The organism is Streptomyces xantholiticus (genome assembly GCF_014651015.1).
Taxonomy (GTDB): domain Bacteria; phylum Actinomycetota; class Actinomycetes; order Streptomycetales; family Streptomycetaceae; genus Streptomyces; species Streptomyces xantholiticus.
In genome coordinates this window covers 115343-166837 of sequence record NZ_BMWB01000017.1, presented here as the reverse complement: position 1 = coordinate 166837, position 51495 = coordinate 115343, and the positions used below count along the sequence as shown (strand labels likewise).

Genomic DNA, 51495 nt, shown 5'->3' with positions numbered 1-51495 from the left:
GGGCCGACGGCTGTGCGGCGTACCGGACCGTACCGGTCAGTCGCTCTGCCATGAGTAGAACTGCTGGGCCATGGCGTCCTTCGGACTCCGCCAGGTCTGCGGATCGTACGGGCTGACGAAGGCGGCGAGCCGGTCGCTGATGTCCCGGAACTCCGGATGGTCCGTCAGCTTGGCGATGGACGGCCCGGGAGGCCGGTCCGACTCGATCAGATGCAGGTAGACGTCGCCGAACTGGAACAGGCTGCGCCGCTTCACCCCGACGAGGTGCGGCAGTTCACCGCTGTCGGAGGCCGCGAACACTTCGGCGATGTCGGGGGCGGAGCCCGGGGCCATCCGGGCGACGATCAGGGCGTGGTGCATCGGGGGCGTCCCTTCGGATGCCGTCACAGGACAGAGCGGTCAGACCGCGTTGACGGGTGCGGTGGTGTCGTTCGCCGCCTGGCCGAGCCGGGCGCGCTGCTCGATCTTGTTCCGGATGAGGTCCATCTGGATGGGGGAGTTGCGGTTGATGTTGGCCGTCATCCACTCGTCGTCGACGGGCGCGTCGGGCTTCATCGCGAAGTCCTGCGTCCAGCGCATCCGGACACCGCGCGGCGTCTGCTCGTACTCCCAGCGGATGTTCATGTACTGGAAGGGGCCCGTCTCGACGCGGCGGGCGGTGACCGTGAGCGCCGAGCGGTCGGCGACGCGCTCGGAGACCCAGCTCCAGACCTGGCCCTTTTCGTCCGGGTACATGGTCAGCCGGAACACGGTCCGGTTGCCCTCGCGTTCCATGACCTCCACCGACGCGTACTCGCTGAACAGCTGCGGCCAGTGGTCGAGGTCGTTGGTCACGTCCCACACGAGGTCGAGCGGGGCGTCGATGGTCACTTCGTTCTCGGTGTGTCCGGGCATGTCAGGCTCCAGCCATCAGTGAGTTGTTGACGAGGTCGAGGAACTCGCGCGGGGTCTTGCAGCGGTCCGCCTCCGGCGGCAGGGCACGGCCGTACCGGTTCTCCAGCTCGCCCACGATGCCGAGCAGCCCGAGCGAGTCGAGGCCGTAGACCTCGAACGGCGTGTCCGGCCGCTGCTCCATCTCGTCGGGGTCGACGGTGACGCCGGCGCCCTTCTTCATCAGGGCGGCCAGCTCAGCGACGTTCAGTCGATCTGTCATGGCGACTTCTCCTTCTCAGGGGGTGTCGGCGCCGCGCCTCAGTACGAGCGCCGAGTTCGAACCCATCAGTCCTCGGCTCAGCACCAGGGCCGTGCGCAGCTCGGCGGGCCGGGCGGTGCCGGTCACCAGGGCCAGGTCGTGGCACACGTCGAAGACATGGGGGGTGGGCGGCACCAGGCCGTGCTCCAGGGCCAGCACCGCGGCGGCCGTGTCCAGCACCGGCGCTCCGCAGTAGGCCCGGCCGGTCCCGGTCTTCGGGGCGGTCACCGGTACCCGCGAGCCGTGCGCGCCGAGCGCGTCGGCGATGGCCAGCGCCTCGGCGCGGTCGGCCTCCGGCAGTCCCAGCGCGTCCGCGAAGACCACGTCGATCTCCTCGGGCGCGCAGCCCGCGGCGTCCAGGGCTCCGCGGATCGCCCGCGCCAGCCCTTCTCGTGACTCCTCCCACCGGGAGGCCCCGGTGAACGTCGCGGCGTGGCCGGCGACCGTCGCACGGATCCGGGCGCCCCGACCACGGGCTGCCTCCTCGTCCTCGACGACGAGCATGGCGCCGCCCTCGCCGGGGACGAACCCGCACGCGTTCGCCGTGAAGGGCCGGTAGGCGCGGTCCGGGTCGTCGCAGGTGCTCAGCTCCCGGTAGCCCAACTGGCAGACGATCGAGTACGGGGCCAGCGGTGCCTCCGCCGCACCGACGATGACGGTGTCCGTGCCCCGCCGTACGGCCCCGACGGCGTGCGCGAGGGCGTCGAGGCCGCCCGCCTCGTCGCTGGCGACCACACCGCAGGGGCCCTTGAAGCCGCCGCGGATCGAGATCTGCCCGGTGCTCGCCGCGTAGAACCAGGCGATGGACTGGTACGGGCCGACATAGGTCGACCCCTGTCCCCACAGCCGCTGGAGCTCGCGCTGGCCGAACTCACCGCCGCCGGACCCGGCGGCGGTGACCACACCAACGGCGTAGGGCGTCCCGTCGTACGCGCCGCCGCTGATGTCGGCGTCGGCCAGCGCCAGGTCGGCGGCGGCCATCGCGAAGTGGGAGAACCGGTCGGTCTGGACGAGGAAGCGCTGCTCGACCGTCGACTCCGGGTCGAAGCCGCGCACCTCGCCGGCGACCCGCAGCGGCAGGTGCCCGCAGCCTTCGCGGGTGACCCGGTCGAGGGCGCTGATGCCTTCGACGGTGGACTTCCAGAACGTCTCGGCGCCCACACCGTTGGGGGCGACGACACCGATGCCGGTGACGACAGGGGGCCGCGTGCGCCGGTTGCCGTGGCTCATCGTGCACTCCCGCCTGGTCGGGTGAGGACGACCGCGGACTGGAAGCCGCCGAAGCCGCTTCCCACCGACAGCACACTGCGCAGCCTGAGGGGTCGGGCGGTGCGCGGCACGTAGTCCAGGTCGCACTCGGGGTCGGGGGTCTCGTAGTTGGCGGTGGGCGGCACGACCTGCTTGGCCAGGGCCAGCACGCAGGCGACGAGTTCTATCGCACCGATGGCGCCCAGCGAGTGGCCGACCATGGACTTGATCGAACTCATCGGCACTTTGTACGCGTGCTCCTTCAGGGACCTCTTGACCGCGGCAGTCTCGTGCCGGTCGTTCTGCTGGGTGCCGGAGCCGTGGGCGTTGACGTAGTCGATGTCCGTCCGGTCGAGCCGGGCGTGGTCCATCGCGTCGTCGATGGCCCGGGCCATCTCCAGGCCTTCACGGGTCAGGCCGGTCATGTGGTGGGCGTTGCCGAAGGTGGCGTAGCCGCCTATCTCGCAGTACACGTGCGCACCGCGGGCGCGGGCGTGCTCCAGCTCCTCGAGGATCAGCACCGCGCCGCCCTCGCCCATGACGAACCCGTCCCGGTTCGCGTCGAAGGGGCGGGACGCGTGGGCCGGGTCGTCGTTGTTGGGGGAGGTCGCCTTGATGGCGTCGAAGCAGGCGACCGTGATCGGGGAGATCGGCGAGTCGGACGCGCCGGCTATGCAGACGTCGGCCCGGCCGTCCTCTATGGCCTGGAACGCATAGCCGATCGCGTCCAGGCCGGAGGTGCACCCCGTCGAGACGGTCTGCACCGGCCCGTGCACGCCTGCCTCTTCGGCCACCTCGGATGCGAGGGCGCTGGGGGAGAAGGCGCGGTGGAGATGGGGCGCGGCCTCGCTGTGGTCCACGTCCCAGCGCCGGCCCTTGCTGCTGACCTTCACATAGTCGCGTTCCAGCCGGGTGGTGCCGCCCACGGCGGTGCCCATCGACACGGCGGTCCGCCACGGATCGAGCGTCGCCGCGTCGAGGCCGGCGTCGGCCATGGCCTCCCGGGCGGCGACCAGTGCGAACTGCACGTAGCGGTCGGCGCGTTGGGCGTCCGCGGCGCCGAGGCCATGGGCCTGCGGATCGAAGTCGACCTCGGCGGCGATACGGGAGCGGAACCCGGTCGGATCGAACAGCGTGATCCCGCGGGTCGCGGTCCGGCCGCTCGACAGCAGGTCCCAGAACGCCGGGGCGCCCACACCTCCGGGTGCGACGATGCCGACGCCGGTCACCGCCACACGCCGGGTCACGACACCGACCCCGTTCGCTCCGGCGGCAGGTGCGCACCGGTGCCCTCCGCCACGGGGGTCTCCTCCGTGTCGACGTGGCCGAGCTCCGGCCGGGGCGCCAGCGGGCCCAGATGGAAGACCATGCGGGCCTGGGTGCTGCCCACGTTGCGGAACCGGTGTCGCACATACGGGGGGATGAGCAGCCCCTGGTCCGGGCGGATGGCGAAGGGCTCGCCGTCCAGGTCCACTTCGAGCTCACCGGCGACCACGTACACGAACTCCTCGGAGTACGGGTGGTAGTGCTCGCCGATGCGGTCGCCGGGCTCGACGAGCGCCAGGCCCATGAAGCCGCTCGTGGCGCCCACCGCGGTGGGGGTGAGCATGGCGCGCAGATCGCCTCCGCGCCTGCGGTTGGGCTGGGTCTCGCTCAGGTCGACGATGCGATGGGTTGTGGTCATGACTGGTTCCTCCACAAGGCCTTGCGGCGTGCCGACTTCTGTCGCACGGCCGCCGGTGGCCGGTTGCGCTGTTCAGCGGGCACGGCGGTCGGTGATCAGGCTCATCTGGGCGCTCTCGAGCAGCCGGGTCATCGCCTTCTCGTCGGAGAACGAGTCGTCGATGCCGAGCGCTTCGGTGTCCAGCAGCCGCGCCAGCACACCGGCCTTGCGCAGGCCGTTGGTGCCCATGGCGGCCGACGGGTCGACATCGAGCGGGCTGCGTACGTCGACGAGCCGTACGACGATGTCGTCCCGCTGGAAGATGGTGCTGCTGTCGATGTGCGACCCGGGGCTGTCCGCGGCTGCCTCGTCCTGGCCGGCCAGCAGCCGGGCGAGGGCCATGCCGCAGCCGGGCTTGGCCGGGTAGAGGAGCGCGTGCCGTTCCCTCTCCCCGTGCTGTTCGCCGGGCGGAGCCAGGTGGTGCACCGCGGGCAGGGCGGCGCGGGTGAAGAACAGCCGTGCCGACTGCGGGTCGTCCAGGTTCCGGTCCTGCTCCAGGTACGGGTTGATGGCCTCCTCCACCGCCCTGACCTCGGGCTGGCGGGCGACGTGCCGCAGTGCCGCGAGCAGGTCGCCCTGCACCTCGACGGTCCGCACGACGCGGTTGCCGTGCATGAACAGCGTGGTGCGGCGCAGCCGGGTCATGTCGTCGACCTGTGCCTCGGGCGAGGTGTAGCCGGAGAGGATCTTGGCCACGGTCTGCTCGCTGCCGGGCTTGACGGTGAAGGTGAGGGCGTGGCGGACCACACCGTCACCCACCCGGGGCGACGGCTGCAGGCCGCCCGACTTCAGTACGGCGGGCTGGGGTGCGTGCACGCCGGAGGTCTCGCGCAGCACGCTGAAGCGCAGCGACCGTGTGTCGCGCACGCAGTCGTGCAACGGCCGCACGGTCTCGACGTGCTCCTCGCTGTTCACCCACGCGAGGAAGGGCGGTGCGCTCTCCCATTCACTGGTGATCAGCCACTGCGACGGGTTCTCGATCGACTGGCACAGCTGGTCGCTGAGGTGGCCGGGGACGGCAGCCACCTGGTTGCGCATGTGCTCGTACGCCGTGAGAAAGCGCTGTTGGGCGCCGTCCTGGAGATCAAGCAGCAGTACGACCCGGAGCCGGGAGCCGTCGAATGCGGACTGAGACACACGTTCGGACAGCATTGTCATGTTCCACGCATCTCCTTGCAGTGAGGCCGCCTGCGGCATCAGCGCCGGCCCTCGGGGGATCCGAGCGACAACATCCGGCGTATGCGGACGGCAATCCACCTTTGACGCGATGTGGTGGTCCGGCTTCGATCCTGTGTCGGTAACACGGGTGGCGCGAGATCTGTGCACCACGCGGGTGAAGCGGCGAGCCGAAACCCTCGCGCGCGGGCAGGAAACGCGGGCATGGAGAAGGCCAAATTCCCACTGTCGGCTGGAGCTGGAGCACGCATGGAAAAGAACGCCGAACAACACCGCGTACCGGTCCTGATCGTGGGGGGCTCCCTGGTGGGTCTGTCCGCATCGCTGTTCCTGGGCCGACTGGGCGTCCGGCATCTGCTGGTCGAGAAGCACCCGGACACCTCGGTCCACCCCCGGGGCCGCGGCAACAACCTGCGCACGATGGAGGTGTTCCGCGCGGCCGGGGTGGAGGAGCGCATCCGGGCCGCGGCATCCCTGCTCGCCGACAACCACGGCATCCTGCAGACGCCGGATCTCGCCGCGGCCGATGCCGGCGAGTGGCTGGTCAGGCAGATCGACGAGAAGGGGCCGCCGACCCGCCGCTTCAGCCCCTCCGCCTGGTGCGTGTGCAGCCAGAACGACCTCGAGCCCGTGCTCCGGAAGGCCGCCGTCGAACAGGGCGGCGATCTGCGCTTCGGCACCGAGATGCTCTCCTTCGAGCAGGACGACGACGGCGTCACCGCCGTCGTCCGCGACCGCGCGAGCGGCCAAGACACCACCGTGCGCGCCGACTACCTGATCGCCGCCGACGGGCCTCGCAGCCCCGTGCGCGAGCGGCTCGGGATCGGGCAGACCGGCCCCGGCGACCTGTTCCACAACGTGAGCATCACCTTCCGTTCCAGGGGACTCGCCGGCATCGTCGGCGACCGCCGCTTCGTGGTCTGCTACCTCACCGGCCCCGAAGCGGAAGGCGCGCTGCTCCCGGTGGACAACGCGGAGCGCTGGGTCTTCCACGCGCCCTGGAAGTACGACCGCGGCGAGGCGCTCGAGGACTTCACGGACGAGCGCTGCGCCGACATCATCCGCGCGGCCGTCGGGGCCCCCGGCCTGGACGTGAGCATCACCGGGAAGGCGCCTTGGCACGCGGCCGAACGGGTCGCCGAACACTACGCACGGGGCAGGGTCTTCCTCGCGGGCGACTCCGCGCACGAGATGTCGCCGACCGGTGCCTTCGGCTCCAACACCGGTATCCAGGACGCGCACAACCTCGCATGGAAGCTCGCCGCCGTACTCGACGGCACGGCAGGGCGAGGGCTGCTCGACACGTACGAGGCCGAGCGCCTGCCGGTGGCCCGGGCCACCAGTGCCCGTGCCTCCGCACGGTCGCTGGAGCACAGCCACCCCGGGTACGAGCCGGCCCCCGGGGCGGTGGCGGGGCTCGGCGGGCCGCGGGGCGGGCTGCTGCCGGTCGTGCTGGGCTACCGCTACCTGCGCGGCGCGGTCCTCGGCACCGACCCCGAGGTGCCCGTCGTGCCGGAGCGGATGGACCTCTCCGGCGCACCCGGCACCCGGGCCCCGCACATGTGGCTCCACCGGACCGGCGCGGGAGGCCGGCTGTCCACGCTCGACCTCTACGAGCGGTCCCTCGTCCTGCTGACCGGCTCGGGCGCCAAGGACTGGTGGGCGGCGGCGGAACTCGTCGCGGCGAGGCTGTCCATCGACCTCGACGCATACCGGATCGGGGACGGCCCCGAGGCCGACCTGGCCCCGGAGGCGGGCGTCGACTGGGCCGCGGTCCACGGCACGGCCCCCGAAGGCGCGGTGCTGGTCCGCCCCGACGGCTTCGTCGCCTGGCGCGCGGCGGGCCAGGACCCGGACCCGGAGGCGGCGCTGTTCACCGCGGTGACGTCGGTGCTGCGCAGGGGGTGACGGGGTCGCGAGGTTGCGGGGCCTCGGCGGGGCGTGGCCGCTGTGGGGGCTCGCATCTCCACCAGGCACTTCGGCAACCCGGGTTCGGTCAGCCCCGGGGTCCGTGGAAGTACTTCGCCGCCAAGGACTTGTGCGGCTACCCGTGGACGCACCAGGCACGGCGTCAGCGCCGACGGCCGGTCCACGTGGTCCCCGTCCAACCTCTGCCCCTGCGTCGGCGGCTATCCGAACGGTGACCACCGGCCCTCCATTTGCGTGCTGCGTCCGATGCCGCTCGAGGCCTGTCACGAGGGAATGGCGCAGGCCGAGAGCGCGCGAGCGAGCGGGGGTGGCCGCCTGCCGGGGGATCCGCTGCCGCTCCGTCATGGCGCGCCACGCCCCTGAATCCGGCGTCGACCGGAGGCCGACGTACGACACACTGATGGCCGAACAGTTCGGCAGCGTCGTCGAACCGGACCGAGGTGAACGGCGGACGGGTGTCCGGCCGTACTTGTCGCAGCAGCGACATCCGGACCGTCGTCGCCGCTGAAACCGGCCGTCACCCGACGTCAGGGCAGGAAGGGACATGCTTGTGACACTGCCATCCCCCAAGGACCGACTTGCTTCGCTCCGCGCCGAGCTCGAGCACCGCAATCCGGCGCAGCCCGAGTTCCACCAGGCGGCACGGGAGGTGCTCGAGTCCCTGGCGCCCGTGTTCGCGGCGCGGCCGGAGTACGCGCAGGCGGGAATCGTCGAGCGTCTTTGTGAGCCGGAGCGGCAGATCATCTTCCGGGTGCCATGGCAGGACGACCGCGGCGCGGTCCACGTCAACCGGGGGTTCCGGGTCGAGTTCAACAGCGCGCTGGGCCCGTACAAGGGAGGGCTGCGCTTCCATCCGTCGGTGAACCTGGGCGTCGTGAAGTTCCTCGGCTTCGAGCAGATCTTCAAGAACGCCCTGACCGGACTGGGCATCGGCGGCGGCAAGGGCGGCAGCGACTTCGACCCGCACGGCCGTTCGGACGACGAGGTCATGCGCTTCTGCCAGTCGTACATGACGGAACTGCACCGGCACATCGGGGAGCACACCGACGTCCCCGCGGGCGACATCGGCGTCGGTGCACGGGAGATCGGCTACCTCTTCGGCCAGTACCGCCGTATCACCAACCGCTGGGAAGCCGGCGTCCTCACGGGCAAGGGCCGGAACTGGGGCGGATCCGCCATCCGCACCCAGGCCACCGGCTACGGCAGCGTGCTGTTCGCGGCCGAGATGCTGAAGCTGCGCGGCGAGGACCTCGAGGGGCAGGCCGCCGTCGTCTCCGGCTCGGGCAACGTCGCCATCTACACCATCGAGAAGCTCCTGCGCAGCGGCGCCCATCCCCTCACCTGCTCCGACTCCGCCGGCTACGTCGTCGACGAGAAGGGCATCGACCTCGAACTGCTCAAGCAGATCAAGGAGGTCGAGCGGGGGCGTATCAGCGAGTATGCGGATCGCCGGGGCGCGTCCGCCCGCTTCGTGCCGGGCGGCCGGGTCTGGGACGTGCCCGCCGACCTCGCGTTCCCGTCCGCCACCCAGAACGAGCTGGGTGAGCAGGACGCCCTGACCCTCGTGCGCAACGGGGTCAAGGCCGTCGCGGAGGGAGCGAACATGCCCACCACTCCGGAGGCGGTCCGCGTCCTGCAGGAGGCCGGTGCGGCCTTCGGCCCCGGCAAGGCGGCCAACGCGGGCGGTGTGGCCGTCAGCGCTCTGGAGATGCGGCAGAACGCGGCCCGCGACACCTGGGCGGCGGACCGCGTCGAGGACGAACTCGCCACGATCGTGCGGGACATCCACCGGGTCTGCCACGAGACGGCCGACCGCTACGGCGCCACCGGCGACTATGTGACGGGCGCCAACATCGCCGGCTTCGAGCGGGTCGCCGACGCGATGCTCGCCCAAGGCCTCGTCTGACGGGTACGCAGGAGCGGGGCGGGCCCGGGCCGTTCGGGCGAGCAGTCGGGTGCGCAGGGTGCGCAGGGTGCTCAGGAGGTTCAGGGGCTCAGGGCGTTCAGGGCCTGAAGAGCACCTTGACGGCTCCGTCCCGCTTCTTCTGGAACATCTCGTAGGCGTCAGGCGCCTCGGAGAGCGGCACGCGGTGGGTGGCGAACTGCTCGACGCCCAACGGATCGCCGTCCGTGACGAGCGGCAGCAGGTCGTCCACCCACCGCCACACATTGGCCTGCCCCATCCGCAGCTGCACCTGCTTGTCGAACATGGTCAGCAGCGGCATCGGGTCGGCCATCCCGCCGTAGACGCCCGAGAGCGAGATCGTGCCGCCACGGCGCACGAGCTCGATCGCCAGATGGAGCGCCGAGAGGCAGTCGATGCCGACGCGTTCCATCATCCTGGCGGCCAGCGTGCCGGGCAGCAGGGTCGTCATCTGCTGTGCCCCCTTGGCGACCGGCGCGCCGTGGGCCTCCATGCCGACGGCGTCGATGACGGAGTCGGGGCCGCGGCCGTCGGTCAGATCGCGGACCGCGTCGACGATCTTGTCGCCGTACTCCTCCATGTCGAGGGTGTGCACGCCGTGCTCGCCGGCCCGCGCGAGGCGCTCCGGCACCAGGTCGATGCCGATGACCAGCCCCGCGCCGCGGTGCGCCGCGACCCGGGTGCACATGTCGCCGATCGGACCGAGGCCCAGCACCGCCACGGACCCGCCGGGCGGCACGGCGGCGTACTCGACCGCCTGCCAGGAGGTGGGCAGCACGTCGGACAGATAGACGAACCGGTCGTCCGGCGGACCGTCGGGGACACTGATGGGCAGCGTGTTGCCGAACGGCACCCGGAGGTACTCGGCCTGACCGCCGGGCACCTGCCCGTACAGCTTGGTGTAGCCGAACAGCGACGCGCCCTTGCCGTGGTCGTGCACCTGCGTGGTCTCGCACTGCGAGTGCAGGCCCTGGGCGCACATGAAGCACGTGCCGCACGAGACGTTGAAGGGCACGACGACCCGGTCACCCGGTCGTAGGCGGGTGACCTCGGAGCCGACCTCCTCGACGACGCCCATCGGTTCGTGGCCGAGGATGTCGCCCGGCTCGAGGAACGGTCCGAAGAGCTCGTACAGATGCAGGTCCGAACCGCAGAGTCCGCTCGTCGTGACCTTGACGATCACATCAGTGGAATCACGGATCTCGGGGTCGGGGACGGAGTCCACGCGCACATCGCGCTTTCCGTGCCAGGTCAGTGCTTTCATCATGCCTCCTCGTCCGCGTTCCGCTGCCGGCCCCCGGAGCCGGCAGCGGGGGCCGACGGCCGTCACGCCGCGACGGGTACCCACGCCCGGGTCTTTCACCGGACGGAGCACCGAAGGGGTGCGTCATCACGTTCCGTGGCTCACCCGAATGCAGTACGTGAACGCGCTCCCGCCGCCGGGATCGGCCGACGCTGGTCGAGGGCCGAACACCCGGCCGAAGATCTGCGCCGACGGGGCGGCGGGCCGGTGGGACACCGCGTCGGCTGCGGGGAGCGAACCGTCCGACCGCACGGCACGTACGGAGGAGATCGAATGAACGCCGCCTTCTCACGCAGCTGGAAACACGCCGTCGTCACCGGCGGCGCGGGTTTCGTCGGCTCGCACCTGTGCACGGCGCTGCTGGACTCCGGCACCGCGGTCACCTGCGTCGACGACTTCAGCACCGGCCGGCCGGAGAACATGTCCGAGCTGCGGGACCATCCAGGTTTCGCACTCGTTCAGGCCAGTGTGAGCGAGCCGTTCACCGTCGACCGGCCTCCCGACCTGGTGCTGCACCTGGCCTCACCGGCGTCGCCCGCCGACTACCTGCGGCTCCCGCTGCACACGATGGAGGCCGGCAGCCTCGGCACCCGAAACGCTTTGGCGCTCGCCCACGCCTCCGGTGCCCGCTTCCTGCTCGCTTCCACCTCGGAGGTCTACGGCGACCCCCAGCAGCACCCGCAGAACGAGCGTTACTGGGGCAACGTCAACCCCGTCGGACCGCGCAGCGTGTACGACGAGGCGAAGCGCTTCGGCGAGGCACTGACCACCGCCCAGGCCCACGCCCACGGCACCGACACCGGCATCGTGCGCCTGTTCAACACCTACGGCCCCCGGATGCGCGGCTACGACGGCCGCGCGGTGCCCACCTTCGTGCGCCAGGCGCTGGCCGGCGAGCCGCTCACCGTCACCGGCGACGGCCGCCAGACCCGGTCCCTCTGCTACGTCGACGACACGGTGCGCGGCATCCTGGCCGCCGCGGCCCACGGCCTGCGCGGCCCGGTGAACATCGGCAACCCGACCGAGATCACCATGCTCGACCTCGCCCGGCTGGTCATCGAACTCACCGGCTCCACCTCCGAGATCCGCTTCGTCGAACGGCCGACCGACGATCCCGCCGTGCGCTGCCCGGACATCACGCTCGCCCGCGACAAGCTCGAGTGGGAACCGGTCGTCGGCGCCGAGGAAGGCCTGCGGCGCACCATCGCCTGGTTCCGCGCCCACACGGACTGACGGAACGAGGCGAAGCCACCGCTCCGACGCCTGTGCCGCCGACCCTGACGTGCCCGTCGAAAGGTCTGTGACTGACATGCGCATTCTCGGAATCAACGCCCTCTTCCATGACCCCGCCGCCGCCCTCGTCATCGACGGCATGACCGTCGCCGCGGCCGAGGAGGAACGCTTCTCCCGGCGTAAGCACGGCAAGCGCCCACTGCCCTTCTCCGCCTGGGAGCTGCCGGAGCAGGCAGCCGCCTGGTGTCTGAAGCGAGCCGGACTGCGGCCGCAGGACCTCGACGCCGTGGCGTACTCCTTCGACCCGTCGCTCGCCAGGCCCACCGACGCCATGGGGCTCGACGACCCCTGGGACCATCTGCGGCTCGCCTACGCCCGCGAGGCGCCCGGCTTCCTGCAGAACTCGCTGCCCGGGCTCGACGCGGACATCGTCCGCTTCGTCCCGCACCACATGGCGCACGCCGCGTCCGCCGCCTTCGCCGCGGCCGACGCCGGCACCTCCTCCGTTCTCGTCCTCGACGGCCGGGGGGAGCGCGCCTCGCACCTCGCCGCCCGCCGTATCCACGGACGGCTGGAGGCACTGCACGCACAGGAGCTGCCGCACTCGCTCGGGCTCGTCTACGAGGAGCTGACCGAGCATCTCGGATTCCTGCGCTCCTCCGACGAGTTCAAGGTGATGGCCCTCGCCTCCCACGGCAGGCCGCGGATGCTGGCAGAGCTGCGCAAGTACGTGTACCCCACCGGCGACGGCGGGTTCCGCGCCACCGGCGTGCCCTGGCACCAGTTCTGCGCGCCCCGCGGCCCTGAGGAGGCATGGACCCCAGAACACGCCGACGTGGCCGCAAGCGCCCAGGCCGTGCTCGAGGAGACCATGCTCGACCTCGTACGCCACCTGCACGGACAGACCCGCGACAGCCTGCTCACCCTGGCCGGCGGAGTCGCCCTCAACTGTGTGGCCAACTCCCGGATCGCCCGCGAGGGTCCCTTCTCCCGGGTATGGGTGCAGCCGGCCGCCGGTGACGCCGGCACCGCCCTCGGCGGCGCCCTGCTGCTGGCGGCCGGTGAAGGGGATGACCCGGAACCCATGAACGGCGTCGACCTCGGCCGCGACTGGTCCGACGCGGAGCTCGGCGCCTGGCTGAAGACCGCCGCCGTGCCCTTCGACCGCCCGGCCGACATCGCCGCGACCGTGGCGGAGGCGCTGGCCGACAACGCCGTCGTCGCCTGGTTCCAAGGGCGTTCGGAGTACGGACCGAGGGCGCTCGGGCACCGGTCGCTGCTCGCCCACCCCGGTCACGCCGGCAATCTCGAGCGGCTCAACGACGTCAAGGGCCGCGAGCAGTTCCGGCCCGTCGCCCCGATGGTGCTCGCCGAACGGGCCCCCGAGATCTTCGACGGCCCCATGCCCAGCCCGTACATGCTCTTCGTCCACGATGTGGCGCCCGCCTGGCGCGAGCGCATCCCCGCGGTCGTGCACGTCGACGGCACGGCCCGCATCCAGACCGTCGACCCGGCCCGCGAGCCGCTGGTGGCACGCATGCTCCGCGAGTTCGAGCAGCGCACGGGACTGCCGGTCGTCGTCAACACCAGCCTCAACACGGCGGGAAGGCCCATGGTCGACGACCCGCGCGACGCGCTCGAATGCTTCGGATCCTCGCCCGTCGACCTGTTGGCCATCGGGCCGTACGCCATCCGGCGCGGCGACTTCTTCCGCCGCTGCGACGACGCGGACGACGCGGGGACGGGGGCGGCACGATGAACCACAGCGGTGAGAGGAACGGCAGCGGCGCTTCGAACGGCAGCGGCGGCGCTTTGAACGGCAGCGGCGGCGCTTTGAACGGCAGCGGCGTGACGAACGCCCATGGGCACCGGCCGCCGCGCTACACCGTGGTGATTCCGACCGTCGGCCGGCCCTGTCTGACCAACTGCCTGCGTGCGCTGGCCGCCGCGACCGGCCCCGGGCCGGTCCGGGTGGTCGTCGTCGACGACCGCCGCGGCGCCCCGCGCACCCCGCTTCCGGTCGAGATCCCGGCCCCCCTGCGGCCCATCACCTCGGTCGTGCCGGGCCGTGCCCGGGGACCGGCGGCGGCCCGCAACACCGGACTGCGGGTCGCCGGGCCCGTCCCCTGGGTCGTCTTCCTCGACGACGACGTGGTGCCCGGGCCCAGCTGGTGCGACGACCTGGCGCGCGAGCTCGCCGGCGCCGGGCGCCGCACCGGCGGGGTCACCGCCCGTATCGACGTGCCGCTGCCCGCGGACCGGGCCCCCACGGACTGGGAACGCAACACCGCGGGGCTCGCCACCGCCCGCTGGATCACCGCGGACATGGCGTACCGGCGCGAGGCCCTGGAGGCCGTCGGAGGCTTCGACGAACGCTTCCCGCGCGCCTTCCGCGAGGACGCCGACCTCGCGCTGCGCGTCCAGGCCGCCGGATGGGAACTGGTCGCGGGTACCCGCACCACCACCCACCCGGTGCGCCCGGCGGGCCGCTGGGTCTCGGTACGGGTCCAGGCGGGCAACGCCGACGACGTGCTCATGAACCGGCTGCACGGCCGCGACTGGTGGCGCCGGGCGGACGCGCCACGGGGGCGTCTGCCCCGCCACCTCGCGGTGACAGCCGCCGGGGCTGCCGCGCTCTCGTGCGCCGCGCTGGCCAGGCCCGTCGCCGCCGCGGCGTGCGCCGCGCTGTGGCTGGCCGGGACCGCCGAGTTCGCCTGGGCCAGGATCGCACCCGGACCGAGGACCCGCGACGAGATCGTCTCGATGGCGCTGACCAGCGCGGTCATTCCGCCGGTGGCCGTCTGGCACTGGCTGGGGGCGCAGCTGCGGCACCGCGCGGCGCCGCCGCTCCGGCACTCCGGTACGGCGGTGCCCCCGGGCTCCTCGGACCGGCCGGCCAGGGAGGCGGTGCTGCCATGAGCGGCAACTCCGCGGCCAGGGCACCCGGGGAGCCGTGGCTGTTCCCCAACCCGGGCGCCTCGCGCGGCATCGCGCCGCCGCCGGACGCCGCCGGCCTGCCCGTCGCGGTCCTCTTCGACCGCGACGGCACCCTCGTCGCCGACGTTCCCTACAACGGTGAACCGGCGTGCGTCGTGCCGATGCCGTCCGCGGTGGAGGCCCTCGCCGCCGTGCGGGCGCTCGGAATACCGGTGGGCGTCGTCAGCAACCAGTCGGGTGTCGCCCGGGGGCTGCTGACGCGCCATCAAGTCGCCGCCGTGCAGCGCCGTGTCGAGGCATTCCTCGGGCCGTTCGACATCTGGGCGGTCTGCCCCCACGGCCCGGACGACGGGTGCCGGTGCCGCAAGCCCGCGCCGGGCCTGGTGCTCGCCGCGTGCGACCGGCTCGGCGTCTGCCCGGCGCGCACCGCCGTCATCGGCGACATCGGCTCCGACGTGGCTGCCGCGCTGGCCGCCGGGGCGCGCGGCGTCCTGGTCCCCACCCCGGCCACCCGTCCCGAGGAGATCGCCGCGGCCCCCGACACGGCGCCCGACCTCCTCCGGGCGGTCCGCCTGGTGCTGGACCCCACCGCCCGCTGCCGCCGCCCGGCGCCGCCGGACCGGGCGAGTGCGCCCGACCGCCCCGCCCCGGTCCGCCCGGGCCCGGCATCCGGCACCGAGACGCCCGCTGCCACTGCCGGGGCGGACACGGGCGGGCCGACCGCGCCACGCGGAACGGACCGCCCACGCCGCGCCGTTGCGGTGGCCGCGCCCGGCGGGTCGGTGCCGGCCCGGGCCGGCGCTCCCGCCCCTGCGGCCCCGGGCCGGGCGGGCATGCCGGGCCGTGTGGCGGCCGCCCCGGCGCCGAGCGGCGGCGTGCTGACGCCGCAGGAGCGTGCGGCCGCTGCGGCGGCCCGGGCCGGGCGGGGCGTGCCTGATGGAGCAGCGGCGCCGGCCGACCCGACGGCCCCGGCGGTCGCGACCGCGGAGGCAGTGCCTGACGTTCCGGGCGGAGCTGCGGTCCCGGCGGCTGTGTCGGGCGGCGGGACAACTGCTTCGAGCAGTGCGGCACCCGCCTGGCCGGGTGTGGCGTACCCGCCCGCTCGAGACGTGTCCGCCCCGGCAGGGCCGGGCGTCGTGGGGGAGGAGGGACGATGAGCAGGCGGCCGAGGACGTTGGTCGTGCGCCTCGACAGCGCCGGGGACGTGCTGCTGGCCGGGCCCGCCGTCAGGGCCGTCGCGGCCGGCTCCTCGCACACGGCCCTGCTCTGCGGCCCGCTCGGCGTGCACGCCGCGCAGCTGCTGCCCGGCGTCGACGAGGTGCTCGTCCATGACGCGCCCTGGGTCGGGCTCGACCCCGCGCCGGTGTCGTACGAGCAGACTGAGCGGCTGCTCGAAACGCTGCGTGCCAAACGGTACGACCGGGCTCTCATCCTCGTCTCGTACCACCAGAGCCCGCTGCCGATCGCGTTTCTGCTGAAGCTCGCCGGCGTCGCGTGGACCGCCGCCGACAGTGAGGATTACCCGGGAGCGCTGCTGGACCTGAGGCACCGTCGGCAGCCGCACCGCCACGAGGTCCTGGCCGCCCTCGACCTCGCCCTGGACTCCGGCTTCGCCCTGCCGCCCGGCGACGACGGCCTGCTGCGGATCTCCGCCCCTCCCACCACCACGGACCTGACGGGACCCGAGCCGTACGTGGTGCTGCACCCCGGGGCCGCCGTCCCGGCCCGCGCCTGGAGCGCCGACCGGGCCGCTCGCGCCGCGGCCGCCCTGTCGGCGGCCGGACACCGGGTCGTGGTGACCGGTGGCCGTGCGGAGAAGGACCTGACCGCGGCGGTCGCGGCCGATCACGCGCTGGACCTCGGCGGAATGACGGACCTGCACCAGCTGGCCGGAGTGCTCGCCGGTGCGCGGGTGGCCGTGGTCGGCAACACCGGGCCCGCTCACCTGGCAGCCGCCGTCGGCACTCCGGTCGCCTGCCTGTTCGCGCCCGTGGTGCCGGCCGAGCGCTGGCGCCCGTACAACGTGCCGCACGTGCTGCTGGGCGACCAGCACGCACAGTGCGCCGGCAGCAGGGCCCGCAGTTGTCCCGTCCCGGGACACCCCTGCCTGGACGGCATCGGCAACGCCGAGGTGCTCGCCGCCGTGGCCGCCCTCGGCGCGACCGCGACCGGGGAAGAGGAACGAGGAGCACGACGATGAACATCCTGCTGTGGCATGTGCACGGCTCCTGGACGACGGCGTTCGTGCAGGGCCCGCACACGTATCTCGTCCCGGTCACACCCGACCGCGGTCCCGACGGACTCGGCCGGGCCCGCACGTTCGCCTGGCCGGACTCGGTCCGCGAGACGACTCCTGAGCAGTTGCGCGACGCCTCCGTCGACCTGGTCGTGCTGCAGCGGCCCCACGAGGCGGAGCTCGCCGAACGCTGGCTCGGCGGCAGACGCCCCGGCCGTGACGTCCCGGCCGTCTACCTGGAGCACAACGCGCCGGACGGCGGCGTGCCCGGGACCCGGCACCCGTGCGCGGACCGGGACGACATCACCCTCGTGCACGTCACGCACTTCAACCGGCTGTTCTGGGACAGCGGCGGCACCCGCGCCGAGGTCGTCGAGCACGGCATCGTCGACCCGGGCCACCTCTACAGCGGCCGGCTCGCCCGCGCGGCGGTCGTCGTCAACGATCCCGTACGGCGCGGCCGTCACACCGGCACCGACCTGCTGCCCGCACTCGCCCGGGCGGCCCCGCTCGACGTGTTCGGCATGCGCACCGAAGGCCTCGCCCAGCACCTCGGCCTGTCCGAGGACCGCTGCCGGACCGCCGATCTGCCCCAGCAGGAACTGCACTGCGCCATGGCCGAGCGCCGGCTCTATCTGCACCCGGTGCGCTGGACCTCCCTCGGCCTGTCGCTGCTGGAGGCCATGCACCTGGGCATGCCCGTCGTCGCTCTCGCCACCACGGAGGCCGTCGAGGCGGTCCCCGCCGGTACCGGAACCCTGTCCACCCGGCCCGAGATCCTCGCCGCAGCCGCCGGCCGGTATCTCCACGAACCGGAAGCCGCGGCCGAGGACGGCGCCAGAGCCCGCCAGGCGGCGCTCCGGCGCTACGGGCTCAAACGCTTCCTCGACGACTGGGAGCGCCTGATGACGGAGGTGCGCTCATGACCGACCGCGATCTCATCGGCACGCAAGCGCTGTCCATCGCGCTCGTGTCCGAGCACGCCAGTCCGCTCGCCGCACTCGGCGGAGTGGACGCGGGCGGCCAGAACGTCCATGTCGCGCGCCTGGCGGGCGCTCTCGCCGACCGCGGCCACCAGGTGACCGTCTACACGCGGCGCGACGCGCGGGACCTGCCCGACCTGATGCCGCTGCGCGACGGAGTCGACGTCCGCCATGTGCCCGCCGGGCCCCCGGAGGCGATACCCAAGGACGAGCTGCTGCCCCACATGCTCGGCTTCGGGCGCCACCTGGCGCGCGAGTGGCAGACCCGACCGCCCGATGTGGTGCATTCGCACTTCTGGATGTCGGGGCTCGCCTCGCTGCACGCGGTACGTGAGCCGGGTCTGCCGTTGGTGCACACATACCATGCTCTCGGCACCGTGAAGCTGCGCCACCAGCGCCACGCGGACACCAGCCCGCCGGCCCGGATCTCCTGCGAGAAGGAGGTCGGCCTCGGCTGCGACCGGATCGTCGCCACCTGCCGCGACGAGGTCAGGGAACTCGCCGCCATGGGCATCCCCGCCGACAAGGTCGATGTCGTGCCGTGCGGTGTGGACACGGACCTGTTCTCGCCCGACGGAAAGGTCGCGGAACGCGGCGCGGACCGCCACCGGCTGATCCAGGTGGGCCGGGTGGTCCCGCGCAAGGGCGCGGCCGTCTCCGTCGCCGCGCTGACCCGGCTGCCCGGCGTCGAACTGCTCGTGGTCGGCGGCCCGCCGCCCGGCCGGCTCGACCACGACCCGGAGGTGCGCCGGCTGCGCGACCTCGCGCACGGCCTGGGTGTCGCCGACCGGGTCCGCTTCACCGGAGCCGTCGCCGGCGAGGACGTCGCACCGCTGCTGCGCAGCGCCGATGTGGTGCTCTGTCCCGGCGACTACGAACCCTTCGGGATCGTCCCGCTGGAGGCCATGGCCTGCGGCAGGCCCGTCGTCGCCACCGCCGTGGGCGGCCAGCTCGACACCGTCGCCGACCCGGGCACCGGCCGGCTGGTGCCGCCCCGCGACCCCGACGCGCTCGCCCGCGCCGTGGCCGGACTTCTCGCCGACCCCGCGGGGCGGGAGGCGTGCGGAGCGGCGGGACGGCGACGGGTGCTCAGCCGGTACGGCTGGACCGAGGTCGCCGCCGCCACCGAAGCCGTGTACCTCGGGGTCGTGGCCGCCCGCCCCGCCCTGAGCAGGGTCCCCGGAGGGGCTTGGACCGGGGCGGTGTGACACCACGGACCGTCGTCGACAGGACCGCCGACCGCCAACGAGACCGCGCAGCACCGACGTTCGAAGGAGGTGCGGGAACGGCCGCCGTCCCCCGGGACGCCCGCCACGCCCCGACCAGCATGAACGAAGCCCTAGCAAGCGAGGCCGCGCACCGGCACTGCCAGTCGCTCCAGGACGCCCTCGGCCGGTTCCGCCGGCAGAACCTGGGACAGATCATTGCCTGGGGCGGTCACCTGGCCGCGGTCCTGCCCGTCGGCGGCCGGCTGCTGGCGGCGGGCAACGGCGGCAGCGCCGCCCAGGCACAGCATCTGACCGCGGAACTCGTCGGCCGCTACCGGGACGAACGGCCCGCCCGCTCGGCCATCGCCCTGCACGCGGAGACGTCCAGCGTGACCGCCATCGGCAACGACTACGGCTTCGACCAGGTCTTCGCCCGGCAGGTGGAGGCGCACGGCCGTCCCGGCGACGTCCTCGTCCTGCTGTCCACCTCCGGCGGCAGCGCCAATCTGATCAGCGCTGCACAGACGGGACGGGCGGCGGGACTGCGAGTGTGGGCGATGACCGGACCGCGCCCCAACCCGCTGGCGGAGGCAGCCGACGAGACGCTGTGCATCGACGCCGACTCCACCGCGACCGTGCAGGAGGCGCACCTCGTCGCCGTCCACCTTCTCTGCGAGGCCTTCGACCTGGCGAGCGCCACGCCCGCACCGGCCGTGCGGCGCGCCCCGGGAGCGGCCGCGGCCCAGGCCGCCGCACTGCGCCGGAGGATGGCGTGAGCGCGCGGGGACCGCTCGTCGTCGCGGGTGACGTCCTGCTGGACGAGGACATCGTCGGCGTCGCCGACCGGCTCGCCCCCGACGCCCCTGCACCGGTCGTCGACGTACGGAGCGATCTGCGCCGGCCCGGCGGCGCGGGACTCGCCGCGGCGCTGGCGGCCCGGTCGGGCCGTGACGTGGTCCTGGTCACCGCGCTCGGCGACGACGCGGCCAGCGAAGCCGTACGCCGTGCGCTGCGCGGCAGGGTACGGCTCGTGGAGCTGCCGCTGAACGGCACCTTGCCGGTGAAGACGCGAGTGATGGCGGGAGGCCGCTCCCTCGTACGGATCGACCGAGGAGGGGGCACGCCCGGCGAACCGGACGACGCGGTGCGTGACGCGTTGGCCGGGGCGCACACCGTCCTCGTCGCCGACTACGGCCGCGGCACGGTCGCCGCCGTACGGGAGTACCTGGCGGCCTCTGCAGGCAGGGTGCCGCTGGTGTGGGACCCGCATCCCAAAGGCGACACGCCCGTGCCCGGCGCCCGGATCGTCACCCCCAACGCGGCGGAGGTCTCGTCCCTGACCACCGAACCGGCCGCCTGGGCCGGCCGGTCGCTGCGGGACTTCGCAGAGCGGGGCCGGGAGCTGGCGGAACGCTGGCGGGCGGCGGCCGTCGCCGTCACCCTCGGCGAACGCGGCGTCCTGCTGACCCGGCCCGGCGACGGCACGCCGATGCTGGTCCCGGCCCCCTACCGCGCGGAGGGGGACCCGTGCGGCGCGGGCGACTGCTTCGCGGCGGCGACCGCCGCCGAGCTCGCCGACGGCGCCCTTCCGGAGGAGGCGGTGCAGCGGGCCGTCGCCCGTGCCGCGGCGTTCGTGGCCGCCGGCGGTGCCGGCAACCCGGGACTGTGGCGCACCGAGGGACCCGTCCGGCCCGTACGGGCCGCCGAGAGCGACCCGTTCGCCGTGGCGGAACGTGTCCGGGCCCACGGTGGGACGGTGGTCGCCACCGGCGGCTGCTTCGACCTGCTGCACGCCGGTCACGTCGGGCTGCTGGAGAGCGCCAGGCGCATCGGCGACTGCCTCATCGTCTGTGTCAACTCCGACGAGTCGATCACCCGCCGCAAGGGGCCCGGCCGACCGCTCAACCCGGTGCACGACCGGACCAGGGTGCTCACGGGCCTCGGCTGCGTGGACGCCGTAGCCGTCTTCGAGGAGGACACCCCGGCCGCGCTGCTGAACCGCCTGCGGCCCGATGTGTGGGTGAAGGGCGGCGACTACGCCGTCGAGGAACTTCCGGAGGCCGATGTCGTACGCGCATGGGGCGGGCAGGCCGTCGTGCTGCCCTATCTCGACGGCCGCTCCACCACCCTGCTGGCACGCCGCGCGGCCGCTTCCCTGGCCGCCGCCCGGACCCCGTCGCACTGACCCGCCCGACAGGAGGCCGAGATGACCACGAGCACCGAGCAGCTGAGGGGTACCGACCGCCCGCGGATCCTGGTGCTGCGGGCCCTGGGCCTCGGGGACCTGCTGACCGGCGTCCCCGCGCTGCGCGCCCTGCGGCGCGGGCTGCCCGGGCACGACATCGTGCTCGCCGCGCCCGCGCGGCTGGCTGCGGCGGCTGCGGCGACCGGGCTGGTCGACCGGTTACTGCCCGCCTTCGCTCCCCGCCGTGCGGTGCCCGCCGCACTCGCCTGGGCCGGTCCCGCGCCCGACCTGGCCGTGGACCTGCACGGCAACGGCCCCGAAAGCCGTCGGCCGCTCGCCCGCCTCTGCCCACGCCGCCTGTACGCCTACGCCCAGCCGGACGCGCCCGCGTGGCAGGACGACGAACACGAGCGGGAGCGCTGGTGCCGGCTGCTCGGCGGGTACGGCCTGCCGGCCGACCCCGCCGACCTGGCCCTCCCCGCCCCGGCCACGCCCTCACCCGCCCCCGGAGCCGTCGTGCTGCATCCCGGCGCGGACGCCCCCGCACGCTGCTGGCCCGCCGAGCGGTTCGCCGATGTGGCACGGGAGCTGAGCCGCGCCGGGCACCGGGTCGTGGTGACCGCGGGGGCGGCGGAGGGGCGACTGGCGGCGTCGGTGGCCGAACGGGCGGGACTGGGGCAGGAGGCGGTCCTCGGCGGGACGCGGGGCGACGTGCCCTTCGACGTACTGATGGCGCTGGTCGCCCAGGCACGCTGCGTGGTGGTGGGGGACACCGGCCTCGCTCATCTGGCAACGGCCCTCGGCACCCCGTCGGTCACGCTGTTCGGCCCCGTCGCGCCCCGCCTGTGGGGCCCGCCGCCCCGGCCGTACCACCGGGTGCTGTGGCACCCCGACCCGGACGATCCGCCCCGTCCCGGCGACGCGCACGGCGAACGGCCCGACGAGCGGCTGCTGCGTATCACCGTCGACGAGGTGCTCGACGCCGTACGCACCCTGCCCGTGCCCCCGGCCGAGGCCGGGGCACGGCCGGCTCAGGCGGCGGTGCCGAGCGCCGGCTGACCGACCAGGGCGGACTCCTCGGTCCGTACGACCACCGGCTTCGCGACCCGGCGCTGCCGCAGCACGTATCCGGCGCCGATCGCGCCCGCGATCAGCAGTCCGCCGGTGACCAGGGCGCCGCGGGCACCGGCCAGCTCCATGAGCAGCCCCAGCGCCGGCGGCCCCGCGAGGCCCCACACCGTCTTCACACTGCCCCAGACGCCGAGGACACGTCCCCGCAGGTACTCGGGCGGATCGGTCTGCAGCACGGTGGTCCCGGCGGTGTCGGAGACCGACTCCACCAGGGCCATCGGCAGCACGACGACCAGCAGCACCGCGAGCGACGGCGAGAGCCCCGCGACGATCTGCAGCACACCGCCGGCGGCCGCCAGCACTCCCACCAGCCGCACCGACGGCCTGCGCAGCCGGGCCCCGAGCACCGCGCCGAGGATGCCGCCGACGGCGAGCACGGTCGAGACGGTGCCGAACGCCCCCGCGCCGCCCGCGAGCGGTCCGACGACGAGCACGGCAAGGGTGAGCTGGTAGTTCCTGCCGAAGACGGAGCTGAGCCCGGTGATCGCGGCCAGCGCGACCAGGCGCGGCCGGCGCATGAAGAACGTCAGGCCCTCCCGCATGCTCATGTCCGGCTCGGCCCCGGCGCCGGCGGTCTTCGCCGCAGGGCGCTCGGAGCGGGCGCGGACGGCCTGGGCCACCGGCCGCAGGAAGGGGATGACAGCGGCGACGAAGAGGAAGGAGACACCGTTGGCCGCATAGGCGGCGGCCGTGCCGAGGAAGGCGACGGTCACACCCGCGAGCCCTGCGCCCGCCAGTCGGCCCGCGTTGTGCACCAGCGAGCCGACGCCGATCGCGGAGGGCACGTCCTCGGTGCGGACGAGGTCGTTGCCGAGCAGCGCACAGGCGGGCCCGTCGACGGTGGCGACGACGCCCGTGACTGCGGCCAGCGCCATCAGGACGCCGAGGTTCAGCTGGTCCACCGCCACGAGGAACGCCGTCAGGAACGCCACGGCGCCGAGCAGCGCCTGGCTGACCGCGGCGGTCAGCTTGCGGGGCCAGCGGTCAACGGCGGCACCGCCCGCGAGGCTCATCAGCAGCCCGGGGGCCGCCTGCACCGACATTGAAAGGCCGGTCGCGGCGGCTGACCCGGTGATCTGGAGCACCAGCAGGTTCTGCACCGTGAGCTGCATCCAAGTACCGGCGTTCGACAGGAAGTTCGCGACGGACCACCAGCGCATGCTCGGGTACCTGAGGCAGCGCCACGGAGAGGTGTCGCCCAGCAGGCGCCGCGCGAGGCGGCCGGAAGGGGATGTGGTGGAAGCAGCGGAAGAGGAAGCAGGCACAGTGAGATCACTCGGGTGACGAGCCCCCGAGGGACCCATGTGGCGGAATGCGGCGGAAGTTTGTGACACCGGCTGCACTGCGCGGCGGCTCCACCGGAATGGCGCTGACCATCGTGGCAGACGGTTCTGGACAAGTACTTCCGACGTACTTCCCCTCGGCCTTCCCCAGGCCATCGGCGGGCAGTCGAACCCTTGTGCCGACTGGGATCGCGAACTGCTGGTGGGCTTGCTCACAGGCAGTGGGCCGGACCGGTCGGCCCACTCCCCAAGTGCCGTCCCCAGTTGCGCGGGTCACAGTGAGAACGCACCCAGGGCACCGAGGGAAGGCAGAGCATTGAACGGCGGAATGCAGGTGGACCTCGACGGCAGGCAGGCGCTGGTGACCGGCGGCGCGCGGGGGCTGGGAGCCGCCATCACCCGCAGACTCGCCGGCGCCGGGGCGTCCGTGCTGGTCGCGGACGTACGCCGCGAACTGGCGCAGGAATTGTGCGCGCAAGTAGCAGCAAACGGGGGCAAAGCGGACTTTGTGTCGATGGATGTACGGGACGCGGACGCCGTCGCGGACGTCTTCCGCGAGCTGGAGGAGGACGGCGGCCACCTCGACATCCTCGTCAACAACGCGGCGGTCGACGTCTGCAAGCCGATCGAGCACCTGACGGCCGAGGAGGTGACCCGGGTGATCAGCACCAATCTGCTCGGGCCGATGTTCCTCTGCCTGGAGACCTACCGCAGGATGGTCGCCCGTGGCGGCGGTCACATCGTCAACATCCTCTCCACCGCGGCCAACCGCACCTGGACGGAGGCGGGGCCGTACGCCGCCGGCAAGTCCGGCCTGCGCGCGTTCACCCACACGCTCTTCCAGGAGGCGCAGCGCGACTGCCCCGGGATCGGCGTCACCGGCATCATCGCGGGCGGCATGGCCACCCCGTTCATCCTCGAGCGCTTCCCGGACGCCGACCTCGACATGCTGCAGAGCCCCGACATCGTGGCCGACACCGTCCTCTACGCCCTGTCCGTCCCCGACACCAGCGCCGTCTCCGAGCTGGTGGTCGTGCCGAGGAAGGAGCCCTCATGGCCGTGACAGATGCGCGTCCCGGGCGGGAAGGGCAGCCTCGCGTCGCCGTCGTCACCGGCTCGGACTCCGGTATCGGGCGCGCCACGGCCGTCCGGCTCGCCGCGGCGGGCATGGACATCGGGATCACCTTCCACACCGACAGGGAGGGAGCCGAGGCCACGGCCGAGGAGGTGCGCGCCCACGGTCGGCGGGCGGCCGTCGCCCACATGGACCTGACCGTCCTCCCGGACGCCGCCGATGTGATCGACGGGCTCGCCGGCGCACTGGGCAGGCTCGATGTGCTCGTCAACAACGCGGGAACCGGCACCGCCACACCCTTCCTCGACCTGGACCTCGGCACGGTCCGCCAGGTCGTCGACGTGGACCTCGTCGGCCCCTTCCTGTGCGGCCAGCGGGCCGCACGCCGCATGATCGACCAGGGGGACGGCGGCCGGATCGTCAACGTCACCTCGGTCCACGAACACCAGCCCCGGGTCGGCGCCGCTCCCTACTGCGCCGCGAAGGGCGGTCTCGGCCTGCTCACCCAGGTGATGGCGATCGAGCTCGCCGAGTACGGCATCACCGTCAATGCCGTGGCGCCGGGCGAGATCGCCACGCCCATGACCGGCCAGGAGGACGAGGACCCGAAGGCCGCCGAGCGCCCGGGCATTCCGCTGCGCCGCCCCGGCGACGCGCGGGAGGTCGCCGCGGTGATCGCCTTCCTGGCCGGTCCGGACGCCGGCTATGTCACCGGGGCGTCCTGGTCGGTCGACGGCGGGATGCTGCGGATGGGCCCCATGGCGGGCTCCCATCTCAGGGACGACTCCTGGCGGCGCCCCTGAGACGGGCCCGCCGGAGGAGGACCGCTCCCGCCCCCTCGTGCGGGAGCGGCATCGTCGCGAATGACAGTCGGTCGTCAGTCCGTCAGTCCGTCAGTCCGGACGGATCCCCGACCCTGTAGGTGGCAGTCGTCGGCCCAGGTTCCGGCAACCACACCGTCAATCATGCGATAGTGCTTACCGGCGCGTTCATCGCGACCGTCCCGCTGCTCGTGGTTTTCGCCGTTCTCGGCAAGCACATCGTCGACGGCATCACCTCGGGCGCGGTCAAGAGCTGACACGCAGGGGAGCCGGGGCCTGCAAGGCGCGTGGGGCGCCGTGCGGGCCCCGGCGCATGTCACCCGTCGTGAGCCGCCCTCGCGCACGCGGCGCGCAGCTCCGTCAGGCCGATGAACTCGGTGTGGGTGCCCGCCGACCCGCAGGCGAAGGCCCCCGCCACCGCCCCGGCGAGTACGCACTCGTCCACGTCCCGGCCCTCGAACAGCGAGTGCAGGAACGCGGTGACGAACGCGTCGCCGGCGCCGTTGCTGTCCACGACGGGGCGCTCCGGGGGTACGGCGGGGAAGTGGCGTGCCTTCTCCTCGCCGCGCACCAGCAGATGGCAGCCCTCGGCGCCGGCGGTCGCCACGACGAGCCGGGCCCGTCCGTCGTCGACGATGCGGTGCATGACCTCGTCGCGGCGGTCGCCGAGGGCGGCGGCGCTCAGGAAGACGTAGTCGGACGCGAGCGCGTAGTCGCGGTGGTGCGGATTGCGGCCGTCCCAGTCGTGCAGATCGGTCGAGCTGGTGATGCCGAGCCGGTGGACGTCGTCGTACATGTCGCGGTTGTGGCCGACGATCGAGAGGTGGACGTGCCGGGCGCGCTCCAGGAAGGGCAGATAGAACGGCCTGGGCAGCCGCAGGTTCGCCGGGTGGCGTCCGTCGTAGAAGGAGAAGCGGCGGCCCTGGGGGTCGACCAGATTGATACCGCGCGGCGTGCCGTGCGGGGAGACCACATGACTGAAGTCCAGGCCCTGCTCCGCGTACGCGGCGAGCACCGTCCGGCCCTGGACGTCCTCGCCGAGGAAGTCGATGAACTTGGTGGCGAGGCCCAGGGCGTGCCAGCCCAGCGCCACCCCGTTGCCGGTGTGACCCACGTAGTCGCGCACCGGCGGCACGAACAGCGAGTCGCCCGGCGGCACTTCGAGCGCGTCGACCCGGACGATCGTGTCCACGCCGGAGCCGCCGACGACGAGGACGTCATAGGGTCCGTCGCTCAACTCTGCCTCAATCCCGGGCCGTCGCCCGCTTGCCGGCGGACGCGGTCGAGCCCCGTACCACCAGTTCCGGCATGAACACGAACTCGCTGTGCGGGGCGGGTGTGCCCCCTATTTCCTCCAGCAGCGCTCGTACTGAGGCCTGGCCCATCGCCTGTACGGGCTGGCGGATGGTGGTCAGCGGGGGATCGGTGAACGCTATGAGAGGGGAGTCGTCGAAGCCGACCACCGAGATGTCCCGGGGCACGTGCATCCCCTGTTGGCGGGCCGCGCGGATGGCGCCGAGCGCCATCATGTCGCTCGCGCAGGCGATCGCGGTGCACCCCTTGGCGATCAGTGCGGCGGCCGCCGCCTGGCCGCCCTCCAGGGTGTAGAGGGAGTGCTGGATCAGCTCCTGCGACTCCTCCTGGGACAGCCCGAGCCGTTCCTCCATGGCGAGCTGGAAGCCCTCGATCTTGCGCAGCACCGGCACGAACCGGCGCGGGCCGAGCGCGAGGCCGATCCGGGTGTGGCCGAGGGAGGCGAGGTGGGTCACGGCGAGCTGCATCGCGGCCCGGTCGTCGGGGGAGACGAAGGGGGCCTGGATCTTGGGCGAGAAGCCGTTGACCAGGACGTACGGCACGCCCTTGGCGCGCAGTTGGTCATAGCGGTCAGTCGCGGCGGTGGTGTCGGCGTGCAGGCCGGAGACGAAGATGATCCCGGAGACGCCGCGGTCCACCAGCATCTCGGTGAGCTCGTCCTCGGTCGACCCGCCGGGGGTCTGGGTGGCGAGCACCGGGGTGTAGCCCTGCCGCGTCAGCGCCTGGCCGATGACCTGGGCGAGGGCGGGGAAGATCGGGTTGTCCAGCTCCGGGGTGATCAGTCCCACCAGGCCGGCGCTGCGCTGCCGCAGTCGGACCGGCCGTTCGTAGCCGAGCACGTCGAGCGCGGCAAGGACGGATTCGCGGGTGGCCGCGGCCACGCCGGGCTTGCCGTTGAGCACGCGGCTGACTGTGGCTTCACTGACCCCCGCCTGGGCTGCGATGTCGGCGAGCCGCGCGGTCATGGGAGTGGACTGTACCGGGCGCACCTCGGATTGCCCACCAGGGGCGGGAATCGGCAGGTTCATAGCGTCATGTCGCCGCCGGCGGCCCCGGCGGCCCGCCGGATGGCATGAGGCGTGTCACATCCCTGCAAAGGCTTGCGGAGCGCTTGCGGGCGGCGTTGGAAGGGGCGCACCCTGGGCCGGGTCCGGAATGCGCGCACGGCTGTCAAGCGATCCTTCGGCAACTCTCAGGACACGCGGATGTAACGATCACCCGTCCTTGCAGAAATTTGCCGCAAGGTCTTTCCGAAGGTTTTCGGCCCTGTTACGTTCCTGGCAACCCGGCACCGCGAGGGAGCGGACGGCGGGAGGCAGGTCTTCGCCTCCGCCCTTCCGGGATCAGTTGAAGGAGTTCACATGCGGCGTGGCATAGCGGCCACTGCACTGGTCGCGGCACTGGCCGTGTCGGCGACGGCGTGCGGTGGGGACGACGGCGACAAGGGCGGCAAGAGCAGTTCCGGCGAGCTCAGCGGCACGGTCACCTGGTGGGACACCTCCACGGTCGGCAGTGAGGACAAGGTCTTCAAGAAGATCGCCGAGGACTTCACCAAGCTGCACCCGAAGGTCACCGTCAAGTACGTCAATGTGCCGTTCGGCGAGGCGCAGAACAAGTTCAAGAACGCCGCGCAGTCCGGCTCCGGCGCCCCCGACGTCATCCGCTCCGAGGTCGCCTGGACCCCCGAGTTCGCCGATCTCGGCTACCTCGCGCCGCTCGACGGCACCGCTGCCCTCAAGGACGAGGACGACTTCCTCAAGCAGGCGGCCGCGTCCACCGTCTACAACGACAAGACCTACGCGGTGCCGCAGGTCATCGACTCCATGGGCATCTTCTACAACAAGAAGATGTTCAAGGATGCCGGTGTCGAGGTCCCCAAGACCATCGACGAGCTGAAGACGGTCTCCGCCACCATCAAGGAGAAGACCGGCAAGACCGGCCTTTACCTCCGCGGCGACGACGCCTACTGGTTCCTCTCCTTCCTCTACGGTGAGGGCGGCGACCTGGTCGACGCCGAGAAGAAGACCGTCACGGTCGACGACGAGGCGGGCGTCAAGGCGATGAAGGTCGTCAAGGACCTGGTCGACTCCAAGGCCGCGATCACCGACGCCACCAACGGCTGGGACAACATGCAGGCCGCCTTCAAGGAAGGCAAGGTCGCCATGATGATCAACGGCCCGTGGGCCGTGACCGACACCTACACCGGTGGACAGTTCACCGACAAGTCCAACCTCGGCATCGCCCCCGTCCCGGCCGGAACGGCCGGCCAGGGCGCCCCGCAGGGCGGTCACAACCTCGCCGTGTACGCGGGCTCCAAGAACCTGGACGCCTCCTACGCCTTCATTGAGTACATGACCAACGCGGAGAACCAGGCCAAGATCGCCAAGGACCTCAGCCTGCTTCCGACCCGCAACTCGGTCTACTCGCAGCCGGGCGTCGCCGGCAATGAGAACGTCAACTTCTTCCGCCCGGTCGTCGACAAGGCCGTCGAGCGCCCCTGGATCCCCGAGACCGGCAGCCTCTTCGCCCCGCTCGTCACCGAGTACACCAAGGTCCTCACCGGCCAGACCACCCCGGAGAAGGGCGTCGAGGCCGTCGGCGAGGAGTACCGCAAGCTCCTCAAGGACTGGAAGTAACCAAGGAGGATTGACCGGCTGATGGCTGTGGACACCAGCCAGTCGGTGGCGCAGGCCGCGGGCGACGACGCCCGCGGCCGGAGCCGCGGTACTGGCAAGCCCGAGGGAAAGCTCAAGCGTTCCGTCTCGATCCACTGGTACGCCTGGGCGATGGTCGCTCCGGTCGTGGTCGTGATCGGCGTGATCATCGGATACCCGCTCGTCCGCGGGATCTACCTGTCCCTGACGAACGCCACGGAGCGCAACGTCGCGCGCACCATCGGCGTCAACGAGATCCCCGCGACCTACGAGTTCGTGGGCCTCGACAACTACACCGACGCCCTGACCGGCGACCAGTTCCTCGGGACGCTCGGGTGGACGCTGGTGTGGACCGTGGCCTGCGTCTCCATCACCTTCACCCTCGGTCTCGGCCTGGCCAACATGCTCAACCGGAGGATCGCCGGCCGCTCCTTCTACCGGATGCTGCTGATCCTGCCCTGGGCCGTTCCCGGTTTCGTCTCCGTCTTCGCCTGGCGCTTCCTCTACGACGAGCGCCGCGGACTGCTGAACACGGTCCTCGCCGGCGGCGGGATCGACGCGGTCCCGTGGCTGAACGACCCGACGATGGCCAAGCTCTCGGTGATCGCGGTGAACGTCTGGCTCGGTGTGCCGTTCATGATGGTCGCCCTGCTCGGCGGACTGCAGTCCATTCCCGGTGAGCTCTACGAGGCCGCCGAGATGGACGGCGCCACGGCCTGGCAGCGGTTCCGCAACATCACCATGCCCGGGCTCCGTTCCGTCAGCACGACGGTGATCCTGCTCAGCACCATCTGGACGTTCAACATGTTCCCGGTGATCTTCCTCCTCACACGGGGCGGTCCCGGCGAGGCGACGCAGATCCTGGTGACTCAGGCGTACAAGTTCTCCTTCGAGATCAGCCCGCGGGACTTCGCCCAGTCGTCCACCTGGGGCGTCCTGATCCTGGTCCTGTTGATGCTCTTCGCCGCGGTCTACCGGCGAGTCCTCCGCAAGCAGGGAGAAGCCTGGTGACCACCGCAGCAACCACGCCCCGGGCCAAGATCCGCCGACGCGGCGAGCGTTCGCCGCTCGCCTCCTTCGGGCTGCACGCCACCCTGATCGTCACGTCCGTGATCGCCGTCTTCCCTGTGCTGTGGGTCCTGCTGACCTCGCTGAAGCCGGCCAAGTACGCGAACACCGCGGACTTCGTCAAGGAGACGACGCTCGCCAACTACCGGCAGCTGCTGGAGGACACCGAGTTCCTCGCCTGGTTCGCGAACTCGCTGATCGTCGCGGCTCTCACCACCGTCATCGGTGTCTTCATCGCCGCCACCACCGGGTACGCCGTGAGCCGCTTCCGGTTCCCCGGCAAGCGCGGGCTGATGTGGACCCTGCTGATCACCCAGATGTTCCCGGTCGCGGTGCTGATCGTGCCGATCTACAACATCATGGCGACCCTGGGGCTCCTCAACAGCGCCACCGGCCTGGTCATCACCTATCTGACGATCGCCGTACCGTTCTGCGCCTGGATGATGAAGGGCTTCTTCGACACCATCCCGGCCGAGATAGACGAGTCCGGGCAGGTCGACGGCCTCACCCCGTTCGGGACGTTCTGGCGGCTGATCCTGCCGCTCGCCAAACCCGGCATCGCGGTGACCGCGTTCTACTCCTTCATCACCGCCTGGGGCGAGGTCGCGTACGCCTCCGCGTTCCTGGTCGGTGACGAGAACCTGACGCTCGCCGGCGGCCTGCAGAAGTTCGTCAACCAGTACGGAGCCCAGTGGGGGTTGATGACCGCGGCCTCCGTGCTCATCGCCATCCCCGCCGGCCTCGTGTTCCTCTTCGCCCAGCGGCATCTGGTGACCGGTATGTCAGCCGGTGCCGTCAAGGGCTGAACCACCGTATGAAGCGGCGTCGCCGGTCCGTGCCCCGACCCCGGGCCGGCGCCGCACCCCACCCCATGACCTTCAGGGATGACATGACCCAGCACCTTGCTGCCCCCGCCGCTCCCGCTTCCGGCACGGACACGGGCTGGTGGCGTGACGCGGTGATCTACCAGGTCTACCCGCGCAGCTTCGCCGACGGCAACGGCGACGGCATGGGCGACCTCGAAGGCATCCGCAACCGGCTGCCGTACCTCCGGGACCTCGGCGTCGACGCCGTCTGGCTCAGCCCCTTCTACGCGTCTCCGCAGGCCGACGCGGGCTACGACGTCGCCGACTACCGCGCCATCGACCCCATGTTCGGCAGCCTGCTCGACGCCGACGCGGTGATCCGCGAGGCGCACGACCTGGGCCTGCGCATCATCGTCGACCTGGTCCCCAACCACTCCTCCGACCAGCACGAGTGGTTCCAGCGGGCACTGCGCGAGGGCCCCGGCTCGCCGCTGAGGGAGCGCTACCACTTCCGCCCCGGGAAGGGCGTGAACGGCGAACTGCCGCCCAACGACTGGGAGTCCATCTTCGGTGGCCCGGCCTGGACCCGGGTCGAGGTGACGGACGGCAATGGGGGCACCTCCCAGCCGGAGGCCGGGGGAGAGTGGTACCTCCACCTGTTCGCGCCGGAACAACCGGACTTCAACTGGGAGCACCCCGCCGTCCGCGACGAGTTCCGCTCCATCCTGCGTTTCTGGCTGGACATGGGCGTCGACGGTTTCCGCGTCGACGTCGCCCACGGTCTGATCAAGGCGCAGGGCCTGCCGGACCTCGGCAAGCACGACCAGCTGAAGCTGCTCGGAAACGACGTCATGCCGTTCTTCGACCAGGACGGCGTCCACGAGGTCTACCGCTCGTGGCGCAAGGTCCTCGCCGAGTACGGCGACGACCGCGTCCTCGTCGCCGAGGCATGGACCCCCACCGTCCAGCGCACCGCCAACTACGTGCGCCCCGACGAGATGCACCAGGCCTTCAACTTCCAGTACCTCGGCACCTACTGGGACGCCGCGGAACTGCGCAAGGTCATCGACGAATCGCTCGCCGCGATGCGGCCCGTCGGCGCACCCACCACCTGGGTGCTGTCCAACCACGATGTGACCCGGCACGCCACCCGCTTCGCCAACCCGGCCGGGCTCGGAACCCAGCTGCGCCAGGCCGGCGACCGCGAACTCGGCCTGCGCCGCGCCCGTGCCGCGACCCTGCTGATGCTGGCGCTGCCCGGGTCCGCCTACATCTACCAGGGCGAGGAGCTCGGTCTGCCCGACGTCACCGACCTGCCGGACGAGGTGCGCCAGGACCCGTCGTTCTTCCGCGCCGCGGGCCAGGACGGCTTCCGCGACGGCTGCCGGGTGCCGATCCCGTGGACCGCCGAGGGCTCCTCGTACGGCTTCGGCAGCGGCGGCAGCTGGCTGCCGCAGCCGGACAGCTGGGGCGCGCTGAGCGTCGACGCGCAGACCGGCGACCCGGGTTCGACACTCGAGCTCTACCGCAGTGCTCTCGCCGTCCGCCGTGAGCACCCCGGGCTCGGCGCCGGTGACGCGGTCGAGTGGGTGGACGCTCCCGAGGGCGTGCTGGCGTTCCGCCGCGACGGTTTCCTGTGCACCGCCAACACCACCGGCGAGACGGTCCGAATCCCGGTGCCCGGCCGGACCCTGCTCGCCAACGACACGGTGATGATCGTGGACGACATGGCAGAGGTGCCCGCCGACACCACCGTCTGGTGGGCGGTGTGACGGTTCCGTTGCCTCGGGGCGACACGGGCGGCGCCCCGAGGCTCGCGGACCTCGCCCTCCAGGCCAGGGTCAGCGAAGCCACGGTCAGCCGGGTGCTCAACGGCAAGGCCGGAGTCGCCGCCGCCACCCGGCACAAGGTGCTGGCCGCCCTCGACGTGCTCGGCTACGAGCGGCCGGTGCGGCTGCGGCAGCGCAGCGCCGGGCTCGTCGGCCTGATCATCCCGGAGCTGACCAACCCGATCTTCCCGGCGTTCGCCCAGGTCATCGAGCAGGTGCTGGCCGGGCACGGCTACACGCCCGTGCTGTGCACCCAGATGCCGGGCGGTTCCACCGAGGACGAGCTGGTCGAGCAGTTGGAGGAACGCGGTGTCACGGGCATCGTGTTCCTCTCCGGGCTGCACGCCGACACGAGCGCGGACCCGTCCCGCTATCTCAAACTGGCGGGCCGGGGCATCCCGTTCGTCCTCATCAACGGCTACAACGAGGCCGTCGAGGCGCCGTTCGTCTCTCCCGACGACCGGTCCGCGGCGCGCATGGCCGTGCGGCACCTCGTCGAACTCGGACACGAACGCATCGGTCTGGCCATCGGGCCGACCCGCTATGTGCCCTCCCTGCGCAAGGCGGAGGGCTTCACCCAGGCGCTCGAGTCGATGCTGGGGCTGCCGGCGGACGAGGCGCAGGGGCTGATCCAGCGCACCCTGTTCTCCGTCGAGGGAGGCCAGGCCGCCGCCGGTCTGCTGCTCGACCAGGGGTGCACGGGGATCGTCTGCGGCAGCGACCTGATGGCGCTGGGCGCGGTCAGGGCGGTGCGCGCACGCGGACTCGAGGTGCCCGGCGACGTGTCGGTGGTCGGTTTCGACGACTCGCCCCTCATCGCGTTCACGGACCCGCCGCTCACGACGGTGCGGCAGCCGGTGCAGGCGATGGCGACGGCGGCGGTGGACGCACTGGTCGAGGAGATCGACGGAAACCCGGTGCATCGGACGGAGTTCGTCTTCCAGCCGGAGCTCGTGGTGCGCGGTTCGACGGGTGCGCCGCGGCGCTGAAACACCGTTGGACACACGCGCAAAGGCCCGGGTCCGCCGTCGGCCGGGTTTGCGGCCTGGGCCCCGTACGGCCACGGGGGCCGCAACCAGCGGCCCCCGCGGCGCGTTCGACGGCGTGGTGGCGCGGGCCGGGGCCTGCCCCGGGTCGGGGCGGGCGGCGGGGTTCTTTCGTCGGCCCCGGGCGCGCCGGTCCGGGTCCGGGCCGGCGGGTGACCGGCCCGGCCGGCCGGGCGCGTAGGGCCCGGCGCTGACCGGGACCCCCGGCCGGCCGGACCGGAGTCGTGGTTGAACGTAACACCGTTGCAATGGCTTGCGAAAGAGTTTGCGGCCACGAAACGGCCCGTTCTCGAGCCGGTCGTCGGAGTCTGCTCGGAGGGTTGACCGGCGGCCGAGCGGGGCTTACGGTCTCGTCCGCAACAAGTTTCAGACTTCTTGCAGCAAGATTTCCCAAAGGCCTTGCGGGCACGGCGCGTTGCCGCACGAGGCTGACCCCTCGCATCCGCACCTTCTGTGAGCCCAGGAGGAATCATGGCCAGCAGAACCGTGGCCGCGGCACTCGCCGTTGTGGCAGGAGCCGCCCTCGCCGTCACGGCCCCCACCGCCGCCCAGGCCGCCCCGCCCGGCGACAAGGACGTCACCGCGGTGATGTTCGAGTGGAAGTTCGACTCCGTCGCCAAGGCGTGCACGGAGACCCTCGGCCCCGCCGGCTACGGCTTCGTACAGGTCTCCCCTCCCCAGGAGCACATCCAGGGCGGCCAGTGGTGGACCTCGTACCAGCCCGTCAGCTACAGGATCGCCGGCCGGCTCGGTGACCGGGCCGCCTTCCAGAACATGGTGAACACCTGTCACTCTGCCGGGGTCAAGGTCGTCGCGGACTCCGTCATCAACCACATGTCGGCCGGATCCGGCACCGGCACCGGCGGGTCCTCGTACACCAAGTACGACTACCCCGGTCTGTACTCCTCGCCCGACATGGACAACTGCACCTCGCACATCAGCAACTACCAGGACCGCGGGAACGTGCAGAACTGCGAGCTCGTCGGGCTCGCGGACCTCGACACCGGCGAGGAGTACGTCCGGGGGAAGATCGCCGGATATCTGAACGACCTGCTGTCGCTCGGCGTCGACGGCTTCCGCGTCGACGCCTCCAAGCACATGCCGGCCGACGACCTGGCCGCCATCAAGTCCAAACTCAGCAACCCGAACGTCCACTGGAAGCACGAGGCCATATACGGAGCGGGCGAGGCAGTCTCCCCGAGCGAGTACCTCGGCAGCGGCGATGTCCAGGAGTTCCGCTACGGACGCGGCCTCAAGCAGGTGTTCACCGGCGAGAACCTCGCCCACCTGAAGAACTTCGGTGAGGGCTGGGGCTTCCTGGAGTCCGGCAGGTCCGCCGTCTTCGTCACCAACCACGACACCGAGCGTGTGGGCGACACCCTCACCTACAAGGACGGCGCCGACCACACCCTGGCGCACGTCTTCATGCTCGCCTGGCCCTACGGCTCGCCCGACGTCCACTCCGGCTACGAGTTCTCCGACCACGACGCAGGCCCGCCGATCGGCGGCCAGGTGAACGCCTGCTACAGCGACGGCTGGAAGTGCCAGCACGCCTGGCGCGAGATCTCCTCGATGGTCGGCTTCCGCAACACGGCACGAGGCACCGCGGTCACGAACTGGTGGGACAACGGCGGCGACCAGATCGCCTTCGGACGCGGCGACAAGGCGTACGTGGTCATCAACCACGAAGGCACGTCGCTGAACCGCACGTTCCAGACGTCGCTGCCGTCCGGCACCTACTGCGACGTCCAGAGCGGGAAGGCCGTCGCCGTGGACGGCTCCGGCCGGTTCACCGCGACCCTCGGCCCGAACACGGCCCTCGCGCTGCACGTGAACGCCCGTGCCTGCAGCGGCGGCGGCAGCGACCCCGATCCGGTGAGCGCCGGCGCGTCCTTCGCCGTCGAGGCCACCACGGTCATGGGGCAGAACATCTTCGTCACCGGCAACCGCCCCGAGCTCGGCAACTGGAGCCCGGCCGGTGCCCCCAAGCTGGACCCGTCGGGCTACCCCGTCTGGAAGCTCGACGTGAACCTCCCCGCCGGCACGTCCTTCGAGTACAAGTACATCCGCAAGGACGCGGCCGGAAACGTCACCTGGGAGAGCGGCGCCAACCGCACCGCCACCGTCCCGTCGTCCGGCAGGGTGACGCTGAACGACACCTGGCGCAGCTGACGCTGCCCCTCCCGCGCCGCCCCGCGCCCCTCCCCGGGCGGCGGGGCCCTCGCATCACTCACCACCCTCACCAGGAGAGATCCGCCTTGATACGCCCTCGTATCCCACTGCGCAACGCAGTGGCCGCCGCCGCGGCGACGGCGACGGTCGCGGCGCTCGTGGCCGCCCTTCCGGCGGCAGCGGCGCCCACGCCGCCGAAGCCGCCGTCGGACAGATCACTGGCCGACGAGCCCGCCCGTCACGACCTGACCCGTGAGCAGTTCTACTTCGTCCTGCCGGACCGTTTCGCGAACGGCGACCCGAAGAACGACCGGGGCGGACTGACCGGTTCGCGCCTCGCGACCGGCTACGACCCCACCGACAAGGGCTTCTACCAGGGCGGCGACCTCAAGGGGATCACCGGGAAGCTGGACTACATCAAGGGGCTCGGCACCACGGCCATCTGGATGGCGCCGATCTTCAAGAACCAGCCCGTGCAGGGGGAGGGCAAGGACGCCAGCGCCGGCTACCACGGCTACTGGATCACCGACTTCACACAGGTCGACCCGCACTTCGGTACCAACGAGGACCTCGAGAAGCTGATCGACAAGGCCCACGACAAGGGCATGAAGGTCTTCTTCGACGTCATCACCAACCACACCGCCGACGTCGTGGACTACCGGGAGAAGTCGTACGGCTATCTCTCCAAGGGCGCCTTCCCGTATCTGACGAAGGACGGCGCGCCGTTCGACGACAGCGACTACGCGGACGGTTCGAAGCGCTTCCCCGGGGTCGACGCGGACTCCTTCCCCCGGACGCCCGTCGTCCCCGAGGGCAAGAGGGACCTCAAGGTCCCGTCCTGGCTCAACGACCCGACGATGTACCACAACCGCGGTGACTCGACCTTCGCCGGCGAATCCTCGGAGAACGGCGACTTCGTGGGCCTGGACGACCTGTGGACGGAGCGTCCCGAGGTCGTCGAGGGCATGGCGAAGATCTACCGGCGCTGGGTGCGCGACTTCGGCATCGACGGCTTCCGCATCGACACCGTCAAGCACGTCAACACCGAGTTCTGGACCCAGTGGGCCACCGCGCTGGACGAGTACGCGGCAAAGCGCGGCCGGGACGACTTCTTCATGTTCGGCGAGGTCTACTCGGCCGACCCTGCGATCACCTCGAAGTACGTGACCGAGGGCCGCCTCGACGCCACACTGGACTTCCCCTTCCAGGACGCGGCCCGCAACTACGCCTCCCAGGGCGGCTCCGCCGACAAGCTCGCGAACCTCTTCGCGCAGGACTACCGCTACACCACCGGCAGGGCCAACGCCTACGAGTCGGTTCCCTTCCTCGGCAACCACGACATGGGCCGCTTCGGCACGTTCCTCGCCCAGGACAACCCCAAGGCGGCCGGCGACGAACTGCTGAAGCGCTACCGGCTCGCCAACGAGCTGATGTTCCTCAGCCGCGGCAACCCCGTCGTCTACTACGGCGACGAGCAGGGCTTCACCGGCGCCGGCGGCGACAAGGACTCCCGCCAGACGCTGTTCGCCTCGAAGACCGCGGACTACCTGGACGACGACCAACTGGGCACCGACCGCACCCACGCGGCCGACGCCTACGACACCTCGCACCCGCTCTACCGGCAGATCGCCGCGCTGTCCGAGCTCACCGCGGAACACCCGGCGCTGCGCGACGGCGTCCAGGAACAGCGGTACGCCGAGGGCTCGGTGTACGCCTTCTCCCGTACGGACGCGAACACGCGGACCGAGTACGTCGTCGCCGTGAACAACGCGAACGAGGCGAAGAAGGCGGAGATCCCCACCGGCTCGGCGGGTATGGACTTCACAGCGGTCCACGGTGGTTCCGGCACCGCTCGCAGCGGCGCCGACAAGAAGGTCGAGGTGACGGTCCCGGCGCTGGGCTCCCTGGTGCTGAAGGCGGCGAAGCCGCTCGCTGCGCCCGCCGCAAAGCCGTCGATCACGCTGAAGGCGCCCGCGACCGGTGCCACCGGTACCGTCGAGATCTCCGCGGACGTCGACGGCGGGCAGCTGAACCGCGTCGTGTTCGCCGCCCAGACCGGCAACGGCAGCTGGCAGGTCCTCGGCTCCGCCGACCACGCCCCCTTCAAGGTCACCCAGCACATCACCGCCCCGGCCGGAACCGCCCTGCGCTACAAGGCCGTCGTCGTCGACAGCGCGGGCCGCACCGCGAGTGCGACCGCGGAGACGACCAGCGGCGCGCCCGCCGTGGAGGCGCCGCCGACCGCCACCCAGCGCGACTACGCGATCGTCCACTACAAGCGCACCGACGGGGACTACGCCGACTGGGGCCTCTACACCTGGGGCGACATCGCCGAGGGCGAGGGGACCGGCTGGCCCGCCGGCAAGCCGTTCACCGGCCGCGATGCCTACGGCGCCTTCGCCTACGTCAAGCTCAGGCCCGGTGCGTCCTCCGTCGGCTTCATCGCCGTGAACAAGGACGGCGTGAAGGACACCGACGCCGACCGCACGATCGACCTGTCGAAGACCGGCGAGGTCTGGATCGAGCAGGGCAAGCCGGAGGTGCGGAACACCGCGCCCGAGGGGGCGTACCCGCCCCAGGACACCACGAAGGCCGTGCTCCACTACAAGCGCGCCGACGGGGACCACGCCGGCTGGGGCCTGCACACCTGGACCGGCGCCGCGAACCCGACCGACTGGTCGAAGCCGCTGGAGCCGGTGCGCACCGATGCCTACGGCGCGGTCTTCGAGGTGCCGCTCGCGGCAGGCGCGACCTCGCTCAGCTACATCCTGCACAAGGGCGACGAGAAGGACCTGCCGTCCGACCAGTCGCTCGACCTCAAGGCCAATGGCCACGAGGTGTGGCTCCTCGCCGGCCAGGAGAAGTACCTGCTGCCGCAGGCCAAGGGCGGCGGTGCGGCACTGGACGTGACCAAGGCGCAGGCCGTCTGGATCGACGAGCACACCGTCGCCTGGAACGGCAGCGACGCCGCCGCCTCCAGTGCCCTGCTCTACTCGCGCGACGGCTCCATCGCCGTCGAGGACGGCGCCCTGACCGGGGAGCGCCGGGTTCTGCGGCTGAACAAGGCCGAGCTGACCGATGCGCAGAAGGCGAGGTTCCCGCATCTGAAGGCGTACGCGGCCTGGTCCGTCGACCCGCGTGACCGGGACAGGGTGCGCGAGGCGCTGCGCGGTCAGGTCGTGGCGGCGCAGTACGCGGCAGGCGGGGCTGCGCTGACCGCCACCGGTGTGCAGATCGCCCCGGTCCTCGACGACCTGTACGCGGCGAAGGCCGCCAAGGCCGACCTCGGTGCCACCTTCGACCGCGAGGGCGTGCCGACGCTGCGGCTCTGGGCGCCGACCGCCCAGCACGTCCTGCTCGAAATCGACGGCAGGACCGTCGCCATGCGCCGCGACGACGCGAGCGGCGTGTGGTCGGTCAAGGGGCGGAAGAACTGGAAGGGCGACGAGTACCGTTACCACGTCAAGGTCTGGGCGCCCAGCGTTCAGAAGGTGGTCACCAACAAGGTCACCGACCCGTACTCGCTGGCGCTGACGGCGAACTCGCAGAAGAGCATCGTCGTCGACCTGTCCGACAAGTCCCTCGCGCCCAAGGGCTGGTCGACGCTGAAGAAGCCCGCAGCCGTGCCGCTGAAGGACGCCCGGATCCAGGAGCTGCACATCCGCGACTTCTCGATCGCGGACGCCACGGCCGACCACAAGGGCACCTACCTCGCCTTCACCGACCAGGACAGCAAGGGCTCGAAGCACCTGCGTGACCTGGCCGAGGCCGGCACCTCGTACGTGCATCTGCTGCCCGCCTTCGACATCGGCACCATCCCCGAGAAGAAGTCCGAGCAGCAGCAGCCGGAGTGCGACCTGAAGGTCCTCGCGCCCGACTCCGCCGAGCAGCAGGCGTGCATCGCCAAGGCCGCGGCGAAGGACGCGTTCAACTGGGGCTACGACCCGCTGCACTACACCGTCCCCGAGGGTTCGTACTCCACCGACCCGGACGGCACCCGGCGCACGGTCGAGTTCCGGCAGATGGTCGAGGCCCTGAACGAGGACGGGCTGCGCACCGTCATGGACGTGGTCTACAACCACACCGTGGCCGCCGGCCAGTCGGACAGGTCCGTGCTCGACAAGATCGTGCCCGGCTACTACCAGCGGCTGCTCGCCGACGGCAGCGTCGCGACCTCCACCTGCTGTGCCAACACAGCGCCGGAGAACGCGATGATGGGCAAGCTCGTCGTCGACTCGATCGTGACCTGGGCGCGTGACTACAAGGTCGACGGCTTCCGCTTCGACCTGATGGGCCACCACCCGAAGGAGAACATCCTGGCGGTGCGCGCCGCACTCGACGAGCTGACGCTCGAGCGGGACGGCGTGGACGGAAAGAAGATCATCCTCTACGGGGAGGGCTGGAACTTCGGCGAGATCGCCGACGACGCCCGCTTCGTCCAGGCCACCCAGAAGAACATGGCCGGCACCGGCATCGCCACCTTCTCCGACCGGGCGCGCGACGCCGTCCGCGGCGGCGGGCCCTTCGACGACGACCCGGGCGTCCAGGGCTTCGCCTCCGGCCTCTACACGGACCCCAACCCCTCCAAGGCCAACGGGACTCCCGAGGAGCAGAAGGCACGGCTGCTGCACTACCAGGACCTGATCAAGGTGGGCCTGTCCGGCAACCTCGCCTCCTATTCCTTCACCGACACCGGCGGCCGCACCGTCAAGGGCTCCGAGGTCGACTACAACGGCTCACCGGCCGGCTACGCCGCCGCCCCCGGTGACGCCCTCGCCTACTCGGACGCCCACGACAACGAGTCGCTGTACGACGCACTCGCCTTCAAGCTCCCGGCCGCCACCTCTCCGGCCGACCGGGCCCGTATGCAGGTGCTGGCGATGGCCCTGTCCGCCCTGTCGCAGGGGCCGGCGCTCTCCCAGGCGGGATCGGACCTGCTGCGCTCCAAGTCCCTGGACCGCAACTCGTACGACAGCGGTGACTGGTTCAACGCGATCCAGTGGGACTGCCGGGACGGCAACGGCTTCGGCCGCGGACTCCCGCCGGAGGCCGACAACAAGGCCAAGTGGGGCTTCGCGAAGCCGCTGCTCACCGCCCCGTCACTGACCGTGGGCTGCGCGGAGATCGACGGTTCGTCCGCCGCCTACCGGGACCTGCTGAGGATCCGCACCGGCGAGCCTGCCTTCGGCCTCTCCACAGCGGACCAGGTCCAGTCGGCGCTGTCGTTCCCGCTGTCGGGCAAGGACGAGACCCCCGGTGTGATCACCATGCGGCTCGGTGATCTTGTCGTCGTGTTCAACGCCACCCCGAAGCAGCAGACCCAGCGGGTCGAGAAACTGGCCGGCCAGGGTTACGCGCTCCACCCCGTCCAGCGCGCCGGCGCGGACCCGATCGTCAAGTCATCCGGGTACGAGAGGAGTTCTGGCACCTTCACGGTCCCGGCCCGTACGGTCGCCGTGTTCGGGCGCGGCTGAGCACCGCCTCGTCAAAAGAGGTTCCCGTCCCCTCACCCGTGTCGCTGTTGGGCCGAACGGGTGAGGGGAGCGAGGATGGAACCATGAGTAGGTACGAGAGGTACGACGTCACCGACGAGCAGTGGGAGGGCCTGGCCCAGGTGGTTCCGCTGCGCGGCCGCAACGAATGGCCGTCGCGGGTCGACCACGTCACGGTTCCACGGGAGTACGAGGCCGCCGAGCACCGTCGCTTCATCGTCCTGCGGGTACAGGTCTTCGCCGACGCGCGTGAGGTCGCCGAGTACCTCATCGCCGGGATGCCGGTCCTGCTCGACCTCACCGGCGCCGACACAGAGGTCGCCAAGCGGATCCTCGACTTCAGCAGCGGCGTCGTGTTCGGCCTCGGCTGCGGAATGCACCGGGTCGACCGGAACGTCTTCCTGCTCGCACCCGTCGGCACGGAGGTCGAAGGGATCGCGGCCGCCGCCGTCCCTCATTCGTAGGAAGCTCCCGAAGACGGAACGGTTCGGCGTGTCCCGCGCTGCGTACCGTCCCGATCATGAACGCGAACACGCTGGTCACGGATCCGGACACGTCGCCCGCACGGGAGAGCGGCACCCTGCCCGGGGACGCATCCTCCGTCGGGTGCGGCCCCACCCGGCCCGCCGTCACCGAACTGCGGCTCTCCGCATTCAGATCGCATCGCTCCGCCGTCTTCCCGCTCGGCCGCATGACGCTTCTCGCCGGCGCGAGTGGCAGCGGCAAGTCGAACGCGCTGCAGGCGTACGAGGCCCTGGCGCTGCTGGGCTCTGGATGCGACCTGACCACGGCTTTTCCCGAACCGGCCGAATGCGTTCCCGAGGGGGCGGTGGCCGACGGACAGGGGCGGCGGGGCTTCCGTATCGGCTGCACGGTCGACGGGCCGGCCGGCCCGGTCCGGCTGGACGTCGCCGTGCAGGCCGAGCCGCGGCTGCGGGTGGTCGGCGAACGTCTGACCGGAGGCGGCCGCACACTGCTGACCACAGCGTTGCGCGACCCCTCCCGGTCCGTGGTGGAGGCCGCCTGGCACACCGCGGGCTCGGCGACCGTCACCCGTGGTCCGCTGCCCGACGACAGGCTGGGCACGGCGCTGCTGCCGCTGCGGGTCGCCGGCAGCACGGACGCGCAGTTGCAGGTGCTCGCCGCGGCCGAGCAACTGGTGGTGGCACTGCGGTCGGTCTTCGCCTGCGACCCGCGGCCGGAGCGGATGCGCGAGCCAGTGCCGGCCGGGCCGGGGCGATTGCGCCGCGGCTGCGACAACCTGGCGGAGGTACTGCACCGCACGCGCAGCGAATGTGCCAAGCGGCACGCGAGGCTCGCCGCGGCGGCCAGGACGGGGTGCGCGGGAGCCGTGCACGACCTGGTGGTCGAGGAGTTGGCGAACGGGCGGGTCCGCGCCCTGCTCGCGCGCGGTGGTGACCGCGGGGCGACACCGGTGGGGCGGCTCGGCGAGGGGGAACTCAGGTATCTGGGGCTCGCCCTGGTGCTGCTCACCGGGCCCGGTGTGCTGGCCATGGACCAGGTGGCGGAGGTGCCGGAGGCCTACCAGTCGCTCACGGTGCTCGCCGACGGCTTCGACCGCAGTCTCGACCCCGAGCAGACACGGCAACTGGTGACACTCGGTGCCGAGATGTGCGCCCGCGGGCACATCAGGCTGGTGGGGACGATCAACGATGCGACGTGGGCGCGGGGGATCGACGGCGTGACGGTGGTAGACCTGGTCCGGTGACGAGAGACGACGGGCTGGATGTCGAGGGCCTGCAACGCCGGCTGGCCTCCTTCGCTGCGGCGAGGGGCTGGGAGCCGTACCACACGCCGAAGAACCTGGCCGTGGCGCTGAGTGTGGAGGCGGCAGAACTGGTCGAGATCTTCCAGTGGTTGACGCCGGAGGAGTCGGCGCGGGTGATGGACGCAGCGGAGGCGGCGCACCGGGTGCGTGACGAGGTCGCCGATGTGCTGGCGTATCTGCTGCAGTTCTGCGAAGTGCTGGGGATCGACGCGCTGCAGGCACTGTCGGAGAAGATCGACCGGAACGAGATCCGATTTCCTCCGAAGTGAGAACGGGGGACCGACGGCCGCCTTCCCCCGGGTGCGCTACAGGCCATCGTCACTCTATGGAGTTGCCGACTTATTCACAACCGCCTGGCTGTCCACAGATTTCCGAATTCCTCTGGCTTTTCGGCTCAAGGAGCTTCACTCTGGGTAATGAACTCAGTGGGTAGAAGGTCGTACGAACGGGGGCGCGTTACATGGATGCGGAACGGCTCGTGAAGGTGTGCCGACATGCGCTTGCCCAGAGCCGCGCAGTGCCGGACATCGTGGCGGAAGCCTGGCAGGCGCAGGCACTCGCGCAGGCGATCGGCGCCCGGCTGGCGATCATCGGTCCGCCGGAGATCAGGGGCGAGGCCGCGGGGTTGAGCGAGATCGGTGGCCGCGGGTGCGGGGTGCTCGACCACCCGATGGTGCGCAGCGGCGTGGTGCGGGCCACGCAGCTGACCGAAGTGGCCCAACCGGAGGCGGTGTTACTCGCTCTGAACGTGCTGCTCGGGGACGTCGGCATCGCGCTGGTGGGCGTCGCCTGCGGTACGGACGACGAGGGTCTGTACTGGCAGTGCATCGAGACGATAGACGCGGCCGACGAGTCGAGCGACCGGGTGCGGGGAATGCTGCGCCGGCTCGCGGAGCGCGAGCCGGACCGGCCGCCCGAAGCCGTCCGCGGCCGCGCCGGACCCTGATGGAGCCGGGGTGTGCCGCTGACGGCGGGGGACCGGCTTCGGCCGGTCGGCACGGGCCGGCGGCCCAAGGTGCAGGATGGAATCATGGATCTTCGAATCTTCACCGAGCCCCAGCAAGGGGCGAGCTACGACACCCTGCTTGCCGTCGCCAAGGCCACCGAGGACCTCGGCTTCGACGCCTTCTTCCGCTCCGACCACTATCTGAGCATGGGCTCCGCCGACGGGCTGCCCGGGCCGACCGACGCCTGGATCACCCTCGCCGGACTGGCGCGTGAGACCAAGCGCATCCGCCTCGGCACACTGATGACCGCGGGCACCTTCCGTCTGCCGGGCGTACTGGCGATCCAGGTCGCCCAGGTCGACCAGATGTCGGGTGGCCGGGTGGAACTGGGCCTGGGCGCAGGCTGGTTCGAGGAGGAGCACAAGGCGTACGGCATCCCGTTCCCCAAGGAGAGGTTCGCGCGGCTCGAGGAGCAGCTGGCGATCGTCACCGGGCTGTGGGCGACGGAGGTGGGCAAGACCTTCTCCTACGAGGGCACGCACTATCAGTTGACCGATTCGCCCGCCCTTCCGAAGCCTGCCCAGACCAAGGTCCCGGTGCTGATCGGCGGCCACGGAGCCGTCCGCACACCGCGCCTGGCCGCGCAGTACGCGGACGAGTTCAACCTCCCCTTCGCCTCGATCGAGGACAGCGAGCGCCAGTTCGGTCGGGTGCGTGCCGTCGCCGAGAAGGCCGGCCGCGCCGCGGACGACATGATCTACTCGAACGCGCTGGTGGTGTGCGTCGGCAAGGACGACGCGGAGGTGGCACGCCGCGCCGCGGCGATCGGCCGCGAGGTGGCGGAACTGAAGGCGAACGGACTGGCGGGCTCGCCCGCGGAGGTCGTCGAGAAGATCGGGCGCTATGCGGCGACCGGCTCCTCGCGGATCTATCTGCAGGTGCTCGACCTCGACGATCTCGACCACTTGGAGCTGATCTCGTCCCAGGTCAGCTCGCAGCTGAGCTGATCCGCAGGGAGCTGCCGTGGAACCCGTCCGTACGCTCGCCGCGGCACTCGCCGCCGCGCCCGTCGTCCTCGACGGCGGTCTGTCCAACCAGTTGCAGGCGCAGGGCTGCGATCTGAGCGGCAGCCTCTGGTCCGCCCGGCTGCTCGCCGACGACCCGCGGCAGATCGCGGCAGCACACACGGCCTACGTACGGGCCGGTGCGCAAGTGCTCATCACCTCGAGCTACCAGGCCACGTTCGAGGGCTTCGCCCGACAGGGCCTCGACCGGAGGGAGACCGCCGGACTGCTCGGACGCAGCGTGGAGCTGGCGAAAGCCGCTGCGGCGGCGGCCGGCCACGAGGTGTGGGTCGCCGCCTCCGTCGGGCCGTACGGCGCGATGCTCGCCGACGGCAGCGAGTACCGCGGCCGGTACGGGCTGGGCGTGCGTGAACTGGAGCGCTTCCACCGGCCGCGGATCGAGGCGCTCGCCACGGCCGGCCCGGACGTGCTCGCGCTGGAGACGGTGCCGGACACCGACGAGGCGGCGGCGCTGCTGAGTGCGGCCGAGGGATGCGGAGTTCCGGTGTGGCTGTCGTACACCCTGGCCGGCGGCCGGACACGCGCCGGGCAGGACGCGGCCGAGGCGTTCCGGCTCGCCGCAGGCCGTGACGAGGTGATCGCCGTCGGCGTCAACTGCTGCGATCCACGAGAAGCCGCCGCCGCGGTGGCGCTCGCGTCGCGGGTCACCGGCAAACCGGCCGTCGTCTACCCCAACAGCGGCGAACAGTGGGACGCCGCCGCCCGGGCATGGCGGGGCGGCTCCGCGTACGACCCGGCCCAGGTGCGTGAGTGGCGCGCGGCAGGGGCGCGCCTGGTCGGCGGCTGCTGCAGGGTCGGCCCGGCAGAGATCCGAGAGCTGGTGCGGCTGCTGGTACCGGAGTCGGAGGAGGGCACGGAACCGACCGCCGGGAATGAGTAAAACCCCTGGTCGGTGGGGCCGGAGCAGACGATACTCAAACGCGTGTTCCTGACGATCAGTACCACCGGCACCCTTGAGCGTCCCGCGACCGACCTGGGCTTTCTGCTGCACAAGCATCCCGACAAGGCGCAGTCGTTCTCCACCTCGCACGGCACGGCACACGTCTTCTACCCCGAGGCGTCCGCCGAGCGTTGCACTGCCGCGCTGCTGCTGGAGGTGGATCCGGTGGCGCTGGTGCGGCGCGGCAAGGGCAAGGGCCGCGGCGGCGCCCCCGACGCGGCGCTCGCGCAGTACGTCAACGACCGCCCGTACGCGGCGTCGTCGCTGCTGGCCGTCGCGCTGAGCACGGTGTTCAAGAGCGCACTGCGCGGAGTGTGTGCCGCCCTGCCCGGGCGGGCCGAGGCCCTGCTGCCACTGCGCATCGAGGTGCCCGCGCTGCCCGCGCGTGGCGGCGCGCAACTGGTCGGCAAGCTCTTCGGGCCGCTCGGTTGGAGCTCCGTGGCGGTCGAACCGGTTCCGCTGGACGCACAGTTCCCCGAATGGGGCGACTCCCGGTACGTACAGCTGGTGCTCGAAGGAGAGCTGCGGCTGGCCGACGCGCTGCGCCAGCTCTATGTCCTGCTGCCCGTCCTCGACGACGCCAAGCACTACTGGGTCGCCCCGGACGAGGTCGACAAGCTGCTGCGGGCCGGTGAGGGCTGGCTGGCCGAGCACCCCGAACAGAAGCTGATCACCAGCCGCTACCTCTCCCGCCGCTGGGGGCTGACCCGCCAGGCCATGGAACGCCTCGAACTGGTGCGCCTCGCCGAGGCGGACGACCTCCAGGTCGAGGACGTGGACAACGCCGTTGACGAGACGAGCGACACCGAGGAGCGCCCCGTCCCGCTCGCCGAGCAGCGCAGGGACGCCGTTCTGACGGCCCTGCGCGACGCGGGGGCGAGCCGCGTGCTCGACCTCGGCTGCGGCCAGGGCCAGTTGGTGCAGGCACTGCTGAAGGACGTCCGGTTCACCGAGATCGTCGGCGTCGACGTGTCCGTGAGGGCTCTGACGATCGCCGCGCGGCGACTGAAGCTGGACCGCCTCGGGGAGCGCCAGGCCGCACGGGTGAAGCTGATGCAGGGATCCCTCACGTACACCGACAAGCGGCTCACCGGCTACGACGCCGCCGTGCTCAGCGAGGTGATCGAGCACCTCGACCTGCCCCGGTTGCCGGCGCTGGAGTACGCGGTGTTCGGCTCCGCCCGCCCCCACACCGTGCTCGTGACCACTCCGAACGTCGAGTACAACGTCCGCTGGGAGACCCTGCCCGCAGGGCATGTCCGACACGGTGACCACCGCTTCGAGTGGACCCGCGAGGAGTTCGGCCGCTGGGCCGAAGGCGTCGCCGAGCGCCACGGCTACACCGTGCGGTTCGTTCCCGTGGGGCCCGATGACCCCGAGGTCGGGCCGCCCACCCAGATGGCAGTGTTCGAGATGACCTCGAAGGAGGCGAAGGCCGCATGACCAGTACCGAAGAGGCCGTGGTCACCACCCCGGGCCGCCGGCTTCCCGTGACCGACCTGTCCCTGGTCGTCCTCGTCGGCGCCACCGGCTCCGGCAAGTCCACCTTTGCCCGCAGGCACTTCAAGCCGACCGAGGTGGTCTCCTCCGACTTCTGCCGCGGACTCGTCGCGGACGACGAGAACGACCAGAGCGCCAGCGGCGACGCGTTCGACGTCCTGCACTACATCGTGGGCAAGCGGCTCGCGGCCGGGCGGCTCACCGTGGTCGACGCGACCAATGTGCAGCAGGAGAGCCGACGGCAGCTGGTGCGCCTCGCCCGGGAGCACGACGTACTGCCGATCGCGATCGTGCTCGACGTCCCGGAGGAGGTCTGCGCCGCGCGCAACGCCACCCGCGCCGACCGCGCCGACATGCCGCGCCATGTCATCGCCCGTCACCGTCGTGAACTGCGCCGCTCACTGCGTGGCCTGGAGCGCGAGGGCTTTCGCAAGGTGCACATTCTGCGCAGCGTCGAGGAGGCCGACAGCGCGGAGATCGTCCTCGAGCGGCGCTACAACGACCTGCGCCACCTCACTGGGCCCTTCGACATCATCGGCGACATCCACGGCTGCAGCTCCGAGCTGGAGACCCTGCTCGGCAAGCTGGGCTACGAGGACGGGGGCCACCCCGAGGGCCGTACCGCAGTCTTCGTCGGAGACCTCGTCGACCGAGGGCCGGACAGCCCCGGCGTGCTGCGGCGCGTGATGGGCATGGTCGCGGCGGGCAACGCCCTGTGCGTGCCCGGCAACCACGAGAACAAGCTGGGCCGCTGGCTCAAGGGACGGAACGTCCAGCACACCCACGGCCTCGCAGAGACGATAGAACAGCTGGAGAAGGAAGACGCCAGGGACCCGGCCTTCCGCGAGCAGGTACGGGAGTTCATCGACAAACTCGTCAGCCACTACGTCCTCGACGAGGGCAAGCTGGTCGTCTGCCACGCCGGTCTGCCCGAGAAGTACCACGGCCGCACCTCCGGCCGGGTCCGCTCGCACGCGCTGTACGGGGAGACCACCGGGGAGACCGACGAGTTCGGCCTGCCCGTCCGCTACCCGTGGGCGGAGGACTACCGTGGCCGCGCCGCCGTGGTCTACGGCCACACCCCCGTCCCCGACACCTCGTGGATCAACAACACGATCTGCCTGGACACCGGTGCCGTGTTCGGCGGGAAGATGACCGCGCTGCGCTGGCCGGAGCGCGAACTCGTCGACGTACCGGCCGAGAAGGTCTGGTACGAGCCGGTCAGGCCGCTGGTCACGGAGGCACCGGGCGGCCGCGAGGGCCGGCCGCTGGACCTCGCCGACGTACAGGGACGGCGTGTCGTGGAGACGCGGCACATGTCCCGCATCGGTGTGCGCGAGGAGAACGCGGCAGCCGCGCTCGAGGTCATGAGCCGCTTCGCGGTCGACCCGCGGCTGCTGGCCTACCTGCCGCCGACGATGGCACCCGTGGCCACCTCCCGTGAGGACGGCTCCGGCAAGGCCGCCGACGGGTCCTTTCTGGAGCATCCGGCGGAGGCCTTCGCCCAGTACCGCGCCGACGGCGTCGCCAGGGTCGTGTGCGAGGAGAAGCACATGGGCTCGCGCGCGGTCGCCCTGGTCTGCCGCGACGCAGCGGCGGCGCATGCGAGGTTCGGCGTTGGCGGGGGTACCTCCCACGCCGAAGGCCGTGCGGGAGGCCCGACGGGTGCGCTGCACACCCGTACCGGGCGGCCCTTCTTCGACGACCCCGCGATCACCGAGGAGATCCTGGAACGCCTGCGCACGGCCGTCACCGCCGCAGGCCTGTGGGACGAACTCGGCACGGACTGGCTGCTGCTCGATGCCGAACTGATGCCCTGGTCCCTCAAGGCCTCCGGACTGCTGCGCTCGCAGTACGCCGCCGTCGGCGCGGCATCCGGTGCCGTGCTGCCGAAGGCCGGCGCGGCACTGGAGGCGGCCGTCGCACGGGGCGTCGCCGTGGAGGGCCTGCTCGACCGGCAGCACGAGCGGACCGCCGACGCGGCCGCTTTCACGGACGCCTACCGGCGCTACTGCTGGAGCACCGACGGGCTCGACGGGGTGCGGCTCGCGCCCTTCCAGATCCTCGCGGTCCAGGGCCGGTCGCTCGCCGCGGTGCCCCACGACGAGCAACTGGCGTGGCTGGACAAGCTGGTGGAGCACGACCCCTCCGGCCTGCTCCAGGTCACCAGGCGGCTGATCGTCGACACGGCGGACGAGGCATCGGTGCGGGCCGGTGTCGACTGGTGGCTGGAGATGACCGCGCGGGGCGGCGAGGGCATGGTCGTCAAGCCTCTGCAGGCTCTCGCACGGGACGGGAAGGGCCGGCTCGTGCAGCCGGGCATCAAGGTCCGCGGCCGCGAGTACCTGCGCATCATCTACGGTCCCGAGTACACCCGGCCGCAGAACCTGGACCGGCTCAGGAACAGGTTCCTGAACCACAAGCGCTCCCTCGCGCTGAGGGAGTACGCCCTCGGGCTCGAGGCGCTGGACCGGCTGGCCGACGGCGAGCCCCTGTGGCGCGTCCACGAAGCCGTGTTCGCCGTGCTCGCTCTCGAGTCGGAACCGGTCGACCCCCGGCTGTGACCGTACCGGGCCGCTCCTGCGGCCCGGTACGCGGACCCGTCGTCGAGTGCTGCCGTGGCGTCGCAGCGGGCGCTCGTCCCTGAGGCACGGCGGCAGGCCATGCGCCCGTACGTCGCCAGAGTGCGCCCCCTGTGCTCCCGAGCCCCTTTCAGGTCAGGTTGACCGACCGGTGACCCGCCCCTAGCGTCATTGCCCCGACGCAGTGTGACGACAGGTGAACTCTGTGGCACCGAGTGCCTCCTGAGGACGCTGCGCGGCAGGTTACGCCGGCTAAGGAACGTGGTCCCCCGAAGGGCCAGTACAGCCACCGCGGGGGGCGGAGCGATGAGTCTGTTCGGAGGGGGCCGCTCGTTTCTCGACGCCCTCACTCCGCAGGACCGCGCCACGCTCACGGCTCTCGGCGGGACGCGCGTCTACCCGTCCGGTTCGGTCATGATCCAGGAGCGCGACACCAGCACCTTCGTGCTGCTGCTGCTCTCCGGATGGGCCGTGGTCTCCGTCGACACCGATCGCGGCGGACGTCTCATCCTCGCCCTGCGGGGTACCGGCGAGATCGTCGGCGACCTCGCGGCCGTCGACCGCGGCCCGCGCAGCGCAACGGTCACCGCTCTCGGCGAGGTGCGCACCGTCGCGGTGTCCGGCGAGCGTTTCCGCAGTTTTCTCGCCGCCCGGCCCCATGCCACGGCTCTGATCATGCGCCAG

Annotated in this window: 41 protein-coding genes (1 of these 41 running past the window's edge); 30 read left to right on the top strand and 11 right to left on the bottom strand. The window is 71.7% G+C overall.

What is annotated here, in order from left to right:
* Positions 1-36: 36 nt before the first annotated feature.
* The 7 genes from IE198_RS23495 to IE198_RS23465 form a co-directional block, all read right to left on the bottom strand.
* Positions 37-360, bottom strand: a complete 324-nt coding sequence (locus IE198_RS23495) for a TcmI family type II polyketide cyclase (RefSeq protein WP_100109699.1) — start codon at positions 358-360, stop codon at positions 37-39.
* Positions 361-399: 39 nt separating this feature from the next.
* The gene (locus tag IE198_RS23490) at positions 400-894 is read right to left on the bottom strand and encodes an SRPBCC family protein (RefSeq protein WP_189889765.1); all 495 of its coding nucleotides are present in this window, start codon (positions 892-894) and stop codon (positions 400-402) included.
* 1 nt (position 895) lies between these two features.
* Positions 896-1153 (bottom strand): acyl carrier protein, encoded by a 258-nt coding sequence (locus IE198_RS23485; protein WP_189889763.1) that lies wholly within the window; start codon positions 1151-1153, stop codon positions 896-898.
* A 15-nt stretch (positions 1154-1168) separates the two neighbouring features.
* On the bottom strand, positions 1169-2422 hold the full coding sequence (locus IE198_RS23480; RefSeq protein ID WP_189889761.1) for a ketosynthase chain-length factor: 1254 nt from the start codon (positions 2420-2422) through the stop codon (positions 1169-1171).
* Positions 2419-3687, bottom strand: coding sequence for a beta-ketoacyl-[acyl-carrier-protein] synthase family protein (locus IE198_RS23475; RefSeq protein ID WP_189889759.1), 1269 nt, complete (start codon positions 3685-3687; stop codon positions 2419-2421). Before IE198_RS23475 ends, IE198_RS23480 begins: the two co-directional genes overlap by 4 nt.
* Positions 3684-4124, bottom strand: coding sequence for a cupin domain-containing protein (locus IE198_RS23470; protein WP_189889757.1), 441 nt, complete (start codon positions 4122-4124; stop codon positions 3684-3686). Before IE198_RS23470 ends, IE198_RS23475 begins: the two co-directional genes overlap by 4 nt.
* Positions 4125-4196: 72 nt before the next feature.
* Positions 4197-5321, bottom strand: a complete 1125-nt coding sequence (locus IE198_RS23465; protein ID WP_189889755.1) for a SchA/CurD-like domain-containing protein — start codon at positions 5319-5321, stop codon at positions 4197-4199.
* 267 nt (positions 5322-5588) lie between these two features.
* Here IE198_RS23465 and IE198_RS23460 point away from each other — a divergent pair, with 267 nt between their 5' ends.
* Together IE198_RS23460 and gdhA are read left to right on the top strand one after the other, a co-directional pair.
* Positions 5589-7247, top strand: coding sequence for an FAD-dependent oxidoreductase (locus IE198_RS23460; RefSeq protein WP_189889753.1), 1659 nt, complete (start codon positions 5589-5591; stop codon positions 7245-7247).
* Between the two features lie 565 nt (positions 7248-7812).
* The gene (gene gdhA / locus IE198_RS23455; RefSeq protein WP_189889751.1) at positions 7813-9174 is read left to right on the top strand and encodes an NADP-specific glutamate dehydrogenase; all 1362 of its coding nucleotides are present in this window, start codon (positions 7813-7815) and stop codon (positions 9172-9174) included.
* A gap of 97 nt (positions 9175-9271) precedes the next feature.
* On the opposite strand, the gene IE198_RS23450 is transcribed toward gdhA, so the two are convergent.
* Complete coding sequence (locus IE198_RS23450; protein WP_189889833.1) at positions 9272-10456, bottom strand: zinc-dependent alcohol dehydrogenase; 1185 nt, start codon at positions 10454-10456, stop codon at positions 9272-9274.
* Between the two features lie 312 nt (positions 10457-10768).
* Here IE198_RS23450 and IE198_RS23445 point away from each other — a divergent pair, with 312 nt between their 5' ends.
* The 10 genes from IE198_RS23445 (at position 10769) to IE198_RS23400 (ending at position 22336) form a co-directional block, all read left to right on the top strand.
* Entirely contained in the window at positions 10769-11728 is a 960-nt protein-coding gene (locus IE198_RS23445; RefSeq protein WP_189889749.1) for a UDP-glucuronic acid decarboxylase family protein, read from the top strand.
* Between the two features lie 76 nt (positions 11729-11804).
* Entirely contained in the window at positions 11805-13487 is a 1683-nt protein-coding gene (locus IE198_RS23440) for a carbamoyltransferase family protein (protein ID WP_189889747.1), read from the top strand.
* The gene (locus IE198_RS23435; protein WP_189889745.1) at positions 13484-14647 is read left to right on the top strand and encodes a glycosyltransferase family 2 protein; all 1164 of its coding nucleotides are present in this window, start codon (positions 13484-13486) and stop codon (positions 14645-14647) included. The genes IE198_RS23440 and IE198_RS23435 overlap by 4 nt, the downstream gene beginning before the upstream one ends.
* Entirely contained in the window at positions 14644-15822 is a 1179-nt protein-coding gene (locus IE198_RS36670) for a D-glycero-alpha-D-manno-heptose-1,7-bisphosphate 7-phosphatase (protein WP_189889743.1), read from the top strand. Before IE198_RS23435 ends, IE198_RS36670 begins: the two co-directional genes overlap by 4 nt.
* Positions 15819-16865 carry a glycosyltransferase family 9 protein gene (locus tag IE198_RS23425; protein WP_189889741.1) on the top strand — a complete coding sequence of 349 codons (1047 nt, stop codon included), beginning with the start codon at positions 15819-15821 and terminating at the stop codon, positions 16863-16865. The genes IE198_RS36670 and IE198_RS23425 overlap by 4 nt, the downstream gene beginning before the upstream one ends.
* Complete coding sequence (locus IE198_RS23420; RefSeq protein WP_189889739.1) at positions 16862-17827, top strand: glycosyltransferase; 966 nt, start codon at positions 16862-16864, stop codon at positions 17825-17827. Before IE198_RS23425 ends, IE198_RS23420 begins: the two co-directional genes overlap by 4 nt.
* On the top strand, positions 17824-19092 hold the full coding sequence (locus IE198_RS23415) for a glycosyltransferase (protein ID WP_189889738.1): 1269 nt from the start codon (positions 17824-17826) through the stop codon (positions 19090-19092). The genes IE198_RS23420 and IE198_RS23415 overlap by 4 nt, the downstream gene beginning before the upstream one ends.
* A 119-nt stretch (positions 19093-19211) precedes the next feature.
* Entirely contained in the window at positions 19212-19868 is a 657-nt protein-coding gene (locus IE198_RS23410) for a D-sedoheptulose-7-phosphate isomerase (RefSeq protein WP_189889736.1), read from the top strand.
* A complete protein-coding gene (gene rfaE2, locus IE198_RS23405; protein ID WP_189889734.1) occupies positions 19865-21277 on the top strand; it encodes a D-glycero-beta-D-manno-heptose 1-phosphate adenylyltransferase in 1413 nt (470 codons plus the stop codon). The genes IE198_RS23410 and rfaE2 overlap by 4 nt, the downstream gene beginning before the upstream one ends.
* Positions 21278-21298: 21 nt before the next feature.
* Entirely contained in the window at positions 21299-22336 is a 1038-nt protein-coding gene (locus IE198_RS23400; RefSeq protein WP_189889732.1) for a glycosyltransferase family 9 protein, read from the top strand.
* On the opposite strand, the gene IE198_RS23395 is transcribed toward IE198_RS23400, so the two are convergent.
* Positions 22309-23568 (bottom strand): MFS transporter, encoded by a 1260-nt coding sequence (locus tag IE198_RS23395; protein WP_229834264.1) that lies wholly within the window; start codon positions 23566-23568, stop codon positions 22309-22311. The genes IE198_RS23400 and IE198_RS23395 overlap by 28 nt on opposite strands.
* 439 nt (positions 23569-24007) lie before the next feature.
* On the opposite strand from IE198_RS23395, the gene IE198_RS23390 reads away from it, so the two are divergent.
* The gene (locus tag IE198_RS23390) at positions 24008-24754 is read left to right on the top strand and encodes an SDR family oxidoreductase (protein ID WP_189889728.1); all 747 of its coding nucleotides are present in this window, start codon (positions 24008-24010) and stop codon (positions 24752-24754) included.
* On the top strand, positions 24745-25569 hold the full coding sequence (locus IE198_RS23385; RefSeq protein ID WP_189889726.1) for an SDR family oxidoreductase: 825 nt from the start codon (positions 24745-24747) through the stop codon (positions 25567-25569). The genes IE198_RS23390 and IE198_RS23385 overlap by 10 nt, the downstream gene beginning before the upstream one ends.
* Before the next feature lie 334 nt (positions 25570-25903).
* Here IE198_RS23385 and IE198_RS23375 read toward each other — a convergent pair whose 3' ends face one another.
* Together IE198_RS23375 and IE198_RS23370 are read right to left on the bottom strand one after the other, a co-directional pair.
* Positions 25904-26824 (bottom strand): carbohydrate kinase family protein, encoded by a 921-nt coding sequence (locus tag IE198_RS23375; RefSeq protein ID WP_189889724.1) that lies wholly within the window; start codon positions 26822-26824, stop codon positions 25904-25906.
* A 7-nt stretch (positions 26825-26831) separates the two neighbouring features.
* Positions 26832-27866 (bottom strand): LacI family DNA-binding transcriptional regulator, encoded by a 1035-nt coding sequence (locus tag IE198_RS23370; RefSeq protein ID WP_189889722.1) that lies wholly within the window; start codon positions 27864-27866, stop codon positions 26832-26834.
* Between the two features lie 396 nt (positions 27867-28262).
* On the opposite strand from IE198_RS23370, the gene IE198_RS23365 reads away from it, so the two are divergent.
* The 16 genes from IE198_RS23365 to IE198_RS23290 all read left to right on the top strand — a co-directional run.
* Positions 28263-29537 (top strand): extracellular solute-binding protein, encoded by a 1275-nt coding sequence (locus IE198_RS23365; RefSeq protein WP_189889720.1) that lies wholly within the window; start codon positions 28263-28265, stop codon positions 29535-29537.
* 21 nt (positions 29538-29558) lie between these two features.
* Positions 29559-30566: a carbohydrate ABC transporter permease gene (locus IE198_RS23360; protein WP_100109721.1), complete on the top strand. Its 1008-nt coding sequence runs from the start codon at positions 29559-29561 to the stop codon at positions 30564-30566.
* Positions 30560-31429 (top strand): sugar ABC transporter permease, encoded by an 870-nt coding sequence (locus tag IE198_RS23355; RefSeq protein ID WP_189889831.1) that lies wholly within the window; start codon positions 30560-30562, stop codon positions 31427-31429. Before IE198_RS23360 ends, IE198_RS23355 begins: the two co-directional genes overlap by 7 nt.
* Before the next feature lie 83 nt (positions 31430-31512).
* Positions 31513-33201 carry a glycoside hydrolase family 13 protein gene (locus IE198_RS23350; protein ID WP_189889718.1) on the top strand — a complete coding sequence of 563 codons (1689 nt, stop codon included), beginning with the start codon at positions 31513-31515 and terminating at the stop codon, positions 33199-33201.
* Positions 33189-34247: a LacI family DNA-binding transcriptional regulator gene (locus tag IE198_RS23345; RefSeq protein ID WP_189889716.1), complete on the top strand. Its 1059-nt coding sequence runs from the start codon at positions 33189-33191 to the stop codon at positions 34245-34247. Before IE198_RS23350 ends, IE198_RS23345 begins: the two co-directional genes overlap by 13 nt.
* A 528-nt stretch (positions 34248-34775) precedes the next feature.
* Entirely contained in the window at positions 34776-36476 is a 1701-nt protein-coding gene (locus IE198_RS23340; protein ID WP_189889714.1) for a carbohydrate-binding module family 20 domain-containing protein, read from the top strand.
* A gap of 86 nt (positions 36477-36562) precedes the next feature.
* Positions 36563-41950, top strand: coding sequence for a pullulanase-type alpha-1,6-glucosidase (gene pulA / locus IE198_RS23335; protein WP_189889712.1), 5388 nt, complete (start codon positions 36563-36565; stop codon positions 41948-41950).
* A gap of 83 nt (positions 41951-42033) precedes the next feature.
* On the top strand, positions 42034-42432 hold the full coding sequence (locus tag IE198_RS23330; protein ID WP_189889710.1) for a cell division protein SepF: 399 nt from the start codon (positions 42034-42036) through the stop codon (positions 42430-42432).
* Positions 42433-42488: 56 nt separating this feature from the next.
* Positions 42489-43697, top strand: a complete 1209-nt coding sequence (locus IE198_RS23325; RefSeq protein WP_229834262.1) for an AAA family ATPase — start codon at positions 42489-42491, stop codon at positions 43695-43697.
* Positions 43649-44026: a nucleotide pyrophosphohydrolase gene (locus tag IE198_RS23320; RefSeq protein WP_373299945.1), complete on the top strand. Its 378-nt coding sequence runs from the start codon at positions 43649-43651 to the stop codon at positions 44024-44026. Before IE198_RS23325 ends, IE198_RS23320 begins: the two co-directional genes overlap by 49 nt.
* Positions 44027-44217: 191 nt before the next feature.
* Positions 44218-44703, top strand: a complete 486-nt coding sequence (locus IE198_RS23315) for a DUF6099 family protein (protein WP_189889706.1) — start codon at positions 44218-44220, stop codon at positions 44701-44703.
* Positions 44704-44787: 84 nt separating this feature from the next.
* The gene (locus tag IE198_RS23310; RefSeq protein WP_189889704.1) at positions 44788-45711 is read left to right on the top strand and encodes an LLM class F420-dependent oxidoreductase; all 924 of its coding nucleotides are present in this window, start codon (positions 44788-44790) and stop codon (positions 45709-45711) included.
* A 16-nt stretch (positions 45712-45727) separates the two neighbouring features.
* The gene (gene mmuM / locus IE198_RS23305; RefSeq protein WP_189889702.1) at positions 45728-46669 is read left to right on the top strand and encodes a homocysteine S-methyltransferase; all 942 of its coding nucleotides are present in this window, start codon (positions 45728-45730) and stop codon (positions 46667-46669) included.
* A gap of 42 nt (positions 46670-46711) precedes the next feature.
* On the top strand, positions 46712-48172 hold the full coding sequence (locus IE198_RS23300; RefSeq protein WP_189889700.1) for a 3' terminal RNA ribose 2'-O-methyltransferase Hen1: 1461 nt from the start codon (positions 46712-46714) through the stop codon (positions 48170-48172).
* Positions 48169-50793: a polynucleotide kinase-phosphatase gene (locus IE198_RS23295; RefSeq protein ID WP_189889698.1), complete on the top strand. Its 2625-nt coding sequence runs from the start codon at positions 48169-48171 to the stop codon at positions 50791-50793. The genes IE198_RS23300 and IE198_RS23295 overlap by 4 nt, the downstream gene beginning before the upstream one ends.
* Positions 50794-51117: 324 nt before the next feature.
* Positions 51118-51495, top strand: partial view of a Crp/Fnr family transcriptional regulator gene (locus IE198_RS23290; protein ID WP_189889696.1) — the 5' portion only. 351 nt of this gene lie beyond the right edge of the window; the window shows 378 of its 729 coding nt (coding positions 1-378); its start codon is at positions 51118-51120; its stop codon lies beyond the right edge, outside the window.

Coding starts and splice junctions, on each gene's coding strand:
- IE198_RS23360 (WP_100109721.1), top strand. CDS start 29,559: ATGGCTGTGGACACCAGCCAGTCGGTGGCGCAGGCCGCGGGCGACGAC.
- IE198_RS23490 (WP_189889765.1), bottom strand. CDS start 894: ATGCCCGGACACACCGAGAACGAAGTGACCATCGACGCCCCGCTCGAC.
- IE198_RS23450 (WP_189889833.1), bottom strand. CDS start 10,456: ATGAAAGCACTGACCTGGCACGGAAAGCGCGATGTGCGCGTGGACTCC.
- IE198_RS23325 (WP_229834262.1), top strand. CDS start 42,489: ATGAACGCGAACACGCTGGTCACGGATCCGGACACGTCGCCCGCACGG.
- IE198_RS23395 (WP_229834264.1), bottom strand. CDS start 23,568: ATGCGCTGGTGGTCCGTCGCGAACTTCCTGTCGAACGCCGGTACTTGG.
- IE198_RS23460 (WP_189889753.1), top strand. CDS start 5,589: ATGGAAAAGAACGCCGAACAACACCGCGTACCGGTCCTGATCGTGGGG.
- IE198_RS23440 (WP_189889747.1), top strand. CDS start 11,805: ATGCGCATTCTCGGAATCAACGCCCTCTTCCATGACCCCGCCGCCGCC.
- IE198_RS23415 (WP_189889738.1), top strand. CDS start 17,824: ATGACCGACCGCGATCTCATCGGCACGCAAGCGCTGTCCATCGCGCTC.
- IE198_RS23435 (WP_189889745.1), top strand. CDS start 13,484: ATGAACCACAGCGGTGAGAGGAACGGCAGCGGCGCTTCGAACGGCAGC.
- IE198_RS23425 (WP_189889741.1), top strand. CDS start 15,819: ATGAGCAGGCGGCCGAGGACGTTGGTCGTGCGCCTCGACAGCGCCGGG.
- IE198_RS23365 (WP_189889720.1), top strand. CDS start 28,263: ATGCGGCGTGGCATAGCGGCCACTGCACTGGTCGCGGCACTGGCCGTG.
- IE198_RS36670 (WP_189889743.1), top strand. CDS start 14,644: ATGAGCGGCAACTCCGCGGCCAGGGCACCCGGGGAGCCGTGGCTGTTC.
- IE198_RS23295 (WP_189889698.1), top strand. CDS start 48,169: ATGACCAGTACCGAAGAGGCCGTGGTCACCACCCCGGGCCGCCGGCTT.
- IE198_RS23330 (WP_189889710.1), top strand. CDS start 42,034: ATGAGTAGGTACGAGAGGTACGACGTCACCGACGAGCAGTGGGAGGGC.
- IE198_RS23495 (WP_100109699.1), bottom strand. CDS start 360: ATGCACCACGCCCTGATCGTCGCCCGGATGGCCCCGGGCTCCGCCCCC.
- IE198_RS23480 (WP_189889761.1), bottom strand. CDS start 2,422: ATGAGCCACGGCAACCGGCGCACGCGGCCCCCTGTCGTCACCGGCATC.
- IE198_RS23315 (WP_189889706.1), top strand. CDS start 44,218: ATGGATGCGGAACGGCTCGTGAAGGTGTGCCGACATGCGCTTGCCCAG.
- IE198_RS23350 (WP_189889718.1), top strand. CDS start 31,513: ATGACCCAGCACCTTGCTGCCCCCGCCGCTCCCGCTTCCGGCACGGAC.
- gdhA (WP_189889751.1), top strand. CDS start 7,813: ATGCTTGTGACACTGCCATCCCCCAAGGACCGACTTGCTTCGCTCCGC.
- IE198_RS23385 (WP_189889726.1), top strand. CDS start 24,745: ATGGCCGTGACAGATGCGCGTCCCGGGCGGGAAGGGCAGCCTCGCGTC.
- IE198_RS23485 (WP_189889763.1), bottom strand. CDS start 1,153: ATGACAGATCGACTGAACGTCGCTGAGCTGGCCGCCCTGATGAAGAAG.
- IE198_RS23410 (WP_189889736.1), top strand. CDS start 19,212: ATGAACGAAGCCCTAGCAAGCGAGGCCGCGCACCGGCACTGCCAGTCG.
- IE198_RS23470 (WP_189889757.1), bottom strand. CDS start 4,124: ATGACCACAACCCATCGCATCGTCGACCTGAGCGAGACCCAGCCCAAC.
- IE198_RS23420 (WP_189889739.1), top strand. CDS start 16,862: ATGAACATCCTGCTGTGGCATGTGCACGGCTCCTGGACGACGGCGTTC.
- IE198_RS23310 (WP_189889704.1), top strand. CDS start 44,788: ATGGATCTTCGAATCTTCACCGAGCCCCAGCAAGGGGCGAGCTACGAC.
- IE198_RS23445 (WP_189889749.1), top strand. CDS start 10,769: ATGAACGCCGCCTTCTCACGCAGCTGGAAACACGCCGTCGTCACCGGC.
- IE198_RS23400 (WP_189889732.1), top strand. CDS start 21,299: ATGACCACGAGCACCGAGCAGCTGAGGGGTACCGACCGCCCGCGGATC.
- IE198_RS23465 (WP_189889755.1), bottom strand. CDS start 5,321: ATGACAATGCTGTCCGAACGTGTGTCTCAGTCCGCATTCGACGGCTCC.
- IE198_RS23370 (WP_189889722.1), bottom strand. CDS start 27,866: ATGACCGCGCGGCTCGCCGACATCGCAGCCCAGGCGGGGGTCAGTGAA.
- IE198_RS23340 (WP_189889714.1), top strand. CDS start 34,776: ATGGCCAGCAGAACCGTGGCCGCGGCACTCGCCGTTGTGGCAGGAGCC.